This window comes from Streptomyces sp. LUP30, assembly GCF_001746365.1.
Taxonomy (GTDB): Bacteria; Actinomycetota; Actinomycetes; order Streptomycetales; family Streptomycetaceae; genus Streptomyces.
In genome coordinates this window covers 1-57,671 of the sequence record NZ_MJAJ01000067.1, presented here as the reverse complement: position 1 = coordinate 57,671, position 57,671 = coordinate 1, and the positions used below count along the sequence as shown (strand labels likewise).

Annotated in this window: 9 protein-coding genes and 2 pseudogenes (1 of these 11 running past the window's edge); all 11 read right to left on the bottom strand. The window is 73.7% G+C overall.

The genetic code is table 11. From position 1 onward, the window contains the following. Positions 1–2,670, bottom strand: partial view of a type I polyketide synthase gene (locus BG482_RS35880; protein WP_069773408.1) — the 5' end (the start) only. The gene continues 8,232 nt to the left of window position 1, outside the view; the window shows 2,670 of its 10,902 coding nt (coding positions 1–2,670); its start codon is at positions 2,668–2,670; its stop codon lies off the left edge, out of view. A 37-nt stretch (positions 2,671–2,707) separates the two neighbouring features. Next, positions 2,708–12,910 (bottom strand): type I polyketide synthase, encoded by a 10,203-nt coding sequence (locus BG482_RS35875; RefSeq protein ID WP_069773407.1) that lies wholly within the window; start codon positions 12,908–12,910, stop codon positions 2,708–2,710. Positions 12,911–12,976: 66 nt separating this feature from the next. After that, a complete protein-coding gene (locus BG482_RS45595; protein WP_370745944.1) occupies positions 12,977–31,753 on the bottom strand; it encodes a type I polyketide synthase in 18,777 nt (6,258 codons plus the stop codon). Next, positions 31,735–37,200 (bottom strand): annotated as a pseudogene (locus BG482_RS45845) (SDR family NAD(P)-dependent oxidoreductase); the annotation flags it as partial. The pseudogene BG482_RS45845 and the gene BG482_RS45595, both read right to left, overlap by 19 nt. A 292-nt stretch (positions 37,201–37,492) precedes the next feature. After that, positions 37,493–38,287 carry a futalosine hydrolase gene (locus tag BG482_RS35860; RefSeq protein ID WP_069773404.1) on the bottom strand — a complete coding sequence of 265 codons (795 nt, stop codon included), beginning with the start codon at positions 38,285–38,287 and terminating at the stop codon, positions 37,493–37,495. Beyond that, positions 38,284–39,351: a glucose-1-phosphate thymidylyltransferase gene (locus BG482_RS35855; RefSeq protein ID WP_069773403.1), complete on the bottom strand. Its 1,068-nt coding sequence runs from the start codon at positions 39,349–39,351 to the stop codon at positions 38,284–38,286. Before BG482_RS35855 ends, BG482_RS35860 begins: the two co-directional genes overlap by 4 nt. A gap of 140 nt (positions 39,352–39,491) precedes the next feature. Continuing rightward, complete coding sequence (locus BG482_RS35850; RefSeq protein ID WP_370745942.1) at positions 39,492–47,390, bottom strand: SDR family NAD(P)-dependent oxidoreductase; 7,899 nt, start codon at positions 47,388–47,390, stop codon at positions 39,492–39,494. Positions 47,391–47,443: 53 nt separating this feature from the next. Continuing rightward, a partial coding sequence (locus tag BG482_RS45580) for an SDR family NAD(P)-dependent oxidoreductase (RefSeq protein WP_370745943.1) occupies positions 47,444–51,879 on the bottom strand: 4,436 nt, incomplete at its 3' end. Between the two features lie 153 nt (positions 51,880–52,032). After that, positions 52,033–52,326: pseudogene (locus BG482_RS46290) on the bottom strand (acyltransferase domain-containing protein); the annotation flags it as partial. A 59-nt stretch (positions 52,327–52,385) separates the two neighbouring features. Next, positions 52,386–54,937: type I polyketide synthase (locus BG482_RS35840; RefSeq protein ID WP_306287010.1), on the bottom strand; the 2,552-nt coding region annotated here is incomplete at its 3' end. Positions 54,938–54,982: 45 nt separating this feature from the next. After that, complete coding sequence (locus BG482_RS35835) at positions 54,983–57,661, bottom strand: SDR family NAD(P)-dependent oxidoreductase (RefSeq protein WP_256096587.1); 2,679 nt, start codon at positions 57,659–57,661, stop codon at positions 54,983–54,985. Positions 57,662–57,671 lie beyond the last annotated feature (10 nt).

The window sequence follows — 57,671 nt, the reverse complement described above, 5'->3', positions numbered from 1 at the left end:
GAAGTCGACGGATCCGCCGCGGACGGCGAGTCCGGCCACGGAGGCGAGGAAGCGTTCCCTCCCGCCCTCGTCGCGGCGCAGGGTGCCGAGGACGGCGCCGCCGGTGATGCCGAGTTCGTCGAGGATGTCGCCGACCGCCGTGGTGACCACGGGGTGCGGGCTCATCTCGACGAAGACGCGCTGTCCGGCTTCGGCGAGAGCGCGCACGGTGCTCTCGAAGCGGACGGTGCGGCGGATGTTGTCGTACCAGTAGGCGGCGTCGAGCGTGGTGGTGTCCTCGACCCGGTTCCCGGTGACCGTGGAATGGAATGGGATCTCGGCGGGGCGCGGGCGCACCGGTGCGAATCCGGCGAGCAGGGCGTCGCGGACCTCCTCCACCTGGGCGCAGTGCGAGGCGTAGTCCACCGGCACGCGGCGGGCGCGGATTCCGTCTTCGGTGAGGCGGGCCAGCAGTTCGGCCAGCGGTTCGGCGTCCCCGGACACGGTGACGGACCGCGGGCCGGTGACGGAGCCGACGGAGACGCGGCCGTCGTAGGGGGCGATGAGACGTTCGACCTCGGCGAGCGCCAGCGGTACGGCGACCATGCCGCCGCGGCCGGTGATGGCGGTGAGTTCCCGGGAGCGGGTGACGACGACCAGGGCCGCGTCCCGGAGGGTGAGGACGCCCGCGATGTGTGCGGCGGCGATCTCGCCCTGGCTCTGTCCGGCGACCGCGGCGGGGCGGACCCCGCACGCCATCCACAGCCGGGCGAGGGCGACGCAGACGACGAACAGGGTGGGCTGGACGACGTCGAGGCGCTCCAGGGGCGGGGCGTCGGCGGCGCCCCGCAGCACGTCCAGGACGCGGAAGTCGACGAACTCCTCCACGGCGGCGGCGGCTTCGTCGAAGAAGGCACGGAACCGGGCGTCGGCGTCGTGGAGTTCGGCGGCCATGCCCTCCCACTGCGGCCCCTGGCCGGGGAAGAGGAAGACCGGGTCGCCCTCGGCGTCGGCGACGCCGCGCACCACGGCGGGGTCGGGGGCGCCGTCGGCCAGGGCGCTCAGGCCGCGCAGGAGGACGTCGGTGCCGGGGGCGACGACGACGGCACGGTGTTCGAGTGCGGACCGGGTGGTCGCGAGGGACCAGGCGAGGTCGGCGAGGCGCGGGGCGCCGTCCGGGTCGGCGCGCAGGCTTGCGGCGAGCCGGCGGGCCTGGTCGCGCAGGGCGGACGCGGTGCGGCCGGACACGGTGAAGGCGCGCGGGCGGGGCGTGTCGCCCGAGGGTCCGGTGGTCTCGTCCGGCTCGGTCGGCGGGGCCTGTTCCAGGATGACGTGGGCGTTGGTGCCGCTGACGCCGAACGAGGACACGCCCGCGCGGCGCGGGCGGTCGCCGACGGCGGGCCAGCCGCGGGCTTCGGTGAGCAGTTCGACGTTTCCGGCGGTCCAGTCCACGTGCCGGCTCGGCCGGTCGACGTGGAGGGTCGCGGGCAGCCGGCCCGCGCGCAGCGCGAGGACCGTCTTGATGACGCCGGCGACACCTGCCGCGGCCTGCGTGTGGCCGATGTTCGACTTCACCGAGCCGAGCAGCAGCGGCCGGTCCGCGGGCCGGTCCTGTCCGTAGGTGGCGAGCAGGGCCTGCGCCTCGATGGGGTCGCCGAGGGTGGTGCCGGTGCCGTGCGCCTCGACGGCGTCCACGTCGGCGGGTGCGAGCCTGGCGTTGGTGAGCGCCTGCCAGATGACGCGTTCCTGGGAGGGGCCGTTGGGAGCGGTCAGACCGTTCGACGCGCCGTCCTGGTTGACGGCGGAGCCGCGCAGGACGGCGAGGACGGGATGTCCGAGGCGACGGGCGTCCGAGAGCCGTTCGACGACGAGGACTCCCGCGCCCTCGCCCCAGGCGGTGCCGTCGGCGGTGTCGGCGAAGGCGCGGCAGCGGCCGTCCGGCGACAGGCCGCGCTGGCGGCTGAACTCGAGGAAGATCGTGGGCGTCGACATGACGGTGACGCCGCCGGCCAGCGCCAGGTCGCACTCCCCCGCGCGCAACGCCTGCGCCGCCAGGTGAAGGGTGACGAGGGAGGAGGAGCAGGCGGTGTCGACGGAGACCGCGGGGCCTTCGAGGCCGAGGGTGTAGGAGATCCGGCCTGACAGCACGCTGGGCGCGTTGCCCACTCCGTCGTCGCCGGCGTTGTCGGACAGACTGAGCAGGGTGGTGTAGTCCTGCAGGTTGGTGCCGGAGAACACGCCGGTGCGGCTGCCGCGCAGGGCGAGCGGGTCGATCCCGGCGCGTTCCAGCGCCTCCCAGCAGATCTCCAGCAGGATCCGCTGCTGCGGGTCGGTGCCGACGGCCTCACGCGGCGAGATGCCGAAGAACCCGGCGTCGAAGTCGCCGACACGGTCGATGAATCCGCCGGTGCGGGTGTAGCTGCGGCCGGGCGTGCCGGGTGTCGGGTCGTACAGGGCGTCGACGTCCCAGCCCCGGTCGTGGGGCCACTCGGACATGGCGTCGCCGCCCTTGTCGAGCAGCCGCCACAGATCGTCGGGGTCGCCGACCCCGCCCGGGAAACGGCAGCCCATCGCGACGATCGCGACGGGGTCGTTGCGGTGTGCCTCGGCCGCGGCCAGGCGCTGTCGCGTCTGGTGGAGGTCGGCCGTGACCTTCTTCAGGTAGCCGAGGAGTTTTTCCTCATCGCTCATGTGTTGTCACCCGTTCTCAGGTCCCTTGGCCGCGCCGTCAGGAGATGCCGAGGTCGTTCTCGATGAAGTCGAAGATCTCGTCCGCTCCGGCGGACTGGATCCGGTCGCTGACGTCGTCACCGCCGGTGGCGGGGACGGCGGCGGCAGGGCCGCCGGTGAGGCCGGTGAAACCTGTGAGGAGCGACTGCAGCCGGGCGCCGATGCGGTCGCGCCGGGCGTCGTCCTTGGCCAGTGCGGCCAGGGCGGCCTCCAGGGAGTCGAGGCCGGCGAGGACGGTTTCGGAGCCTTCGGCGTCGTCCGAGAGCCGGCCGCGCAGGTACCCGGCGAGCGCGGTGGCGCTCGGCTGGTCGAACAGCAGGGTGGCGGGCAGGGCGAGGCCGGTGGCGGCGCCGATCCGGTTGCGCAGCTCGACCGCCATCAACGAGTCGAAGCCGAGGGCGTTGAACGCCGTGGCGGCGCCGACCCGGTCGGTGTCGGTGTGGCCGAGGACTGCGGCGGCCTCGGTCCGCACCAAACCGGTCAGGGTGCGTTCGCGTTCGGCCGGGGACTGTCCGGTGAGCCGTTCACGCAGGGCCTGCGGGGCGCCCGTGGAACTCTGCGGGCGGCGGGCGTGCAGGTCACCGACCTCGGGGAGTCCGGAGAGCAAGGGGCTCGGCCGGGAGGTGGTGAAGCCGGGCGCGAAGCGTGCCCAGTCGATGTCGGCGACGGCGAGGACGGCGTCGGTGCGTGCGACGGCGCGGCCGAGGGCGTCGACCGCCCGCTCGGGGTCGAGCGGTTCGATGCCGCCGCGCCGCATGCGGTTCTCGCCGTCGGCGTCTGCGGTGGCCATGCCGCCGCCCGCCCACGGCCCCCAGGCCACAGAGGTGGCGGGCAGCCCGGCGGCTCTGCGCTGTTCGGCCAGGGCGTCCAGGAAGGCGTTGGCCGCCGCGTAGTTGGCCTGGCCGATGGTGCCGAGGGTGCCGGAGATCGACGAGTACAGGACGAACGCGGTGAGTTCGCGCCCGCGCGTCAGTTCGTCGAGATGGCGCGCGGCAGCCAGCTTGGGCCGCAGGACGCGGTCAAGGGCTGCGGCGTCCAGGCCGTCGAGAAGCCGGTCGTCGAGCACGCCCGCGGTGTGCACGACGGCGTCGACGGGGTGCTCGGCGAGCAGTGCGGCGAGCGCGGCGCGGTCGGCGGTGTCGCAGGCGGCAAGGACCAGTTCGGTGCCGGAGTCGGCGAGCGCGTCCTTGAGACGGGAGGCGCCGTCGGAACCCGGACCGGACCGGCTGACGGCCACGATGCGGTCGGCGCCCTGCGCGGCGAGCCAGACGGCCGTGCGCAGACCGAGCGCTCCGGTGGCCCCGGTGAGCAGTACGGTGCCGGACCAGTCGGGCGCCGCCGCCACAGGTGCTCCGGCCGGGACGCGCTCGAGGCGGCGCACGAACGTGCCGGCGGGCCGTACGGCGATCTGGTCCTCGTCCGCCCGGTCGGCGAGCGCTGCGGCCAGGCGTCGGGCCACGTCGCTCGCGACGGCGGTGTCGGTGCCTGCGGGCAGGTCCACCAGACCACCCCAGAGCTGCGGGTGTTCGAGGGCGGCGGTGCGGCCCAGGCCCCACACGGCGGCCTGTTCGGGGACGACGGGCGCCTCCGAACCGAGGACGCCGGCGGCGCCCGCGGTGAGCGCCCACAGGCGCACCGCGTCGGTGCCCGCGGCCCCGTCGGCGAGGGCCTGGACGAGGGCGGCGGTCGCGGCGAGGCCGGCCGGGACGGCGTCGAGTCCGGGCAGCGCGGCGGTGTCGGCGGCGAGCAGCGACAGCACGCCAGTCCAGGGCCCGTCGCCGTCCTGGCGCAGGGCGCCCAGGGCGGTGGCCACGGCCGTGCGGTCGGCGGTGGCGCAGTCGACGGGCAGGACGCGGACGTGGGCGCCGTGCGCGGTGAGCGCGTCCGCGACGGAGGCCGCCCAGGCTCCGCCGTCGAGCCGGTCGGGTACGGCGAGGACCCAGGTGCCACCTGGTGTGGCCGCGTTCTCCGTGGTGGGCCGCCACACGACACGGTGCTCCCAGCCCTGGATCTCCGCCTGCCTGCGGTCCTCGCCGCGCCAGGCGGCGAGGGCGGGCAGGACGGCGCTGAGCGGGGCGTCGGTGTCGACCGCGAGGCGCTCGGCGAGGGCCGGGACGTCCGTCGCCTCGACGAGTTTCCAGAACGCGGCCTCCTGGTCGGCCGCGGCGGGGGCCGGCGCGGACGCCTCCAGCCAGAAGCGCTCGCGCTGGAAGGCGTACGTCGGCAGGGGCACGGGCCGGGCCGCGGCGTCGGCCGACGGCGCCGGCACGTCGCCGAGCCCGTGTACGTGCAGCGTGGCGGCGGCGAGCAGCGCGGAGCGGCCCTCGGGCGTGTCGCGGCGCACCAGGGTTACGGCGGTCATCTCCGCGGAGGCGCTGAGACCGTCCTGGACCAGGGTGGTGAGGGTGGCGTCGGGGCCGAGTTCGAGTGTGAGGGTGACGCCGTTCGCCTCCAGGGTGCGGACGGTGTCGCCGAAGCGGACGGCGCGGCGGACGTGGCGCACCCAGTAGTCGGGGGTGGTCAGGTCGTCGCCGGCCGCGAGGTCGCCGGTCACGTTGGACACGACGGGGACGGTGGGGTGGTGGAAGCGGACGCGGGCGGCGACGGCGCGGAACTCGTCGAGCATGGCGTCCATCAGCGGCGAGTGGAAGGCGTGGCTGACCCGCAGGCGCCGGGTCTTGCGGCCGCGGGCCGTGAACTCGGCGGTGATCGCCTCCACGTCCTCGGCGTGGCCGGAGACGACCACGGAGACCGGTCCGTTGACGGCCGCGACGGCGACGCGGTCGGCCCGGTCCTCCAGCAACGGCCGGACCTCGTCCTCGGTCGCCTCCAGGGCGGCCATGGCGCCGCCCTCGGGCAGGCTCTGCATGAGCCGGCCCCGGGCCGCGACCAGGGCGCAGGCGTCGGCCAGGTCGAGGACTCCGCTGACGTGGGCCGCGGTCAGTTCGCCGATGGAGTGCCCGGCGAGCACGTCGGGCAGCACGCCCCAGGAGCGGACGAGGGCGTGGGCCGCGGTGCCGTACGCGAAGAGGGCGGCCTGCGTGTAGGCGGTGCGGTCCAGCAGGGCGGCCTCGGCGCTGCCCGGGGCGGCGAAGACGACGTCGCGCAGCGGCGGTCCGTCGAGGTGAAGGTCGAGTCCGGCGCACACCTCGTCGAAAGCGCGCGCGTAGACGGGGTGTGCGTCGTACAGGTCGCGGCCCATGCCGGGACGCTGGGCGCCCTGTCCGCTGAACAGGAGGGCGAGCCGTGCGCCGCCGGCGGTGCCGGTGGCGGTACCGGCGTCCGGCTCGCCGGCGGCGACGGCGGCGAGCCCGGCCAGGAGTTCCGCGCGGTCCGCGGCGACGACAGCGGCGCGATGGGCGTGCGGATGGCGGGCGACGGCGAGGGTGCGGGCGAGGTCGCGGGGGTCGTCCTCGTGGCGCAGCAGGTGGGTGTGCAGCCGGGCGGCCTGGGCACGCAGCGCGTCCGGGGTGTGCCCGGAGAGGGGGTGCACCCGGGGCACGGTGGCGGGCGCCTCCCGTTCGGCGGCGGGCTGGGCTGCGGGCGGCTCCTCCAGGACGACGTGGGCGTTGCTGCCGCTGATGCCGAAGGAGGACACGCCCGCGCGGCGCGGGCGGTCGGGGCGGGCCGGCCAGGGACGGGCCTCGGTGAGCAGTTCGATGGCGCCGCTGGACCAGTCGATGTGCGGGGAGGGCTCGTCGACGTGCAGGGTGCGCGGCAGCTCCCCGTGGCGCATGGCCATGACCATCTTGATGACGCCCGCGGCGCCCGCGGCGGCCTGGGTGTGACCGAAGTTGGACTTCGCCGATCCCAGCAGCAGCGGTTCCGCGTCCCGTTCGCGGCCGTAGGTGGCGAACAGCGCCTGGGCCTCGATGGGGTCGCCGAGGGTGGTTCCGGTGCCGTGCGCCTCGACGGCGTCGACGTCGGAGGGGGCGAGCCCGGCCGAGGCCAGCGCCTGCCGGATGACGCGCTCCTGGGAGGGGCCGTTGGGGGCGGTCAGGCCGTTGGAGGCGCCGTCCTGGTTGGTGGCGGAACCGCGGATCACGGCGAGGACGGGGTGGCCTTCGCGGCGGGCGTCGGAGAGGCGTTCCAGCAGGAGCATGCCGACGCCCTCGGAGAAGCTGGTGCCGTCGGCGCCGGCGGCGAAGGCCTTGCAACGGCCGTCGGCCGCCAGCCCGTTCTGGGCCGTGAACTCGGTGTAGGTGCCGGGGGTGGCCATGACCGTGACTCCGCCCGCCAGGGCCATCGAGCACTCGCCCTGGCGCAGGGCGTGGGCGGCGAGGTGCAGGGCGACCAGTGCGGACGAGCAGGCGGTGTCGACCGTCATGGTCGGCCCCTCCAGGCCGAAGGTGTAGGCGACCCGGCCGGAGATGACGCTGCCGGACACGCCGAGTCCGATGTAGCCCTCCATGCCTTCGGGGATGTCGGCCAGGCCGGAGGCGTAGCCGGAGCCCATCGCGCCGACGTAGACGCCGGTGCCGCTGCCGCGCAGCGAGAGCGGATCGATCCCGGCGCGTTCGAAGACCTCCCAGGAGGTCTCCAGCAGCAGCCGCTGCTGGGGGTCCATGGCGAGCGCCTCGCGAGGTGAGATGCCGAAGAGGGAGGCGTCGAAGTGCGTGGCGCCGTAGAGGAATCCGGCCTCCAGGCCGGGCAGGCGGTCCAGGTCCCAGCCACGGTCGGTGGGGAACGCGCCGATGGCGTCGCCGCCCTCGGAGACGAAACGCCACAGGTCCTCGGGGGAGGTGACGCCACCGGGGTACTGGCAGGCCATGGCGACGACGACGACCGGGTCGTCCTCCTCGGCCGCCGCCCTGGTGGTGGCGAACTCCTCTGTGACGCCCGCGAGTTCGCGTACGAGGTGACGGGCGAGCGTGGTGGGGCGGGGGTGGTCGAAGACGAGTGTGGCCGGCAGCCGTAGTCCGGTCTCGGCGTTGAGGCGGTTGCGCAGGTCGACGGAGCTGAGGGAGTCGAAGCCGAGGTCCTTGAAGGACTGTTCGCCGTCGACGGCGCCGGCCGAGCCGTGGCCGAGGGCCACGGCGGCGTGGCGGCGGACCAGCTCGAGCAGGTGGCGCTCCTGTTCGGGTGCGGACAGGCCCGACAGGAGGCGGCTCAGAGCGGAGGTGTCCGCGTCCGCGGCGCGGGCGGTCCGCCGGGCCGGGGCCGCCGGGACGAGGCCGTGCAGGAGGGCGGGCAGCCGTCCGGACGAGGCGGCGGAGCGCAGCGCGGCGGGGTCGGTGCGCAGCGGCGCGAGCAGCGGCTCACCGGCGGCGAGAGCCTCGTCGAGCAGGCTGAGGGCCCGGTCCGGGTCCAGGGCGGGCAGCCCGGAGGCCGCGATGCGGCGCCGGCCGTCCTCGCCGAGCCCGCCGGTCATGCCGCTGTCGTGGTCCCACAGTGTCCAGGCCAGCGAGGTGGCGGGCAGACCGGTGGCGCGGCGGTGGTGGGCCAGGGCGTCCAGGACGGTGTTGGCGGCGGCGTAGTTGGCCTGTCCGGCGCCGCCCAGCAGGCCGGAGGCCGAGGAGAACAGGACGAAAGCGGTGAGGTCGGCGTCCCGGGTCGCGTCGTGCAGGGTGAGCGCGGCGTCCGCCTTCGCCCGCAGCACGGCGGCGAGCCGGTCGGGGGTGAGCGAGCCGAACACGCCGTCGTCGAGGACGCCGGCGGTGTGCACCACGGCGCGCAGCGGTCGCTGTGCGGGCAGCGTGCCGAGGAGGTCGGCCACGGCTCCCGGGTCGGCGGCGTCGCACGCCTCGACGCGTACGTCGGCGCCGTGGGCGGTGAGTTCGTCGGTCAGCTCGCGGGCGCCGGGGGCTTCGGGGCCCTTTCGGGAGGTCAGCACGAGGGAGCGCACGCCGTGAGCTGCGACCAGGTGGCGGGCGACCAGCGCGCCGAGCGCGCCGGTGCCGCCGGTGATGAGGACCGTGCCCTCGGCGTCCCAGACGGGCGCCCGGTCGGCTGCGGGGATGCGGGTCAGCGCGGGGGTGCGCAGCGTGCCGTCGCGCAGGGCGAACTGGGTCGTCCCTGCGCTGACGGCGGCCGCGAGGGCCGCTCGGGAGGCTGCGGTGTCGTCGACGTCGGCGAGGACGACGCGTCCCGGGTTCTCTGTCTGGGCCGAGCGGACCAGCCCCCAGACGGCGGCTGCGGACAGGTCGGTGACGTCCTCGCCGTCGACCGCGCCGACGGCGCCGCGCGTGACGATGACGAGGGGGGCGCTGTCGGTGCGCGGATCGGCCAGCAGCGTCTGCAGGCCGGTCAGGACGCGGCCGGCGATGTCGGCCGGGGTCTCGTCGGGAGCGGAGACGCACGGCAGGATCACGGCCGAGGGGGCGTCGTCGGCGCCGAGCACCGGCCATGTGGGGACCAGGCCCGCCGGGTCGTCGCCGGCGAGCCGCAGGCCGTCGGCGAACGCGTCGTCGGGCAGAGCGGCGTGGGGCGGAGCGGTGTCGCTCCAGCGCACCGCGTACAGGGCGCCGTCGGCGGGCCGGGAGGCGTGCGGGGCGGCCTGGGAGACCGGGCGGCTGACGAGGGAGCCGACGGTGGCGACGGGGCGTCCCGTGCCGTCGGCGAGGTGCAGGCTCACGGCGCCGGAAGGACCGCGCTCCAGGCGGACCCGCAGCCCGGTGGCGCCGACGGCGTGCAGCGTGACGCCGCTGAACGCGAACGGCAGGCCCACGCCTTGCCGTCCGCCACCACCGTCGCCCCCGCCGCCGCCGTCGTCGCCGTCGTCGCCGTCGTCGCCGGCACCGGCGTCGGCGCCGGCGAGCTGGGCGTGCAGGGCTGCGTCCAGAAGCGCCGGGTGCAGGCCGAAGCGTGCGGCGTCGCGGTGCTGGTCCTCCGGGAGGGCCACCTCGGCGTACCAGACGTCGCCGGACCGCCACGCGGCCCGCAGGCCCTGGAAGGCGGGGCCGTACTGGTAGCCCTGGACGGCGAGAGCGTCGTAGAAGCCGTCCAGGGGGACGCTGCGGGCGTCGGCGGGAGGCCAGGCGACGGGCTCGGCCCCGGACGCGGCGGGCGCCGGTGCGAGAACGGCGGTGGCATGCCGGGTCCAGGGGCCGTCGTCGTCGGCGTCGGCCCGGGAGTGCACGGCGACCGGTCTGCGGCCGTCCGCGCCGGGGGCGCCGACGGCGATCTGCAGCTGGACGCCGGAGGCGTCCGGGAGCGCCAGCGGGGCTTCGAGCGTGAGGTCGTCCAGGAGACCGCAGCCGACCTCGTCGCCGGCGCGCAGCACGAGTTCGACGAACGCGGCGCCCGGAAGCAGGACCGTGCCGGACACGGTGTGGTCGGCGAGCCAGGGCTGGGCGCGGGTGGACAGCCGCCCGGTGAGCAGGACCCGGTCGTCGTCGGCGACGCGGACGACGGCTCCGAGCAGCGGGTGGCCGGCGCCGACGAGCCCGGCGCCGGTGACGTCGCCGGCGTCGAGGGAGGGGCGCAGCCAGTAGCGGTCCCCCGTGAACGCGTAGGTGGGCAGGTCGACCCGCGGGTCGGCCGGGTCGCTGCCGAGCAGGACCTCGAGTTCGACGGATGCGCCGTGGACGTGGAGGGCGGCGACGGCCGCGAGCAGCGTGCGGGACTCGGGTCGGTCCTTGCGCAGCACGGGCACGCAGAGGCGGTCGGCGCCGTCGTCGGGCAGCGCGGTCCGGGCGAGCGCGCTGAGGGTGGCGTCGGGGCCGATCTCCAGGTAGCGGGTGACACCGTGGGTGGCGAGCCAGTCGACGCCGTCGGTGAAGCGGACGGTGTGGCGCAGGTGGCGCACCCAGTAGTCGGCCGACGCCAGTTCCTCGGCCGTGGCCGGACGTCCGGTGAGGTCGGAGACGACGGTCAGGCGCGGGGCGTGCGCGGTGACGCTTTCGGCGACGGCCCGGAAGTCGTCCAGGACGGCGTCCATGCGTGCCGAGTGGAAGGCGTGCGAGACCCGCAGCCTGCGGGTGGTGCGGCCGCGGGCCGCGAGTGCGGACGCGACGGCTTCGACGGCGGTCTCGTCGCCGGAGATCACGATGGCGCGCGGGCCGTTGACGGCGGCGACCGACACGGCGTCGCCGTGTGCGGCGAGCAGCGCGGTGACCTCGTCCTCGGCGGCCTCGACGGAGACCATGGCGCCCCCTCGCGGCAGCGCCTGCATCAGCCGCCCGCGGGCGGCGACGAGGCGGCAGGCGTCGGGCAGCGACCACACACCGGCGACGTGGGCGGCGGACAGTTCGCCCAGCGAGTGCCCGAGCACGTACTTGGGCGTGACGCCCCACGATTCCAGCAGGCGGTAGAGGGAGACCTCGACGGCGAACAGGGCGGGCTGGGCGAGGCCGGTCTCCTGCAGCGCCTCGTCGTCCGGGGCGCTGTCGAGGACGGCTTCGCGCAGGCTCAGGCCCAGTTCGGGGTCGAGATGGGCGCAGACCTCGTCGAAGGCGCGGGCGAAGGCCGGGAACGCGCCGTACAGTTCGCGGCCCATGCCGGGCCGCTGGGCGCCCTGTCCGGAGAAGAGGAACGCGGTCGCGCCGCGCAGGGTGCGGCCCGTCACGACGTCCGGATGCGCCTCCCCCGCGGCGAGGGCGCGCAGGGCGTCGCGGGCGCCGGCCGTGTCCTCGGCGAGGACGACGGCCCGGTGTTCGAAGGCCTGCCGGGTACCGGCGAGTGCGCGGGCGGTGACGTGCGGGTCGTCGGCGGAGTGGGCGTCGGCGTGCTCGAGGAGGCGGGCGGCCTGGGCGCGCAGCGCTTCGGCGCCGCGCGCGGACAGCAGCCAGGGCGCCAGCGGCAGCCGCACGGCGGTCGCGGGGGCCGGACCCGCGTCCTCGCTCCCCTCGCTCCCCTCGGCCTGCTCGGTCCCGCCGGGTGCGGCCTCCAGGACGACGTGGGCGTTGGTGCCGCTGATGCCGAAGGACGAGACGGCGGCGCGGCGGGGACGTCCCTCGGTGAGCGGCCAGTCGGCGGCCTCGGTGAGCAGCCGGACGTGACCGGCGTCCCAGTCGACGTGCGTGGAGGGCCGGTCCACGTGCAGCGTGCGCGGCAGCCGTCCGTGCCGGAGGGCCATCACCGTCTTGATGACGCCTGCGACGCCGGCCGCCGCCTGGGTGTGGCCGAGGTTCGACTTCAACGAACCCAGGTGCAGCGGATGTGCGGCGTCCTTGGCACGGCCGTAGGTGGTGAGCAGGGCCTGGGCCTCGATGGGGTCGCCGAGGGTGGTGCCCGTGCCGTGCGCCTCGACGGCGTCGACGTCCGCGGCGGCGATCCCGGCGTTGGCGAGGGCCTGCTCGATGACGCGTTGCTGGGCGGGCCCGTTGGGCGCGGTCAGTCCGTTGGAGGCGCCGTCGGAGTTCACGGCGGAGCCGCGGACCACGGCCAGCACCGGGTGTCCGTTGCGGCGGGCGTCGGAGAGGCGTTCCACCAGCAGCAGTCCCACGCCCTCGGACCAGCCGGTGCCGTCCGCGGCGTCGGCGAAGGCCTTGCAGCGTCCGTCGGGGGCGAGGCCGCGCTGCCTGCTGAACTCGAACAGCAGGCCCGGGGTGGCCATCACGGCGACGCCGCCGGCCATGGCGAGGTCGCACTCGCCCGCCCGCAGGGCCTGCACCGCCCAGTGCAGGGCGACCAGGGAGGAGGAGCAGGCGGTGTCGACGGTGACGGCCGGCCCTTCCAGGCCGAGGACGTAGGAGATACGGCCGGAGGCGACCGAGGTGGCGTTCCCGGCGAGCATCAGTCCGTGCACGTCCTCGGGCACCTCGACCGGGCCCTGACCGTAACCGGAGGTCGCGGCGCCCACGAACACGCCGGTGGAGCTGCCGCGCAGGGTCCGCGGCCGGATCCCGGCGCGCTCCAGCAGCTCCCAGGACGCCTCCAGCAGGATCCGCTGCTGCGGGTCGGTGGCGAGGGCCTCGCGGGGGCTCATCCCGAAGAAGGCGGCGTCGAAGCAGGCGGCGTCGCGCAGGAAGCCGCCCTCGCGGGTGGAGAACGTGCCGGGCCGGTCGGGGTCCGGGTCGTAACGGTCCGCGATGTCCCAGCCCCGGTCCTCCGGCAGTGGGCCGATGGCGTCCCGGCCCTCGTCGACGAGCCGCCACAGGTCCTCGGGCGAACGGATGTCGCCGGGGAAGCGGCAGCTCATCGCGACGACGGCGATGGGCTCCCGGCTGCGGTCCTCGACCTCGCGCAGCCTGCGGCGGGTCTGCCGGAGTTCACCCGTGACCCGCTTGAGGTATTCAACGTACTTGTCGTCGTCAGCCACGAAAGTCACTTCCTTGAACCGGGCGGGGCCGGGGCGTCGGGTGCGTGCGGGGGACCTGCGGGGTGCTCATGCGTCCCCCAGCTCGCGGTCGATCAGGTCGAAGAGGTCGCCCGCCGTCTCGACGTCGGCGAGCTCGTCGTCCCGGGCGGCGGGGACGGCGACCGGCATGAGGGGCTCGCCCTGCCAGCGGGAGAGCAGCTCGCGCAGCCGGGCGGTGACCTTCTCGTGGTCCTCACCGGCCATGTCGGCGTCCGCCAGGGAGCCCTCAAGGCGGTCCATCTCCGCGAGGAGGGCCTGCGCGGTGCCGGGCGGCTCGGGCAGGGACAGTTCGTTCAGCAGGTACCGGACCTGGGCCAGGGCTGTCGGGTAGTCGAAGACGAGGGTGGCGGGCAGCCGCAGGCCGGTGACGGCGCCGAGCCGGTTGCGCAGCTCGACCGCCGTCAGCGAGTCGAAGCCCAGCTCCTGGAAGGTCTGTTCGGGATCGATGTCGTCCGCCGAGCCGTGTCCGAGGACGGCGGCGGCCTGCTCGGCGACCACGTCGAGGAGGAGCTGGTCGCGGTCCGCGCGGGGCAGCGGAGCCAGCCGTTCGGCCAGCGACTGCGGAGCCCCGGTGACGGGTGTCGTCCCGGCGGCCGTGGCGCGGCGCCGGGCGGGGGTTCGGACGAGGCCGCGCAGGAGCACCGGCAGGACGTCGTGGTGCTCGCGCAGCGCGGCCGGGTCCAGATCCATCGGCAGCAGTGCGGCCCGGTCGGTGCCGACGGCGGCGTCCAGGAGCCGCATGCCGGTAGAGGCGTCGAGCGGCGCCATGCCGGTCCGGGCGTGCCGTTCGCGGTCGGCGTCGCCGAGTTCTCCGGTCATGCCCGCCTCGGGCAGCCAGGTGCCCCAGGCGAGCGACGTGGCGGGCAGGCCCTGGGCGCGCCGGTGGTGCGCGAAGGCGTCCAGGAAGGCGTTGGCGGCCGAGTAGTTGGCCTGTCCGGCTCCGCCGAAGGTGCCGGCGACGGAGGAGAAGACCACGAACCGGGCGAGGTCGAGGTCGCGGGTCAGTTCGTGCAGTGCGACCACGGCGTCGGCCTTGGGACGCAGCGCTTCGTCGAGTCGGTCCGGTGTCATCGAGGACAGCACGCCGTCCGCGAGGACACCCGCGGTGTGGATCACGGCCGTCAGCGCCCGGTCGGCGGGGACGCCCGCGAGGAGCGCGGCGAGCGCGGTGCGGTCGGCCACGTCGCAGGCGGCCACCGTGACCTCGGCTCCCAACTCGCAGAGTTCGTCGCACAGTTCGGCGGCGCCGGGCGCGTCCGGGCCGCGCCGGCCGGCGATCAGCAGGTGCCGTACACCGTGCTGGGCGACAAGATGACGGGCGACGATGCGGCCGAGTCCGCCGAGCCCCCCGGTGAGCAGGACCGTGCCGGCCGGGTCGGGCTCGGTCGGCAGGGTCAGCACGACCTTGCCGATGTGCCGTGCCTGGCTGACGAACCGGAATGCGTCAGGCGCCCTGCGTACGTCCCATACGGCCATCGGCAGCGGCCTGAGCACGCCGCGCCCGAACAGGTCGGCCAGGTCGGCCAGCATCTCGCCGATCCGGTCGGGACCGGCCTCGATCAGGTCGAACGCCCGGTAGACGACGCCGGGATGGTCGGCGGCGATCCGCCCGGTGTCGCGTACGTCGGTCTTGCCCATCTCCAGGAAGCGGCCGCCGCGCGGCAGCAGCCGCAGGGAGGCGTCGACGAACTCCCGGGCCAGCGAGTCGAGGACGACGTCGAAACCACGGCCGTCGGTGGCGGTGCGCAGCCGCTCCTCGAAGCCGAGGTCGCGGGAGGAGGCGGTATGGGCGTCGTCGAGGCCTGCGGCGCGCAGCGCGCCCCACTTGGCGGGTGACGCGGTGCCGTAGACCTCGGCCCCGAGGTGCCGGGCGAGCTGGACGGCGGCCGAGCCGACGCCGCCGGCCGCAGCATGCACGAGAACGCTCTCGCCGGGCTCGAGTCCGCCGAGGTCGACCAGCGCGTAGTAGGCGGTGAGGTAGGCGATGGGGACGGTCGCGGCCTCGGCGAAGCTCCAGCCCTTCGGGATCCGCGTGACCATCCGGGCGTCGGCGACCGCGACGGGCCCGAAGGCGCCGGCGAACATGCCCATCACCCGGTCCCCGGGGGCGAGGACGGTCACCTCGGCGCCGACCCCGGTGACCACGCCGGCGCCCTCCAGGCCGATCGCGGTGGCGTCGCCGGGGTACATGCCGAGCGCGGTGAGGACGTCGCGGAAGTTGACGCCGGCGGCGCGCATCGAGATGCGCACCTCGTTGGGGGCGAGCGCCGTGTCGACCTCCGGGCAGGCCTCGAGACGCAGGCCGTCCAGACTTCCCTTGTGTTCCACGCCGAGCCGCCAGGCGGCGGTCCCGGCGGGCGGGAGGAGGGCGCGGTCTGCGGCCAGCGGGACGATGTGCGGTGCGGCCACCGCACCGTCCCGGACGACGAGTTCGAACGCGTCGTCGCCGAGCACGGCGGGCAGTGCGCCCGCCGAGGCGTCGCCGCCGTCGGTGTCGGCGAGGACGAAGCGGCCCGGGTTCTCGGTGCGGGCGGCCCGCACGAGGCCCCAGACCGCCGCCTGCGCCGGATCGGCCGGGCGGGGGCCCGCGGGGACGGCGTCACGGGTGACGACCGCGAGCCGGGCGTGCGCGAACACCGGGTCGTCCGCCCACTGCCGGACGACGGCGAGCGCCTCGGCGAGGGTCGCGCGGGTCGCGTCGGCGAGGTCGGCGGCGTCGCCCTGGACGCCCGCCGTGACGGGCACGGCGTACAGGACGGTGTCGGGCGCGTCCCCGGCCTCCGCCAGGGCGTCGAGGCCGGGGACGCGGCGCACGGTGCGACCGGCGGCGCGCAGGGCGCCGGCCAGTGCCTCCGCCTCGTCCGCGCCGACGATCGTCCATGCGGCCGGTGCGACGGCGTTCGCCGCGGCCACCGGCTGCCAGTCCAGTTCGTACAGGCCACGGCGGTCCGGGGCGCCGACGGTGGAGCCCGCCAGATCGCCGGTCAGCTCACGCAGGGTGAGCGAGCCGACGGACCCGACCGGGCGGCCCGTCGGGTCGGCGAGGGCGAGGCCGACGGCCTCCGGGCCTTCCTGGACCATCCGCAGCCGCAGCGCCGAGGCGCCGACGGCGTCCAGGCGCACGTCGCTCCACGAGAACGGCAGCCGTCCGGCGTCCTTCATGGGCACGAACATCACGGCGTGCAGCGCGGCGTCGAGCAGGGCCGGGTGCAGGTCGAAGGCGTCGGCCGCCGGGGCGGCGTCCGCGGGCAGCTCGACCTCGGCGAACACCTCCTCGCCGCGCGTCCAGACCCGGGTCAGCCCCTGGAACAGCGGGCCGTAGAGGTGGCCGCGGTCGGCGAAGGCCTCGTAGAAGCCGTCGAGCGGGACCTCCGTGCCGTGCTCGGGCGGCCAGACGGTGAAGTCGTACGGTGCGGCCGCCGGTTCGGCGGCCGCGGTGAGCAGACCGCCGGCATGCAGGGTCCACGGTGTGCCGGCCTCGGCGGCGTCGGGCCGGCCGTGCACGGTCAGGGGACGGGCGCCGGTGGCGTCAGGGGCCTCGACCCGTACCTGGACCTGGACACCGCCCTGGGCGGGCAGGGTGAGCGGGGCCAGGATCGTCAGCTCCGCGACCTGTTCGCAACCGGTCCGGGCGCCGGCGTGCAGGGCCAGGTCGAGGAACCCGGTCGCCGGGAAAAGGGCGGTGCTGGTGAGCGCGTGGTCCTTGAGCCACGGGCTGCTGCCGAGTGCGAGCCTGCCGGTGAGGACATGGGTGTCGCCGTCGGCCAGTTCCACGGCCGCACCCAGCAGGGGATGGCTGCTCGCGCCCAGCCCCGCGGAGGTGACGTCGCCGAGGAGCCGGGGCGGCCTCGGCCAGAAACGGCGGCGCTGGAAGGGGTACGTGGGCAGCTGTACGGTGCGGGCGGCGGTGCCGTCGAACAGTCGCGGCCAGTCCACCGGCAGGCCGTGCGCGAAGGCCTGGGCGACGGCGTCGAGCAGCGTCTCGCGCTCGGCACGGTCCTTGCGCAACGACGGCACGAGGAGGGCGCCTTCGGCGTCCGGCAGGCAGCTCTGCGCCATCGCGGTGAGAGTGCCGTCGGGACCGACCTCCAGGAACCGGTCGACACCGTGCTCGGCGAGCCGGCGGACGCCGTCGGCGAAGCGGACGGCCTCCCGCACGTGGCGCACCCAGTACTCGGGGTCCTGGAGTTCGCCGCCGGCGGCGCCGCCGGTGACGTTGGAGACCACCGCCATCCGGGGCGCCTCGTAGGCGATGCTCGCGGCGACCTCGCGGAACGCGTCGAGCATCGGCTCCATGAGCGGGGAGTGGAAGGCGTGGCTGACCCGCAGCCGGGTGGTGCGTCGCCCGTCGGCGGCGAGGCGCGCGGCGATGCCGGTGACCGAGTCCTCGGCGCCGGAGACGACCACCGAGCGCGGGCCGTTCACCGCGGCGATGCCCGCGTCGCCGTGCCCCTTCAGCAGAGGCAGTACCTCTTCCTCGGTGGCTTCGAGCGCGAACATCGCGCCCCCTGAGGGGAGTTCCTGCATGAGCCGGCCGCGGGCGGCGACCAGGGCGCAGGCGTCCTGGAGGGAGAAGACTCCGGCGACATGGGCCGCGGCGATCTCGCCGACGGAGTGGCCGGCGACGTGGTCGGGGCGGACGCCCCACGACTCCAGCAGGCGGTACAGGGCCACTTCGACGGCGAACAGGGCGGGCTGGGCCCACTCGGTGCGGTTCAGCTGCTCGGCTTCGCCGCCGAGGACGAGGTCGCGCAGTTCTTCGCCGAGATGGGCGCAGACGGCGTCGAAGGCGGCCGCGTAGACCGGGAACGCTTCGTAGAGTCCGCGTCCCATGCCCGGGCGCTGGGCGCCCTGCCCGGAGAAGAGGAAGGCGGTCTTGCCCTCACCGCGGCGGACGCCGGTGACCGCGTGCGGTCCGCTCTCGCCGGAGGCGATCAGCCGCAGTCCGTCGGTCAGCGCCGCCCGGTCGGCGCCGAGGACGACGGCGCGGTGTTCGAAGGCGGTGCGGGTCGCGGCCAGTGACAGGCCGATGTCGGCGACGGTCGTGTCGGGCGACTCCTGCAGGTGCTCGAGGAGTCGGGCGGCCTGGGCGCGCAGGGCGTCACGGCTGCGTGCGGTGAGGACCCAGGGGGTGGGCGGGGTGTGCGTGCCGTCGGCGTCGGACGTGTCGCGCGGTCCGTCGGCTGCGCCTTCGTCGTGCGGCTCGTCGGCGACGCCTTCCAGGATGACGTGCGCATTGGTGCCGCTGATACCGAACGACGACACACCCGCACGCCGCGGACGCCCGGCCTGCACCTCCCAGACCCGCGCCCGCGTCACCAACTCCACCGCACCCGCCGCCCAGTCCACATGCGACGACGGCTCATCCACATGCAACGTCGCCGGCACCACACCCGACCGCATCGCCAACACCATCTTCATCACACCCGCCACACCGGCACCCGCCTGCGTATGACCCACATTCGACTTCACCGACCCCAACCACAACGGCCGATCCACCGAACGCCCCTGACCATAGGTCGCCAACAACGCCTGCGCCTCGATCGGATCACCCAACCGCGTCCCCGTACCATGCGCCTCCACCACATCCACATCCACCGCCGACACACCCGCATCCGCCAACGCAGCCCGGATCACCCGCTGCTGCGACGGACCATTCGGCGCACTCAACCCGTTCGACGCACCGTCCTGGTTCACCGCCGAACCCCGCACCACCGCCAACACCGGATGCCCCAGCCGACGCGCATCCGACAACCGCTCCACCAACAACAGACCACCACCCTCAGAAAACCCCGTCCCGTCCGCCGCCTCCGCGAACGCCTTGCACCGACCGTCCACCGCCAACCCCTGCTGACGACTGAAGTCCACGAACAGACCGGGCGAGGCCATGACCGTGACGCCGCCGGCGAGGGCGAGGTCGCATTCGCCGTTGCGCAGGGACTGCGCGGCGAGGTGCAGGGCGACGAGGGAGGCGGAGCAGGCGGTGTCGACGGTGACCGCCGGGCCTTCCAGCCCGAAGGTGTAGGACAGCCGGCCGGAGACGACGCTGGCAGCGTTGCCGGTGAGCATGTAGCCCTCGAAGTCCTCGCCGGAGGCGGCGAGCATTCCGGTGTAGTCCTGGCCGTTGGTGCCGGCGAACACACCGGTCCGGCTGCCGCGCAGCGACCGCGGATCGATCCCCGCCCGCTCGAACGTCTCCCACGCCATTTCCAGCAGGAGCCGCTGTTGCGGGTCCATCGCCACGGCCTCGCGCGGCGAGATGTTGAAGAACGCCGGGTCGAATCCGCCCGCGTCGCTGAGGAATCCGCCGGTCCGGGTGTAGACGGCGCCGGCCTTCCCGGGCTCGGGGTCGTAGAGGGCGTCGAGGTCCCAGCCGCGGTCCTCGGGGAAGGGAACGAGGCCCTCCTCACCGTCCAGGAGCATCCGCCACAGCTGGTCGGGGGTGCTGATGCCGCCGGGGAACCGGCAGCCCATGGCGACGACGGCGATCGGGTCGTCGTCGGCCACGGTGCGGCGCCGGGCTTCGTCCGGCGCGGCGGGTGCGGTGTCGCCGGCGACCTGGGTGAGCAGGAAGTCGGCCAGCGCCCGGCAGTCGGGATGGTCGAAGACGAGGGTGCTCGGCAGGCGCAGGCCGGTGACGCGGTTCATGCCGTTGCGCAGTTCTATGGCGCTGAGCGAGTCGATGCCGAGGTCGGTGAAGGGACGTTCGGGTTCGACGGCGTCGGCCGAGGGGTATCCGAGGACGCTCGCGACGTGTCCGCGCACGATCTCCAGGGCGGCGCCGGGCCGTTCGTAGTCGGGCAGGGCCGTCAGGTGGGCGTGGAGCGACGACACCTCGGCATCAGCCGTCGCGTCCTGCGGGGCGGCCTGCAACGCCCGGCGTGCGGCGGGCAGTTCGTCGAGGAGGCGGGTCGGCCGCGGGGCGGTGAAGGACAGCGCGTAGGTGTCCCAGCGCAGGTCGGTGACGACGACGTGGGTGTCGCCGAGGTCGAGGGCACGGCCGAGGGCCTCGCAGGCCTCGGCGGTGTCCATGGGGTGCACTCCGTAACGGCGCATGCGGTCGCCGGCGGCGTCTCCCACCATGCCGCCCTCGGCCCACAGGCCCCAGGAGACGGCCGTGGCGGGAAGCCCGGCGGCTCGGCGTTCGGCGGCGAGGGCGTCGAGATACGCGTTGCCGGGAGCGTAGTTGCCGAGTCCCGCGCCGCCCAGGACGCCCGCGGTGGAGGAGAACATGACGAAGGCGGAGAGGTCGAGATCGCTGGTGAGTTCGTGCAGGGCCCGTGCGGCGACGGCCTTGCCGCGCAGGACCGGCTCCATGCGGTCGGCGTCGAGCGATTCGATCACACCGTCGTCGAGGGCGCCGGCGACGTGGAACACCGCGTCCAGCGGCAGGTCCGCGGGGATCGCGGCGAGCAGGCCGGCGAGGGCGGTCCGGTCGGACACGTCGCAGGCCGCGAGGGTGACGTCGACTCCACGGGCGGTGAGTTCGTCCCGCAGGTCGGCGGCGCCCGGCGCGTCGGCGCCGCGGCGGCCGGCCAGTACGAGACGGGTCGCGCCGCGGTCGGCGAGCCACCGGGCGACGTGGCCGCCCAGGGCTCCCGTGCCCCCGGTGACCAGGACGGTTCCGCGGGGCTGCCAGGGTTCGGCGAGGACGTCCGCGGCCGGGGCGTGGACCAGCCGCCGGCCGTGGGCGCCCGTGGCGCGCAGCGCGATCTGGTCCTCCTGGCCGGGGGCGGCGAGGACGGCGGTCAGGCGGGTGGCGGAGCGGGCGTCGAGGTCGGCGGGCAGATCGATCAGGCCGCCCCAGCGCTCGGCGTGCTCCATGGCGGCGACCCGGCCGAAGCCCCAGACGAGGGCCTGGGCGGCGTCCGGCGCGGAATCGGCCGCGCCCACCGCGACGGCGCCGCGGGTCGCGCACCACAGGGGTGCGTCGACGCCGAGGTCGCCCAGTGCCTGCACCAGGGCGAGCGTCGAGGCGAGGCCGACCGGGACGGCCGGGTGGGCGGGGTGGTCGCGGGTGTCGAGTGCGAGCAGGGAGAGCAGGCCGTCGACGCGTCCCGTGTCCTCGTCGGCGGTGAGGAGGCCCGCGAGCGTGGCCCGGTCGGCGCCTCCGTCCGGCAGGACGATACGCCGGACCGTGCGGGCGCCGCCCGCGGCCAGCGCGTCGGCGACCGCGTCGGCGACCGCGGTGTGGCCGGCGGCGTCGGCGGGGGCGAGCAGCAGCCAGGTTCCGGTGAGGGTGGCCGGGCCCGGGTCGAGCGGCGTGAAGGCGACGCGGTAGCGCAGGGCGTCGGTGGCGGCCAGTGCCCGGCGGGCGCGCCGCCAGTTGCCCAGCGCGGGCAGCACGGTGCTGAGCGGGGCGTCGGCGGGCAGGTCGAGAGCGTCGGTCAGGCTCTCCAGGTCCTCCTGCTCCACGGTCTGCCAGAAGCGGGCCTCGACGGAGTCGGCCGTGAGCCCGCCGTCGGCGGCGAGGTCGGCGGCGACCGCCTCCCGCAGGGTCGGCCAGTAACGCCGGTGCTCGAACGGGTAGGTGGGCAGGTCGGTGCGGGTGGCGCCGGTGCCGGCGAAGAGGGCTTCGAAGTCGATGCCGACGCCGTGCACGTGGGCCTCGGCGAGCGCGCCGAGGAACTGCCTGAGGTCGCCGCGGTCGCGTCGCAGGGAACCGAGGACGGCGCCGTCCGCTCCGGCCGCGTCGAGGGTGTCACGCAGTCCGACCGCGAGCACGGGATGCGGTCCGACCTCGACGAAGGTGCGGTGTCCGGCGGCGATCAGGCCGCGTACGGCCTCCTCGAAGCGGACGGTCTCGCGCAGGTTGGCGTACCAGTAGTCGGCGGTCAGCCCGGTGGTGTCGAACCAGTCGCCGGTGAGGGAGGAGCGGAAGGGGATGTCCGCCTCCCGCGGCGTGATGCCGTCCAGGTCGGCGAGGACGGTGTCCCGGATCGCCTCGACCTGTGCGGAGTGCGACCCGTAGTCCACGTTGACCTTGCGGGCCCGGATGCCGTCGCCGGTGAGGGCGGCGTGCAGTTCGTCCAGGGCGCCGGCCTCGCCGGAGACGACGACGGACGCGGGGCCGTTGACGGCCGCGACGGCGAGCCGGTCGGCCCACGGCGCCATGCGGGCGCGGGTGTCGTCGGCCGACAGCGGCACGGACATCATGCCGCCTGTGCCGGCGATGCCGGTGATGGCCCGGCTGCGCAGGGCGACGACGCGGGCGCCGTCCTCCAGACTCAGGGCGCCGGCGACGCACGCGGCCGCGATCTCGCCCTGGGAGTGTCCGACGACGGCGGCCGGACGGACGCCGTGGGCTCGCCACAGGGCGGCGGTCGCCACCATGACGGCCCACAGGGCGGGCTGGACGACGTCGACGCGACCGAGGTCGGCGCTGTCCTCGTCGCCGCGCAGTACCGCCGTCAGGGACCAGTCGACGTGCGGGGCGAGCGCCTGCTCGAGGCGGTCGATCCATTCGGCGAACACCGTTGACTCGTGGAGGAGTTCGCGGGCCATGCCGACCCACTGGGCGCCCTGTCCCGGAAAGACCAGAACGGGTTCGTCGCCTCCGGGGACGGCCGCGCCGACCACTGCGGGCGCGGTGAGCGGTCCGTCGGCGGCGAGTGCGGCGAGCGTCTCGTCGAGCCCGTCCGCGTCGTCGGCCAGGACGGCGGCGCGGTGGGCGAAGGAGGCGCGTCCGACGGCGAGGGTGTAGCCGAGGTCGGTGAGCGACGTGCCGGGCCGGGCGCGCAGGTGGGCGCGCAGCCGGACGGCCTGGGCGCGCAGCGCGGCGGGCGTGCGGGCGGAGAGCAGCACGGGGACGGCGGGCAGCGCGGCGCGTTCGGCGGGCAGCTCCGGCGCGTCGGGTGCCTGCTCGACGATGACGTGCGCGTTGGTGCCGCTCATGCCGAAGGAGGACACCCCGGCGCGGCGGGCGCGGCCGGTGACGGGCCAGGGCTGTTCCTCGCTCAGCAGCCGGACCCGGCCCGCGCTCCAGTCGACGTGCGGGGTCGGGTCGTCCGCGTACAGGGTCCGCGGCAGGATCCCTTCGCGCAGCGCCATGACCATCTTGATGACGCCGCCGACGCCCGCGGCGGCCTGGCTGTGCCCGATGTTGGACTTCAACGAGCCGAGCCACAGCGGCCGGTCCTCGTCGCGGTCCTGTCCGTAGGCCGCGATGAGCGCCTGGGCCTCGATGGGGTCGCCGAGGGTGGTTCCGGTGCCGTGCGCCTCCACGGCGTCCACGTCCTGCGGGGACAGCCCCGCCGAGGCCAGCGCCTGCCGGATGACCCGCTGCTGCGACGGCCCGTTGGGGGCGGTCAGACCGTTGGACGCGCCGTCCTGGTTGAGGGCGGAGCCGCTGACGACGGCGAGCACCTGGTGACCGTTGCGGCGCGCGTCGGAGAGGCGTTCCAGGACGATCATGCCGACGCCCTCGGCCCAGCTCGCGCCGTCGGCGTCCGCGGAGAACGGCTTGCAGCGGCCGTCCTCCGCGAGGGCGCGCTGGCGGCTGAACTCGATGAGCGAGCCCGGCGTCGACATCACGGTGACACCGCCGGCCAGGGCGAGTTCGCACTCTCCCTGGCGCAGCGACTGCGCGGCCAGGTGCAGGGCGACCAGGGAGGAGGAGCAGGCGGTGTCGACGGAGACGGCCGGGCCTTCCAGACCGAGGGCGTAGGAGATGCGGCCGGACAGCACGCTGGGCGAGTTGCCGGTGCCCACGTAGCCCTCGAAGTTGTCGTCGGAGGCGGCGAGGATCGTCACGTAGTCCTGGTAGGTGACGCCGGCGAAGACACCGGTGTCGGAGCCGCGGGCGGCGACGGGGTCGACGCCGGCCCGCTCCAGTGCCTCCCAGGACACTTCGAGGAGCAGACGCTGCTGGGGGTCCATGGCGAGGGCCTCGCGCGGACTGATCGCGAAGAACGCCGGGTCGAAGCTGCTCGCGTCGTGGAGGAACCCGCCTTCCCGGGTGTAGACCGTGCCCGGGTGGTCGGGGTCGGGGTGGTAGAGCCGCTCGGGACTCCAGTTGCGGTCGGTGGGCAGGGGCGAGATGCCGTCCACTCCGGCGCGCACCAGGTCCCACAGGTCCTCGGGCCCGGCGATGCCGCCGGGGTAGCGGCAGGCCATGCCGACGACCGCGATGGGATCGTCGTCGACGGCACGGCGGACGCGGGCGGGCACGCCGGTGACGACGGCGCCGAACAGGTCGTCGGCGAGGTGCCGGGCGAGGACGGCCGGCGTCGGGTGGTCGAAGACGAGGGTGGCGGGCAGGGTGACGCCGAGGGCCGCGCTGAGTCCGTTGCGCAGTTCGACCGCGGTGAGAGAGGTGAGGCCGAGGTCGGTGAAGGGCCTGGCGGGCTCGACCTCGTCGGGACCGCTGTGGCCGAGCACGGCGGCGACCCGGTCCCGTACGGTGGCGAGGAGTGCGCGCTCGCGTTCCGCGGCGGGCCGGCCGGCCAGCCGTTCGAGGAGGCTGCCGGGGGGCTGGGTACGGGCGGCGGTCCGGCGGCGGCCCGGTTCCGGGAGGGGCACGGTGTCCGGGCGGGCGGTGGCCGCGGAGGTCGTGGGCGCCCCGGGCACCGGCCGCAGCAGCAGCGACCCGACGGTGAGGACGGGGTCGCCGACCGCGTCGGCGGCGGTGAGGGACAGCGTGTCCGCTCCAGTGCGCTCCAGGCGGACGCGCAGCGTCGTCGCGCCGGTGGCGAACAGTTGGACCGCGCCCGCGGAGAACAGCATGCGTCCCTCGCCCAGGCCGTCGAACGTCCCGAGGCCCAACGGGTGCAGGGCGGCGTCGAGCAGGGCCGGGTGCAGGTCGTGGCGGCCGGCGTCGGCCGTGGCGGACTCGGGGAGCGCGACCTCGGCGTACACGGCGGTCCGGTCCCGCCAGGCCGCCGACAGGCCCTGGAAGACGGGCCCGTAGTCGAGACCTGCCTCCCGCAGCCGCGTGTACAGCCCGTCGGTGTCCAGTTCCTCGGCGCCGGGCGGCGGCCATGCCGTCAGGTCAAGGTCCGGGGCCGGTTCGGTCTGCGCCGTGAGGACACCGGCGGCGTGCCGGCTCCACGCGGCGCCGGTGTCGGCGGCCGGGCGTGCGTGGACGGCGAAGGCACGATCACCACGGGCGTCGGGCGACTCCACGCGGATCTGCAGGGCGACGGCGTCGTGCTCGGGCAGTGACAGCGGGCGTTCCAGGACCAGTTCCCGAACCTGCGGGCAGCCCGCGTGGGCGCCGACGGCGAGGGCGAGCTCGAGGAAGGCGGTGCTCGGGACGACGGCTGTGCCGCCGATGCGGTGTGCGGCGAGCCAGCTCGCGGCTCGGGTGCCGAGGCGGCCGGTGAACAGCAGGGAGTCGTCGACGGCGGACGGGACGACCGCGCCGAGCAGGGGGTGGTCGGCGGGAATGAGTCCGGCGGCGGCCGGGTCTCCCCCGGCAGCCCCCGCCTCGATCCAGTACGGCCGGTGCTGGAAGGCGTAGGTGGGCAGTTCCACCGGGCGGGCGCCGGGCGCGGTGGCGTCGAGCACGGCGCGCCGGTCGACGGGTGCGCCGTGGGTGTGCAGGGCGCCGACCGCGGTCAGGAACGTCTCCGCTTCGTCGCGGTCGTCGCGCAGCGTGGGCACGGCGAGCGGCGCGCTGCCCTGCCAGGCCCCCTGGGCCAGGGCGGTCAGGGTGGTGTCGGGGCCGAGTTCGACGAGGCGGACGACGCCTTGCTCCTCCAGGGCGGCGACCGCGTCGGCGAACCGTACGGCGTGCCGCACGTGCCGCACCCAGTACGCGGCGTCCGTCAGCAGGCCGGGTCCGGCGACGCGGCCGGTGAGGTCGGAGACGACGGGGACGTGGGGCTCGGTGTACGCGACGGTGTCCGCCACGGCCCGGAAGTCGTCGAGCATCGGCTGCATGCGCGGCGAGTGGAAGGCGTGAGCGACCCGCAGCCGGGTGGTCTTGCGGCCCTGCTCCGCGAAGTGGGCGGCGACGGCGAGAACGGCGTCCTCGTCGCCGGAGACGACCACGGACCGGGGTCCGTTGACGGCCGCGACCCCGATGGCCTCCTCACACCCGGCGAGCAGCGGCAGCACCTCGTCCTCGGACGCCTGGAGGGCGATCATCGCGCCGCCCTCGGGCAGCGCCTGCATCAGCCGGCCCCGGGCGGCGACCAGGCGGCAGGCGTCGGGCAGGCTGAACACCCCGGCGACGTGGGCGGCGGCGATCTCGCCCACGGAGTGGCCGATCAGGTGGGTGGGCCGCGCCCCGAACGACTCCAGGAGGCGGAAGAGGGCGACCTCCACGGCGAACAGGGCGGGCTGGGCGTACTCGGTGCGGTTCAGAGTGTCCGCGTCGCCCTCGTGCACCACCTCGGCCAGAGGCCGTGCGAGGAGCCCGTCGAAGTGCCCGCAGACGGTGTCGAAGGCGTCGGCGTACACGGGGAACGCGTCGTGCAGTCCGCGGCCCATCCCCGGGCGCTGGGTGCCCTGTCCGGCGAACAGGAACGCGGTGCCGCCCCCGCTCAGGGTGTCCCCGGTGACCACGGCGGGGTTCGTCTCTCCCGAGGCGAGCGCACGGAGTCCGGCCAGCAGTGCGGCACGGTCGGAGCCGGTGACGACGGCTCGGTGTTCGAGCGGCGCACGTGTGAGGGCAAGCGAGTGCGCGACGTCGGCGGCGTCCAGAAGCGGGCGCTGTTCCAGGTGGGCGAGGAGCCGGCTCGCCTGGTCGCGCAGGGCGGGTGCGCTGCGCGCCGCCAGCAGCCACGGCAGCGCGGTCCCCTCGCGGTCCGTGCCGTCGGCGCGGGGAGCGCCCGGCTCGTGCCCGACGGCGGCCGGTTCGGCGAGGATGACGTGTGCGTTGGTGCCGGAGACGCCGAACGCGGAGACGCCGGCGCGGCGGGTACGGTCACCGGGGTGCCAGGCCACGGCCTCGTCCAGGAGGCGGACCCGACCGGTGTTCCAGTCGACGCGGGAGGAGGGGCGGCCGGCGTGCAGGGTGGTCGGCAGCATCCCGTTGCGCAGGGCGAGGACCATCTTGATGACGCCGACGGCTCCGGCCGCGGCCTGGGTGTGGCCCAGGTTGGACTTGACGGAGCCGAGCCACAGCGGCCGGTCCTCGTCGCGGTCCTGTCCGTAGGCCGCGATGAGCGCCTGGGCCTCGATGGGGTCGCCGAGGGTGGTTCCGGTGCCGTGCGCCTCCACGGCGTCCACGTCCTGCGGGGACAGCCCCGCCGAGGCCAGCGCCTGCCGGATGACCCGCTGCTGCGACGGCCCGTTGGGGGCGGTCAGACCGTTGGACGCGCCGTCCTGGTTGACGGCGGTCCCTTCCACGACGGCCAGCACACGGTGGCCGTTGCGCCGGGCGTCGGACAGCCGCTCCACGACGAGGATGCCGACGCCCTCGGCCCAGCCGGTGCCGTCGGCCTCCTCGGAGAACGCCTTGCACCGGCCGTCCGGGGCCAGTCCGCCCTGAAGGCTGAACTCGACGAAGGCCCCGGGGTCGGCCATGACCGTCACGCCCCCGGCGAGGGCCAGATCGCTCTCGCCGGACCGCAGCGACTGTGCGGCCAGATGCAGTGCGACCAGCGAGGAGGAGCAGGCGGTGTCGACCGTGACGGCCGGGCCCTCGAGTCCGAGGGAGTAGGCGATGCGGCCTGAGACGACGCTGCCCGCCTGGCCGGTCAGCAGATGTCCGCCGAGGCCCTCGGGGATTTCCGTCAGACCGGTGGCGTAGCCGGAACTGCCGGCGCCGACGAAGACGCCGGTGCGCGAGCCCTTCAGAGCGGTGGCGTCGATGCCGGCGAACTCCAGCGCCTCCCAGGAGGTTTCCAGCACCAGCCGCTGCTGCGGGTCGAGCGCCTGAGCCTCGCGGGGGCTGATGCCGAAGAACGCGGCGTCGAAGGCGGAGGCCCGGTTCAGGAAGCCGCCGGAACGTGTGTCGCTGACCTCGAGCAGGGACGTCAGGTCCCAGCCGCGGTCCTCAGGGAACCCGCCGACGGTGTCGCCGCCTGCGGCCAGCAGCTCCCACAGCTGGTCGGGGCCGTCGATGCCACCGGGCAGACGGCAGCCCATGCCGACGATGACCACGGGGTCGGTGTCGGCGGCCCGTGCCGTCGTCTCGTGCCGGACCTCCACGGTCCCGAACAGCACGTCGCGGAGGTGCTCGGCGACGGCGAGCGGGGTGGGATGGTCGAAGACCAGCGTGGTCGGCAGCGGGACGCCGGTCTCGGCGGTGAGGTCGTTGCGCAGTTCGACCGCGGTCAGCGAGTCGAAGCCCATGTCGCGGAAGGCCCGTCCCACGGTGACCGCGCCGGGGTCGGCGTGGCCGAGCGCGGCGGCGGCACGACGGCACACCAGGTCGAGCAGGCCGGCCTCGCGCTCTTCCGCGGTGAGCGGCGCGAGACGCTCGCGCAGCGTGCTGCCCGCCGCCGTGACGGCCCCGGCCGCGGCCGGTCCCGCGGACGTGTCGGCAGGCACGGCGAGCAGGGGGCTGGGGCGGCCGGTGGTGAAGGCGGCCAGGAACCGCTCCCAGTCCACGTCGGCCACGACCACGGTCGTGTCCCCGCCGGCCAGTGCGCGCTCGAGGGCGGTCAGCGCGGCAGCGGGAGCGAGCGGCCGCAGTCCCCTGCGGATCAGCAGCCTCGCCGTCTCCTCGTCGGCGGCCATGCCGGTGTCGCCCCACGGCCCCCAGGCCACGGAGGTTCCGGCCAGGCCGCGGGCGCGACGGCGTTCGACCAGCGCGTCCAGGTGGGCGTTGGCTGCGGCGTACGCGGCCTGCCCACCGCTCCCCCAGACGCCGGCGATCGAGGAGAACGTCACGAAGGCCGACAGGGAGCCGTCACGGGTCAGCTCGTCGAGGTGGTCGGCGGCCACGGCCTTGGCCCGCAGCACGGCCGCGAGCCGGTCGGGCGAGTAGGCGGCGATGACCTCGTCGTCGAGGACGCCCGCGCAGTGCAGCACCGCGTCCACGGGGTGCTCCGCGAGGAGCCGCTCGACCGCGTCCCGGTCGCCCATGTCGCAGGCCACCACGGCCACCCGCGCGCCGAGCTCGGCGAGTTGCGCGCGCAGCTCGTCCGCGCCCGGCGCCTGGGGTCCACGACGGCTGGTCAGCACCAGCTCGCGCGCCCCGCGCGCGACGGCCCAGTGCGCGACGCGCGCACCGAGGGCGCCGGTGCCGCCGGTGATCAGGACGCGCTCCGGGGACGTCCACTCCCCCGTGCCGGCGGGGACGGGAGCGGGCACGAGCCTGCGGGCGTGGGCCTGGGCGCCGCGCACCGCGACCTGGTCCTCGTCGGCGGCCTCCAGAACGGCGGCGGCCCGAGCGAGTGCGCGCCGGTCCGGCCGTGCGGGCAGATCGAGCAAACCACCCCAGAAATCCGGGTGTTCGAGCGCTGCGACCCGGCCCAGGCCCCACACGGAGGCCGCCCCGGGATCGACCGCGGCCTCGGTCCCGGCTCCCACGGCCACGGCCCCGCTCGTGACGATCCACAGCGGCGTACTGAGCCCGGCGTCGCCGTGGCCCTGCACCAGGGCGAGGGCGCTGTCCACACCCGGCAGGCACGAGAGCACACCGGCGACGGGAACGCCGTCGGCCACGGCCGCGCCGAACAGATCGCGGAGAACCGTGCGTTCCCCACCGGCGGCGCAGACCACGCGCTCGACTCCCGGCACGAACTCCTCGATGCCGGGCAGCATCTCGTCGTCACCGGCCTGCAGCAGCAGCCACCGACCGCTGACCGCCCGCTCGCCGCCCGTCGCCAGACGATCCCAACGGACGCGGTAGCGCAGCGAATCCACGGCGGTCCGCTCGAGCTGAGCACGCCGCCACTCCGCCAGCGCCGGCACGACACCGTTCAGCTCCCCGCCGTCGAGGCCGAGGACACCGGCGAGTTCATCGGCGTCACCCTGGTCGACGGCGGCCCAGAACGCGGCCTCCCCGGCCGTCACCACGGTCGTCGTCTCAACGGCCCGCTTCTTCACCTCGGGCCAGTACCGGGTGCGCTGGAAGGCGTACGTGGGCAGCGGCGCGGGACGCACGCCGGCGAAGAGCCCGTCCCAGCGGACGGGAAGTCCGCTGGCGTGCTGAGCGGCCATCGCCGCGAACAGCCCGTCGACTTCGGGGCGGCCCTTGCGCTGCACGGGAACGCAGACGACACCGTCCCCGAGAGCGGTCCGGGCGAGTGCGGTGAGGGTGGCGTCGGGGCCGATCTCCAGGAACCTCGTCACACCCTCGCCGGCCAGCACACCGATCCCGTCGGCGAACCGCACCGCCTCACGCACATGCCGCACCCAGTACTCCGCCGACGCCAACTCGCCCTCCGCAGCGAGCCGCCCCGACACGTTCGACACCAACGGAACCGACGCAGAGCCATAGGAGATGCCCTCCGCGACCTTGCGGAAAGCCTCCAGCATCGGCTCCATCAAGGGTGAGTGGAACGCGTGCGACACCCGCAGACGCGACGTCCGCCGGCCCAGCGCCTTGACCTGACCGGCGATCTCCGTGACGGCAGCCTCGACGCCCGCGATCACCACCGCACGCGGACCGTTCACCGCAGCGACCGACACCTCCGCCCCACGGCCCTCCAACAGCGGCAGCACCTCGTCCTCGGCCGCCTGGAGGGCGATCATCACCCCACCCGACGGCAACGCCTGCATCAACCGACCCCGCGCCACCACCAACGCACACGCATCCTCGAGCGAGAACACACCCGCCACATGCGCAGCCGCGATCTCACCGACCGAATGACCCATCAGGAAATCCGGACGCACCCCGAACGACTCCACCAGACGGAACAACGCCACCTCGACCGCGAACAACGCAGGCTGCGCCCACTCCGTACGCTCCAGCAGAGCTGCGTCCTCACCGAAGATCACATCCCGCAACCCACCCCCCACCTGCGCGCACACCGCATCGAACGCCTCCGCGAACACCGGGAACGCCTCATACAACCCACGACCCATCCCCACCCGCTGCGCACCCTGACCAGCGAACAAGAACGCCGTCCGGCCTTCGCCCACCGTTCCGGTGACGGCGTGAGAGCTGGCCTCGCCTGCTGCCAACGCTGCGAGAGCGGAGAGGAGTTCGGTGCGGTCCCGCCCCCATACGACGGCCCGGTCCTCGAACGCGGTACGCGTCGCGACGAGGGCGGCGCCGACCTCCACGCAGTCGATGTCGGGGGTGGACCGTACGGCGTCCAGCAGCCGGGCGGCCTGTGAGCGCAGGGCATCGGCGCCGCGTCCGGACAGCACCCACGGCACCACCGGCAGACCCGCACCCGCACCCGCACCCGCGCCCATGCCCTGACCCTCGTGCTCCATCTCCTCCGCAGACTCGGCCGGAGCCTGTTCGAGAATCACGTGCGCGTTGGTGCCCGACAGACCGAACGAGGACACCCCCGCACGCCGCACCCGCCCATCCTCCTCGGGCCACGGCTGCTGTTCCGTCAGCAGTCGGACCTCGCCAGCAGACCAGTCCACATGCGACGACGGTTCACCCACATGCAACGTCGCCGGCAACACCCCATGCCGCAACGCCTGCACCATCTTGATCACACCAGCCACACCCGCAGCCGCCTGCGTATGACCCACATTCGACTTCACCGACCCCAACCACAACGGCCGCCCCCCGTCGCGGCCCTGACCGTACGTCGCCAACAACGCCTGCGCCTCGATCGGATCACCCAACCGCGTCCCCGTACCGTGCGCCTCCACCACATCCACATCCACCGCAGACAAACCCGCCGACCCCAACGCCGCCCGAATCACCCGCTGCTGCGACGGACCGTTCGGAGCCGTCAACCCGTTCGACGCACCATCCTGATTCACCGCCGAACCCCGCACCACCGCCAACACCCGATGCCCCAACCGCACCGCATCCGACAACCGCTCCACCACGCCCGAATCACCCGCTGCTGCGACGGACCGTTCGGAGCCGTCAACCCGTTCGACGCACCATCCTGATTCACCGCCGAACCCCGCACCACCGCCAACACCCGATGCCCCAACCGCACCGCATCCGACAACCGCTCCACCAACAACACACCCACACCCTCACCCCACCCCGTACCATCCGCACCCTCACCGAACGCCCTGCACCGACCATCCCCCGCCAAACCACCCTGACGACCGAACTCCACGAACGCGCCCGGCGTCGACATCACCGTCACACCACCCGCCAGCGCCAGATCACACTCCCCCGACCGCAACGCCTGCCCCGCCAAGTGCAGAGCCACCAACGACGACGAACACGCCGTGTCGACCGTCACCGCCGGACCCTCCAGACCCAGCACATACGACACCCGACCCGACGCCACACTCGCCGCGTTACCCGTCCCCACATACCCGCCGAAGTCACCCTCCGACACACTCAACAACGCCGGATAGTCCTGACCGTTCGTCCCCACGAACACACCCGTACGACTCCCCCGCAACGACCGAGGATCCAACCCCGCCCGCTCCACCGCCTCCCACGACGCCTCCAACAACATCCGCTGCTGCGGATCCATCGCCAACGCCTCACGCGGCGACACCCCGAAGAACTCCGCATCGAAACCACCCACACCCGACAGAAACCCACCGCGACGTGGGTATTCGCCGGCCTTGCCGTCGCCGTTGGCGTACCGGTCGTACACGGGTTCCAGCGCAGCCCAGCCGCGGTCGGTGGGGAAGTCCCCGATGCCCTCGCGGCCGTCCGCGAGCAGCTCCCAGAACTGCTCCGGGGTCTCGACGCCACCGGGGAAACGGCAGGCCATGCCCACGATCGCCATCGGCTCGTCCACCGCGATCGCAGCGGCCCCGTACGGCGTGACGGCCCCTGCGGTCCCGTCCCCGTCCCCGTCCCCGAACAGCTCGGCGTGGATGAACGCGGCCAGCGCCTGCGGGGTCGGATGGTCGAAGACCACCGTCGCCGGGAGAGCCACCCCCGACACGGAGGCCAGGACGTTGCGCAGCTCCACCGCGATCAACGAGTCCACGCCCAGATCGCGGAAGGCCCGCTCCGCACCGACCTGTTCGGCGCCCTCGTATCCGAGTGCCGCCGCGGCCCGGGCACGGACCTCTGTGACGAGTTCCCGCAGGCGTGCCTCAGGGGCGAGGCCGCGCAGACGCGCCTGGAGTCCGGTCGTGACGGTCTCGGCGGTGACCTGGGATCCGGCCGGGGCGCGGTACACCTCCGCGAGGAACGGGCTGTGCCGGACCGCGGTGAAGGCGGCGCCGAAACGGCTCCAGTCGACGTCGGCCACGAAGGCCGCGGCCGTCGCGTCCCCAGCGGCGGCGGCGAGGGCGTCCAGGGCCCGGTCAGGGTCGAGGAGGCCCACACCGCCTCTCAGTTGCCGGACCTCCGCGTCGGCGTCGGCGGCCATGCCGCCGCCTGCCCACGGCCCCCAGGCGATCGAGGTGGCGGGCAGCCCCTCGCTCCTGCGCCGCTCCGCGAGGGCGTCCAACAGGGCGTTGGCGGCGGCGTAGTTGGCCTGCCCGGCGGAGCCGACGGTGCCGGCGAAGGACGAGAAGAGGATGAAGGCGGACAGCTCGCGGTTCCGGGTCAGCTCGTCCAGGTTGCGTGCGCCGGCGACCTTGGCGGCGAAGACCTTCCTGAAGGCGGCCGGTGTCAGGCCGTCGAGGACGCCGTCCTCCAGCACCCCTGCCGTGTGGACGACCGCATCGACAGGGTGGGCTTCGAGGAGCGCGTGCAGAGCCTTACGGTTCGTCAGATCAAGTGCTGCGAACGTCACTTCGGCACCGGCGTCCCGAAGTTCGTCCCGCAGGTCCTCGGCGCCCGGCGCCCGGTCCCCGTTGCGGCTGACCAGGATCAGGCGCGCGGCGCCCGCCCGGGCGGCCCACCGGGCCACTCTGGCGCCCAGTGCGCCTGTGCCTCCGGTCACCAGGACCGTGCCGGACGGCTGCCAAGCCGATTCCGGTGTGGGAGAGACCGGAACCAGGCGGCGGCCCATGAGTCCGCCGGATCGGACCGCGACCTGGTCCTCGCGTGGCCCCATGGCCGTCGCGCCGTCGGCGAGCAGGGTGACCAGCCGGGCGGCCGAACGCCGGTCCAGGGTCGCGGGAAGGTCCACGAGACCGCCCCAGCGGTCGGGGTGTTCCAGGGCGACGACGCGCCCCAGACCCCAGACGCCGGCCTGGTCGGGTTCCGGGGCGGGATCGCCGGCCGTGGCGGTGACGGCTTCCCGGGTCAGGGTCCAGAGCGGCGCCGAGACGGCGGCGTCTCCGAGGGCCTGGACGAGCACCGTGGTCGCGAGAACGCCGTCGGGCACGTCTCCGTTCCCCCCGCGCTCCAGGGCGAGGGTGGAGACGACGCCGGCGACCGGGGCGTCGCCGACGGCCACGGCGATGCGGCGCGCCAACTCGGCCCGGCCGTCGCTGTGGTGGTGCTCGACGGGGACCAGTTCCGCACCGGCGTCGTGCAGTGCGCCCGTCAGGGCGCCGTCCCAGCCATCCGCGCCGGCCGAGGACACGGGCCTCAGGAACAGCCAGCGCCCGGAGAGCCGCGCGCCCTCGGGCAGGCCGGCGACCGTGCGCCAGACGACACGGTGGTGCAGCCCGTCGACGGCGACGGCCGAGCCGTCCTCGGCGTAGGAACGCTCCAGCCAGAACCGGTCACGGCGGAAGGCGTAGGTGGGCAGCTCGACCGTGCGCGCCGCCGGGAGGAGTGTGGACCACGTCACCGCCGCGCCGCTCAGGTGCAGTCGCGCTAGGGCCGCCACGAAGTGCCGGGACTCCTGACCGCCCTTGCGGAGAACCGGCGTGTACAGCACGTCGTCCGCCGGGCTGGTCTGTGCGAGTGCGGTGAGGGTGCCGTCGGGGCCGATCTCCAGGAACCGCGTCACACCCTCGCCGGCCAGCACACCGATCCCGTCGGCGAACCGCACCGCCTCACGCACATGCCGCACCCAATACTCCGCCGACCCCAACTCGCCCTCCACAGCGAGCCGCCCCGACACGTTCGACACCAACGCAACCGACGCAGAACCGTAAGCGACGCCCTCCGCGACCTCACGGAAAGCCTCCAGCATCGGCTCCATCAAGGGTGAGTGGAAGGCGTGCGAGACCCGCAGACGCGACGTCCGACGGCCTCGCGCCTTCAACTCCTCAACGACCTCGGTGACGGCCGCCTCGACGCCCGCGATCACCACCGCACGCGGACCGTTCACCGCAGCGACCGACACCTCCGCCCCACGACCCTCCAACAGCGGCAGCACCTCGCCCTCGGCCGCCTCCACCGCGACCATCACCCCACCCGACGGCAACACCTGCATCAACCGACCCCGCGCCACCACCAACGCACACGCATCCTCCAAAGAGAACACACCCGCCACATGCGCAGCCGCGATCTCACCGACCGAATGACCCATCAGGAAATCCGGACGCACCCCGAAAGACTCCACCAGACGGAACAACGCCACCTCGACCGCGAACAACGCAGGCTGCGCCCACTCCGTACGCTCCAGCAGAGCCGCGTCCTCACCGAAGATCACATCCCGCAACCCACCCCCCACCTGCGCACACACCGCATCGAACGCCTCCGCGAACACCGGAAACACCTCATACAACCCACGACCCATCCCCACCCGCTGCGCACCCTGACCAGCGAACAAGAACGCCGTCCGACCACCGCGCATCGTCCCGATCGCGGCGCGTGCGTCGGGCTCGCCCGTGGCCAACGCGGAGAGGCCGGCGAGGAGTTCGGCGCGGTCGTGGCCCTGGATCACGGCGCGGGTCTCGAAGGCGGTGCGGGTGGTGGCCAGGGAGGCGGCCAGGTCGTAGAGGTCGGTGTCGGGGCGCTCGGTCAGGTGGGCGGCGAGGCGGCCGGCCTGGCCGCGCAGCGCCGTCTCGTCGCGGGCGGAGAGGAGCCATGGCAGGACCGGGAGGGCGGTACGGGGTCCCTGTTCGGGGGTGGTCTCGTCCGCGGAGGCTTCGGGGGCCTGCTCGATGACGACGTGCGCGTTGGTGCCGGAGACGCCGAACGCCGAGACTCCGACGCGGTGCGGGTGCTCGACGCTCGGCCAGTCGACGGGCCCGGTGAGCAACCGGACGTGACCGGCGCTCCAGTCGACGTGCCGGGAGGGGCTGTCGGCGTGCAGGGTGGGCGGCAGGACGCCGTGCCGTAGCGCGAGGACGGACTTGATGACGCCGACGACGCCGGCGGCGGCCTGGGTGTGGCCGATGTTGGATTTCGCGGAGCCGAGCCACAGCGGCCGGTCGGCGGTACGGCCCTGGCCGTAGGTGGCGAGAAGCGCCTGGGCCTCGATGGGGTCGCCGAGCGAGGTGCCCGTGCCGTGCGCCTCGACGGCGTCGATCTCGGACGCGGGCACGCCGGCGTTGGCGAGGGCGGCGAGGATGACGCGCTGCTGGGCCAGGCCGTTGGGGGCGGTGAGCCCGTTGGAGGCGCCGTCCTGGTTGACCGCGCTGCCGCGCAGCACCGCCAGCACCTGATGGCCGTTGCGGCGGGCGTCCGAGAGCCGTTCGACGACGATCGTTCCGGCGCCCTCGGCCCACCCCGTCCCGTCCGCGTCGTCGGAGAAGGCCTTGCAGCGGCCGTCGCCGGCCAGGCCGCCCTGCTGCTCGAACTCGATGAAGGCGCCGGGGCTGGACATGACGGTGACACCGCCGACGACGGCGAGAGAGCACTCGCCGGAGCGCAGCGACTGGGCGGCCAGGTGCAGGGCGACGAGGGAGGAGGAGCAGGCGGTGTCGACGGTGACGGCCGGGCCCTCGAGCCCCAGGGTGTAGGCGACGCGGCCGGAGAGGACCGACATGGAGTTGCCGGTGAGCAGATGGCCCCGGACGTCGTCGGGGACCTCGCGCAGCCCGGAGGTGTAGCCCTGGTCGCTGCACCCGACGAACACACCCGAGCGGCTGCCCCGCAAGGTGGCGGGATCGATGCCCGCGCGCTCGAAGGCTTCCCAGACCACTTCGAGCAGCAGTCGCTGCTGAGGGTCCATCGCGAGCGCCTCGCGCGGGGAGATGCCGAAGAAGGCGGGGTCGAACCGGTCGGCGTCGTCGAGGAAGCCGCCACGGCGACGCCCGGCGGCGCCGTTGTCCGGCCCGGGCGCGGTGGACCAGCCCCGGTCGGCGGGCCAGTCGGTCACCGCGTCGGTCCCGTCGACCAGCAGGTCCCAGAAGTCGTCGGGTGTGCGGACGCCGCCGGGCAGGCGGCAGCTCATGCCGACGATGGCGACGGGCTCCTGCTCGCGAGCCTCCAGCTGGCGTAGCCGGCGGCGGGTGTTGTGGAGATCGACGGTGACCCGCTTGAGGTAGTCCCGAAGCTGCGCTTCATTCGTCATGGACTGCCCCCATGCTGATCGGTTCTGTGACGGAACGTGTCCCCGCGCGTGGTCGGCGGGCCCTGTGGGCGTCCGACTGCTGGTGTGCTCCTCGAGCGGTGGGGACAGCATGACCCGGTCCGGGAGCCTTTCTCGGCACCCTGCGGGGTTCTCTGGGGAAACCCTTGGAAATCATGAGCCCGTCGCCATTCGCGCAGGCCGGAGCAACGGCCGACCGGACCGGCCGAATGTGGCGGTGCCCCGAACCTCTGTTGTCTGTACGGAAGTTCGGGGCACGGGCTGCTCAGACGTACGGTGGCGGGGCGCCCCGGGCGAGAACGGTGTACAGGTCCGCGAAGGCGTCCTGAAGTGCCGTCAGGGCGTCGGGGATGCGCCAGGCGGCGCGGTCGCGCGGGCCGACGGGGTTGGAGACGGTGCGCAGTTCCAGCAGCGGGACGCCGTGGACGGCGGCGGCCTCGGCGACGCCGAAGCCCTCCATCGCCTCGGCGGCGGCTCCGTGGCGTTGCCGTAGGCGCTGGGCGCGTTCCGCGGTACCGGTGACGGTGGAGACGGTCAGGACGGGGGCGAGGACGGCGCCGAGGACTCTGGCGACGGCCGCGGAGAGATGGGGTGCGCAGGCGTGCTCGGAGGCTCCGAACCCCAGGCTGTCCATGGAGATGAATCCGTCGGCGGTCTCGCAGCCGAGGTCGGCGGCGATGACACGGTCGGCGACGACGACGGAACCGACGTCGGCGACCGGCGCGAAGCCCCCCGCGATGCCTGTCGAGACGACCAGGTGGTACCGGTCGCCCCCGACGGCCGCCGCGGTGAGTGCCGCGTCGGTCGCCGCGGCCGCGGCGGCGGGTCCCACTCCCCCTGCCAACAGGTCGGCGACGAGCTGCCGGTGAGGGGCGGGACCCTGCCCCGCCGCCGTGCGGTCGGCCCGCACGGACGAGGCGTCCCCGGTGCAGTTGATCCGGAGCATCTCCCGGCCGGGCAGGGCGCCGCAGTCGGCCGCCGCGGCAGGGCCCAGACCTCGCGCGACGGCGTCGCGTTCGGCTCGTACCGCGGTGACGACGAGGAGGCGTACGGCGGTCATGACGAGAGCTGGACGTGCCCGTGATCGCCTATGACGAGGCGGTGGGTGGCAGGCAGTCCTGGGGCGACGGCGACTTTGACGTTGCGGCCGACGAGGGAGGCTGCAACCCGCCGGATCCGGTCGAAGGACGACTCCCGCAGCACGATCGAGTACTCGATCTCGCTGTGGGAGATGCGGCAGTTCTCCGCGACCGACGTGGAGGGGCCGACGTACGAGTCGCTGACGACGCTGCCGGCGCCGATGATCACGGGGCCGACGATGCGGGAGCGCCGGACCTCGGCGCCCGCCTCGATCCGGACCCGTCCGATGATCTCGCTCTCGTCGTCGACATAGCCGTTGACGCAGGGCTGGAGGCGTTCGAGGAGGGTGCGGTTGACCTCCAGCATGTCGGTGACGTTGCCGGTGTCCTTCCAGTATCCGGTGATGACCGTGGAGCGGACCTCCATCCCCTGGTCGATCATCCACTGCAGCGCGTCGGTGATCTCCAGCTCGCCGCGAGGGGACGGCTGGACGGCCCGCACCGCTTCGTGGACGGCCGCCGTGAAGAGGTACACGCCGGCGACGGCCAGGTCGCTGCACGGCTTGCGCGGTTTCTCCTCGAGTACGAGGACGTTGCCGTTGTCGTCGGTGACCGCCACGCCGAAGGCCGTGGGGTTGCTCACCCGGGTGAGCAGCACCTGGGCGTCGCGTGGGTCCTTGCGGAACTCCTCGACGACGTCGGTGATGCCGTCGAGCACGAAGTTGTCACCGAGGTACATGACGAAGTCGTCGTCGCCCAGGAAGGATTCGGCGATGAGCACGGCGTGGGCGAGCCCCAGGGGTTCGCTCTGCGGGATGTAGGTGACGGTCAGGCCGAAGGCGGAGCCGTCACCGACGGCCGCCTCGATTTCCGGGGCGGTGCTGCCGACGATGACGCCGACGTCGGTGATGCCCGCGGCGGCGATGGATTCGAGACCGTAGAAGAGGATCGGTTTGTTGGCGACCGGGACCAATTGCTTGCTGGACGTGTGGGTGATCGGTCGCAGTCGTGAACCTGATCCCCCCGCGAGCACAAGAGCCTTCACTGTTCCATCCAGGTGACGGGTGAGACGTGGTGGGTGAGACGTGGTGGTGGGACGTTGTGGGTGGGTGGGAGGTGGTGGGTGAGCAGGGGCGGTCGTTCCGGCCCGGACGCCGTGTCCGGGCCGGAACGAGGCCGGTCGGCTCACACCTCGTCGAGGTCGCCCTCGAGGAAGGCGCGCAGTTCGTCGTCGGAGACCTCGTCGGCGGCCCGCCCCGGCGCCGAAGGCGCGGAGCCGACGGCGGCCCCGGCCGCCGGGTCGTCGTCGAGCCGGGCCAGCAGACCGCTGAGCCTGCTGCGCAGCCGCTCCTGGACGGCCGTGTCCAGGACCGACGCGGTGAACTGGGCTTCCAGGGCGTCGAGACGGTCGAGAACGGGGGAGGCTGCCGACTGCGCCTCCTGGGTGACGCGTTCCAGGAGGTACGCGGCGAGCCGTTGCGGCGTCGGGTAGTCGAACATGAGGGTCGCGGGCAGCCGTGCTCCTGCGAGGGCGCCGATGCGGTTGCGCAGTTCGACGGCGGTCAGCGAGTTGAACCCGCTGTCCAGGAAGCCTCCTTCGGGGTCGATGGAGTCGGGGCTGTCGTGCCCGATGACCAGGGCCGCCTGAGCGAGTACCGCGTCCAGGACGACGGCGTGCCGGGCGTCCGGGGCAAGCCCGGCGAGACGGTTGCACAGCTCGCCCTCCGCGGGCGCCGCCGACGCGGTGGTGGCCGGTTCGGCCCGGTGCCGGGTGCGGGCCGGGACGAGGTCGCGCACCAGGTCCGGCACCGACCCGTCGGAGGCCAGTAGGGCGGCCGGGTCGAGGTCGACGGGCGCGAAGTACGGTTCGCGGGAGCGCAGCGCCGCGTCGAGCAGGCTGAGCGCGTGACCGGTCTCCATGGGCCGCAGTCCACTGCGGGCGATGCGGCGCATGTCCGCTTCGTCGAGCTTGCCGGTCATGCCGCTTCGTTCGGCCCACAGGCCCCAGGCGAGGGACTGGACGCGGCGTCCGCCGGCGGCGCGGCGGGCGGCGAAGGCGTCCAGGAAGGCGTTGGCGGCCGAGTAGTTGCCCTGCCCGACGCCGCCGAGGGTTCCGGCGATCGAGGAGAACAGCACGAGCGCGGCATCGGTGCCGCGGGTGAGTTCCTCCAGCAGGACGGTCGCGTCGGCCTTGGCCCGCAGCACGGTGTCGACGCGCTCGGGAGTGAGCGACTGCACGATGCCGTCGTCGAGGACGCCCGCTGTGTGGACGACCGCGCTGAGCGGCCGGTCCGCAGGGATGTCACCGAGCAGGGCGGTCAGGGCGTCGCGGTCGGCGACGTCGCAGGCGGCGACGGTGACGTGGGCCCCGTGGCCGCTGAGCTCCTCGTGGAGTTCGGTCATGCCCTCGGCCGCCGGGCCGCGCCGTCCGGCCAGCACCAGGGAGCGCACGCCGTGGGCGGTGACCAGGTGGCGGGCGATCTCCCGTCCCAGGATGCCGCCGGCCCCGGTGACCAGGACGGTGCCGTCCGCGAACGCCTCGCCCGTCGTCTCGGCGGGCGGTGCCGCCTGGGTGAACCGGGGTGTGAACGCGGAGCCCCCGCGCAGGGCGATCTCGCTCTCGTCCGAGGCCAGCGCGGCCGGCAGCTGTGCCAGGGAGGCCGCACTGCCGTCGTGGTCGACCAGGGCGAAGCGGCCCGGGTTCTCGGCGCGCGCCGCACGGACCAGTCCCCAGACGGCCGCCTGGGCCGGATCGGTGTGGGGCGCGTCCTCGGATCCGGTGGTGACGGCGTTCCGGGTCAGCACCACCAGCCGGGAGGCCGCCAGGCCGTCCTGGGCCAGCCAGTCGGTGAGCAGGCTCAGCGCGTGGTTGGTGGCACGCCGCGTAGCGGCGGTGACGTCGCCGTCCGCCTCGGACCGGGTGTCGGGCATCGCCGCCAGGACCGTCGCGGGCACGGCGGTGCCCGTGGCCGCGTACAACGCGGCGGGGTCCGTGTGCCGGACGGCGGTGTCGAAGCCCGGTGCGGCGGACGGCAGCACGCCGCCGACGAGATGCGGCGTGGCGACGGGCGCCGTGCCGATGCCGACGGGCGTCCAGCGGATCCGGTGCAGTGCGCCGCGCCCCGGAGCGGACGGCAGGGCGCTGGTGTCCACGGGGCGCAGGGTGAGCCCGTCGATGTCGGCGACCCGGCGTCCCTCGCCGTCGAGGATGCCCACCCGGTAGGTGTGGTCGCCGACGGGGGTGAGACGTACGCGCAGCGCGGTGGCGCCGGCGGAGTGCGGGACGACGTCGGAGAAGGCGAACGGCAGGACGGTGCCGGTGCCTGCGGCGGGGGCCAGGGCCACCGTGTGCAGGGCGGCGTCCAGCAGGGCCGGGTGGATGCGGAACCGGGCGGCGCCCTGCAGGTGTTCGCCTTCCTCGGGGGCGATCTCGGCGTACACGTCGTCGCCGTCGCGCCAGGCGGCGCGCAGTCCGCGGAACGCGGGTCCGTAGGCGAAGCCGCCGGCGGCGATGCGTTCGTACAGGCCGCTGACGTCCACCGCGGTGGCGGTCGGTGGCGGCCAGGCGGCCGGCAGAGGTGCGGGGGCGGAGGCCGACGGCGTGTCGGTGAGGGTGCCGTCGGCGTGCCGCGTCCAGGCAGTGCCGGTGGCGGGTCGGGAGTGCACCGAGAGGGCGCGGTCGCCGTTGCCGTCTGGCGCCGCGACGGACACCTGAAGCTGGACGCCGCCGTTCTCAGGGAGCACGAGCGGCGTCTGGAGGGTGAGGTCACCGATCCGGGCGGCGCCGACGTGTCCGCACGCCTCCATGGCGAGGTCGAGGAACGCGGTGCCGGGGAAGAGGATGCGGCCGTCCAGGGCGTGGTCGGCGAGCCAGGGCCTGTCGTTCACCGAGACGGTTCCCGTCAGCACGACGCCGGAGCTGTCGGCGAGGGCGACAGCGGCGGTGAGCAGCTGGTGGTGTACGGGGTCCAGGTCCGTGCGGGTGCTGTCGGAGCCGGTCGCCTCGAGCCAGTAGCGGCGCCGCTGGAAGGGGTAGGTGGGCAGATCGGTGCGGACGGCTCCCGAGGGGGTGAACCAGTTGTCCCAGTCCACGCGGTGGCCGTGGGTGTGCAGCCGGGCGAGGGCGGAGGTCAGCGAGGCGTCTTCCTCCTCGTCGCGCCGCAGCGTCGGCACGAGTGTGGCGACGCCGTCGACGCAGTCCGCGGCGAGCGCGGTCAGCACGCCGCCCGGGCCGATCTCGACATAGGTGGTGACGCCCTGTTCCTCCAGTGTGCGCATGCCCTCGTGGAAGCGGACGGCGTCACGCACCTGGCTGACCCAATAGGCGCCGTCCATCGGCTCGTCCGCGGTGACGGGGCGTCCGGTGACCGTGGAGACCACGGACAGGGCGGGGGCGGCGTGGTCGACGAGCGCCGTGTGGGCGGCGAACTCGTCGAGCATGTCGTCCATGTGGTGGGAGTGGAAAGCGTGACCGACCTGCAGACGGTGTGTCTTGCGGCCCTGGCCGGCCAGTTCGGCCGCCACGGCGGTGACGGCTACCTCGTCGCCGGACAGGACGGTGGCGAGCGGGCTGTTGACCGCCGCGACGGACACCCGGCCCGCGTGGGCGGCGAGCAGCGGTGTCACCTCCTCCTCCCCGGCCTGTACGGAGATCATGACGCCTCCCGTCGGCAGGTTCCCCATGAGTCTTCCGCGCACGGCGACGAGCCGGCACGCGTCCTCCAGTGTGAGAACCCCCGCGACGTGGGCTGCGGCGATCTCGCCGACCGAGTGGCCGAGCACCGCGTCGGGCCGTACGCCCAGGCTCTCCAGCAGGCGGTAGAGGGCGACCTGGACGGCGAAGAGTCCGGCCTGGGTGTAGGCGGTGCGGTCCAGGAACGCCGCCTCGGGGCTGCCCGGTTCGGCGAACAGGACGTCACGCAGGGGCAGTTCGAGGTCGGCGTCGAGGTGGGCGCAGGCCTCGTCGAGAGCGTCGGCGAAGATCTCGTGCCGCTGGTACAGGACCCGTCCGGTGGCAGCCTGCTGACTGCCCTGTCCGGAGAAGAGGAAGGCCACCCTGCCCCCGCGGGCCCGGCCGGTCGTGAGCAGCGGGTGCTCCCGGCCCTCGGCGAGAGAGGTGAGCGCGTCGGTGAGTGCGGCGGTGTCGCCGGTGGCGACGGCCGCGCGGTCGTCGTGGTGGGCGCGTGTGGTGGCCAGGGAGAGCGCCAGATCGGCCGGAGCGGTGTCCGGACGGGCGGCGATGTGGGCGAGGAGGCGGCTGGCCTGGGCGCGCAGGGCGGCGTCGCCACGGGCCGACAGCAGCCACGGCAGCGTGCGGGCGGCGCCGTCGGCCGGACGGGACTCCACCGGGGCGGGTGTCCCGGGTTCTTGGATGATCACGTGTGCGTTGGTGCCGGAGACGCCGAACGACGAGACGCCCGCGCGACGCGGGGCGTCACCGGGGGCCCAGTCGCGCTCTTCCTGCAGCAGGCGCACGGCGCCGGACGACCAGTCGATGTGCGGGGACGGCTGTTCGGCGTGCAGGGTGCGCGGCAGGACGCGGTGACGCATCGCCATCACCATCTTGATGATGCCCGCGACGCCGGAAGCGGCCTGTGTGTGACCGATGTTGGATTTCAGCGCCCCGAGCCACAGCGGCCGCTCCGCAGGCCGGTCCTGACCGTAGACGGCCAGCAGCGCCTGCGCCTCGATCGGGTCGCCGAGGGTCGTTCCGGTGCCGTGCGCCTCGACGGCGTCGACGTCCAGCGGGGAGAGCCCGGCGGAGGCCAGCGCCTGACGGATGACCCTCTGCTGGGCGGGTCCGCTGGGCGCGGTGAGTCCGTTGGAGGCGCCGTCCTGGTTGACGGCGGTGCCGGCGACGGTGGCGAGCACGGGGTGGCCGTTGCGACGCGCGTCCGACAGACGCTCCAGCAGGAGCAGGCCGACGCCTTCGGCCCAGCCCGCGCCGTCGGCCTCGGCGGCGAACGGCTTGCAGCGGCCGTCCGGCGAGAGGGCGCGCTGCCTGCTGAACTCGACGAAGGTGTCCGGCGTGGACATCACGGTGACGCCGCCGGCCAGGGCGAGTTCGCACTCCCCGGACCGCAGGGCCTGTACCGCCAGGTGCAGGGCGACCAGGGAGGACGAGCAGGCCGTGTCGACGGTGACGGCCGGTCCTTCCAGACCGAAGGTGTAGGCGATGCGTCCCGAGGCGACGCTGCCGGCGCTGCCTGTGGCGAGGTAGCCCTCCAGCTCCTCGGGGGCCTTGCGGGCACGGCTGCCGTAGTCGTTGTAGTTGGATCCGACGAAGACGCCCGCGCGGGCGCCGCGGATGCGGTCCGGATCGATCCCGGCGCGTTCGAACGCCTCCCAGGACGTCTCCAGCAGCAGCCGGTGCTGCGGGTCGATGGCCACGGCCTCGCGGGGCGCGATCCCGAAGAACGCGGGGTCGAAGCGGTCGGCGTCGTGCAGGAACCCGCCGTGCCGGGCGTACGAGTGGCCGATGCGGTCGGGGTCGGGATCGTAGAGGCTCTCGACGTCCCAGCCGCGGTCGGCGGGGAAGGGTGTGATGGCGTCGGCGCCGGCGGCGACCAGTTGCCACAGGTCCTCGGGCGAGGCGACACCGCCGGGGAAGCGGCAGCCCATGGAGACGATGACGACCGGGTCGTCGTCGACCGCCGCAGTCGGCAGTTCGGGCAGCGGCTCGGCGGCCGCCCCCGTACCGAACAGTTCTCCGTCCAGGTAGGCGGCCAGGGCTCCTGCGGAGGGGTGGTCGAAGGCGAGCGTGACCGGCAGACGCAGACCGGTGGCCTCCACGAACCGGTTGCGCAGTTCGACGGCGGTGAGCGAGTCGAAGCCGACGTCCCGGAAGGCACACCCGTCGGGGACCGCGCCGGGATCCGCATGGCCGAGAACGGCGGAGGCCTGGGCGCGGACCTCGGTGACCAGCTCGGCACGGCGTTCCGCCGGGGCCAGGCCCGCGAGGCGCTGGACGAGCGGCGGGCCGTCGACGGAGTCGGCCTTCTTCTCGCCGCTCTCCGTGGAGAGCGGCGCCCGTGCCTCGGGGAGCTCGCGCAGCGCGGCGAACGCACGGGCGGTGATCAGCTTCCAGTCGACGTCGGCGACGATCAGGAACTCCTCGTCCTGCTCCAGCGCCTTCTGGAGGGAGGCGATGGCCAGTTCGGGGTCCATCGGGGGTACGCCGTCCCGGCGCAGCCGCTCGGCGACCTCCTCCCCGACCATGCCGCCACCCGCCCAGGTTCCCCAGCCGATGGAGGTGGCGGGCAGTCCCTCCGCCCTGCGGCCGGCGGCCAGGGCGTCGAGGAAGGCGTTGGCCGCGGCGTAACTGCCCTGTCCGGGACCGCCGAGGGTGCCTGCCATCGACGAGAACAGCACGAACGCGTCGAGGTCGAGATGGCGGGTGGCTGCGTCGAGGGCCAGCGCCGCATCGGCCTTGGGTCGCAGGACGTCATGGGCGCGCTGCGGGGTGAGCGCGTCGATGAGGCCGTCGTCGATGATGCCGGCGGTGTGCACCACTGCCGTGAGGGTGCCGCCGCCGGGCAGGTCGTCGACGAGGCGCCGTACGGCGTCGGCGTCGGCGACGTCGCAGGCGACGACGGTGGCCTGGGTGCCCGACTCGGCGAGTTCGGCGACGAGTTCGCCGGCTCCCGACGCGTCGGGGCCGCGCCGGGAGGCGAGCACGAGGTGTTCGGCGCCGCCGCGTGCGAGCCAGCGGGCGACGTGCCGGCCGAGCCCGCCGGTGCCGCCCGTCACCAGGACGGTGCCGGACGGCTGCCAGCTGCCCTCCGGCCGCGGCCCGTCACCGGCACGCACCAGCCGCCGGGCGAAGAGTCCGGAGGCGCGCACTGCGAGGTGGTCCTCTTCGAGCGTCCCGGACAACGCGCCGATCAGCCGTCGCGCCGCGCGCTCGTCGAGCGTGCCGGGCAGGTCGACGAGCCCGCCCCAGCGCTGCGGGTACTCCAGGGCGGCGATGCGGCCGAGACCCCAGGTCATCGCCTGCAGAGGGCTGGTCAGCCGGTCGCTGCGGCGCACGGAGACCGCGCCACGCGTGGCACACCACACCGGGGCGTCCAGGCGGGCGTCGCCGAGGACCTGGAGCAGAGTCGTGGTCAGGACCAGGCCGGTGGGCAGCACGCCCTCGGCCGACCAGGGGGACTCGTCCAGCGCGAGCAGCGACAGCACGCCACCGACCGCGACGCCGTCGGCCAGGGCGCGCACGAGGTCGGCCATGCGGTCACGTTCGGCGTCCGGGCCGCCCACGACGAGGACGCGGACCCCGGCAGACCTGTCGCCGACCGCGGCGCGCACATCCCTGACGAGGGGGTCGTCCTCATATCCGGCCGGTACGACGAGCAGCCACGTGTTCAGCAGCTCGTGGGTGCGAGCGGGCTGTTCGGTGCGGGGCCGCCATGCGACCCGGTATCGCCAGCCGTCGAGGGTGGAGTGGTTGAGCCGGTCCCGCCGCCAGGACGACAGGGCGGGCACCACCTCGGCGAGTGAGCGCACGTCCTCGAGTCCGAGGCTGTCCGCCAGGGAAGCGAGATCGTGGCTGTCCACGCTGGCCCAGAACCCGTCGTCGAGGAGGTTCACCTCACCGGACGTCCCGCCGTCGGCAGCGGTCTGCGGGGCGGCCGGCTCCAGCCAGTAGCGGCTGCGCTGGAACGCATACGTCGGCAACTCCACCCGACACGGCGACAACCCCGCAAACACCGGAGCCCAGTCCACCCCCACACCCCGCACCCACGCCTCACCCAACGACCGATAAAAACGCCCCAGACCACCCTCACCCCGACGCAGCGAACCCACCACCACCGCATCCGCACCCACAGCCTCCACCGTCTCCGCCACCGGCACCGTCAACACCGGATGCGGACTCATCTCCAAAAACGCRCCGAACCCCTCCCCCACCAACCGCCGCACCACCGGCTCCAACAACACCGACTGCCGCAGATTCCGGAACCAATAACCCCCGTCCAACTCCGCACCCTCCACCCACTCACCCGTCACCGTCGACAAGAACGGCACCGACGGAACCAACGCCCTCACCGAACCCAACAACCCCGCCAACTCCCCCTCCAACACATCCACATGCACCGAATGCGACGCATAATCCACATCAATACGACGCACCCGCACCCCCNCCGAACCCCTCCCCCACCAACCGCCGCACCACCGGCTCCAACAACACCGACTGCCGCAGATTCCGGAACCAATAACCCCCGTCCAACTCCGCACCCTCCACCCACTCACCCGTCACCGTCGACAAGAACGGCACCGACGGAACCAACGCCCTCACCGAACCCAACAACCCCGCCAACTCCCCCTCCAACACATCCACATGCACCGAATGCGACGCATAATCCACATCAATACGACGCACCCGCACCCCCGCCCCCTCACACCACTCCACCAACTCGTCCAACACACCCACATCACCCGACACCACCGTCGACGACGGACCGTTCACCGCCGCCACCGACACCCGACCACCCCAACGACCCACCAACTCCGACACCCCACCCGGACCCTCAGCAGCAAGACCCACCGACACCATCCCCCCACCACCCGCCAACGCCACCAACGCCCGCGACCGCAACGCCACCACCCGCGCACCATCCACCACACTCAACGCACCCGCCACCACCGCAGCAGCGATCTCCCCCTGCGAATGACCCACCACCGCAGCCGGCCGCACACCGAACGACTCCCACAACGCAGCCAACGACACCATCACCGCCCACAACACCGGCTGCACCACATCCACCCGATCCAACCCCGGCGCACCCCCCACCCCCCGCACCACATCCACCAACGACCAACCCACCAACCCCTCCAACGCCACCCCACACTCAACAAACCGCGCAGCAAACACCTCCGACACATCCAACAACTCCACCGCCATACCCACCCACTGCGCACCCTGACCCGGAAACACGAACACCGGATCGACGGTCTCGCCGATACGCCGGGCGGCGCCCCGCGCGAGGCTCGTGCCGGACGTTCCGGCGGCCAGAGCGCGCAGCGACGCGACGAGGTCGTCGCGGTCGACGCCGACGACGGCCGCACGCTCCTCCAGCACGGCACGGCCGGTCAGGAGGGAGTGCGCGATGTCGACGGGATCGTCGTTCGAGCTCTCCAGATGGGTCAGCAGCTGCTCGGCCTGGGCACGCAGCGCCTTGTCCGAGCGGGCGGACAGCAGCCACGGCACCACGGTGCGGGACGGCTCGGCGACGAGCGGTGCGGACTCCTCTGCGGTGAGCGGCGGCTCAGGCTCTTCGAGGATGATGTGGGCGTTGGTGCCGCTGACGCCGAAGGAGGAGACGCCGGCCCTGCGAGGCCGGCCGTTGCGTTCCCAGGGGCGGGTGTGCGCGAGGACCTCGACCTGTCCTGCCGACCAGTCGACGATCGGGGAGACCTCCTCGGCGTGCAGGGACTTCGGCAGGGTGGCGTGCCGTATGGCCTGCACCATCTTGATGATCCCGGCCATGCCCGAAGCGGCCTGCGTGTGGCCGATGTTGGACTTCACCGACCCGAGCCACAACGGACGCTCGCCGTCGCGCTCCTGACCGTAGGTCGCCAGCAGCGCCTGCGCCTCGATCGGGTCACCCAGCTTCGTCCCCGTACCGTGCGCCTCCACCACGTCCACATCCGCAGCCGACAGACCCGCATCCGCCAACGCCGCACGGATCACCCGCTGCTGCGCAAGACCGTTCGGCGCCGTCAACCCGTTCGACGCACCGTCCTGATTGATCGCCGAACCCCGCACCACCGCCAGCACCTGATGCCCCGACGCCACGGCGTCCGACAACCGCTCCAGCAGCAGCACACCCACACCCTCGGCCATACCCATGCCGTCGGCCTCGGCGCCGAACGCCTTGCAACGGCCGTCGACGGCCAGGCCACGCTGACGGCTGAAGCCGACCAGGCCGATGGGCTCGCCCATGACGGCTGCGCCGCCGGTCAGCGCGAGGGAGCACTCCCCCGAACGAAGGGAACGCATGGCCTGGTGCATCGCCACCAGCGCGGAGGAACAGCCGGTGTCCATCGTCACGGCCGGCCCTTCGAGGCCGAGTGTGTAGGAGATGCGGCCGGAGGCGATGCTGGTGACGGTGCCGGTGATGAGGTGGCCCTCGAGTCCCTCCGGCACGCCCCCGCTCGCTCCGTAACCCTGGTGGGACACGCCGACGAAGACTCCGGTGTCACTGCCGCGCAGGCTGTCGGGGGCGATGCCGGCCCGCTCCAGGGTCTCCCAGGCGGTCTCCAGCAGCAGTCGCTGCTGCGGGTCCATCGCGGTCGCCTCACGCGGCGAGATCCCGAAGAAGGCCGCGTCGAACTCGGCCGCGTCGTGCAGGAAACCGCCGTCGCGGGCGTAGGTGGTGCCCGCTCGGTCCGGGTCGGGGTCGTACAGATTCTCCACGTCCCAGCCGCGGTCGACGGGCAGGGACGAGATGGCGTCGGTCTCGTCGAGGACGAGTCGCCAGAAGTCGTCCGGTGAGTGTGCTCCGCCGGGGAAGCGGCAGCCCATGGAGACGATGGCGATCGGTTCGTCCTCACGGGCCGGGCGGGCCGCCGGGACGGCGGGGAGCATGGTGGGCCGCTCCGCGGCAGTGTCGTCGACGAGCTGTCCGCGCAGATGGCGCGCGAGGTCGCGGACGTTGGGGTGGTCGAAGACGATCGCGGCGGGCAGCGTGAGGCCGGTCGCCTCGTTGAGGCGGTTGCGGAGCTCGACCGCGGTGAGGGAGTCGAATCCGAGTTCCCGGAACGCACGTGTGGCGGCGACGTCGTTGCCGTCGGCGTAGCCGAGGACGGCGGCGACCTGGCTGCGGACCACGTCGGTCAGCGTCCGGTCGCGTTCGGCGGAGCTCTGGCCGGCGAGTTCCGCGCGCAGGCCGCCGCCGCGTTCCGAGGCACGGTCGAGAACGGCTTCGTCGGCCCGCATCGCGGCCGCCACCTCGGGGACCTCGTGCAGCAGCGGTCGGGAGTGCGCCGCGGTGAAGACGGGGACGAAACGCTCCCAGTCGATGTCGGCGACGGCGAGGAAGGTCTCGTCGTGGTCGAGTGCCTGCTCGAGGCCCGCGACGGCGAGGGCGGAGTCCATGAACGGGATCCCGCGCCAGCGCAGTTGCTCCCGAACGACGTTGACGGCCATGCCTCCGCCCTCCGGGCTCCAGATGCCCCAGGCGAGGGACATGCCGGTCAGCCCGCGCGCTCGGCGATGGTCGGCGAGAGCGTCGACGTAGGCGTTGGAGGCCGAGTAGGCGCCGTGGTCGCCGCTGCCCCAGGTGCCGGCGACGGAGGAGTACAGGACGAAGGCGTCCAGCCGGTCGTGGTCGAAGAGTTCGTCGAGGTTGACGGCGCCGAGCAGCTTGGCGCGCGCTCCCTCTGCGAAGAAGTCGAGATCGGTGTCGGCGAGGGAGGCGAGCATGCCGACGCCCGCGGTGTGCACGACCGAGCGGATCGCGGGGCCGTCGGACTCCACCTGCTCGACGAGACGGTGGAGCGCTTCCCGATCGGCGACGTCGCACGCGGCGATGGTCACCCGGCAGCCCAGCTCGGTCAGTTCCTGCCGCAGCGTTTCCGCGCCCGGCGCCTGGTCGCCGTGGCGGCTGGTCAGCACCAGATGCTCGGCGCCCTTGCGGGCGAGCAGTCGAGCCGTGTGGGCGCCGAGGCCGCCGGTGCCGCCGGTGATCAGCGCGGCCCCGCTGGTGCTCCAGGACCGCGATGCGCTTCGGCCGGACAGGGGGGCGCGGACCAGCCGCCGGATGTGGGCGCTCGATCCGCGCAGGGCGATCTGGTCCTCGTCGCCCCCTGCGGCCAGGACGGCGACCAGGCCGCGGGCGGCGTCGGGGTCGGGTGCGGAGGGAAGGTCGACGAGGCCGCCCCAGCGCCGCGGCTGCTCCAGGGCGACCACCCGGCCGAATCCCCAGAGCGCGCCCTGGATCGGACGGCTGACCGTGTCCCCGTTCCCGGTACTGACAGCCTCGCTGGTCAGGAACCACGTCCTGGCCTCGATGCCGGCGTCCAGCATGCCCTGGACCAGGACCAGCGAGGACATCATGCCGACGGTCGCACCCGAGTGGTCCGGGGCGAGGCGCTCGTCGAGGGCCAGCAGGGACACGACGCCGCGCACGGAGTCGGTCCCGGCCACGCCGTCGGCTGCGCTGTCGGCACCGGCGACGGCGGCCGTGAGGCGCGCGGCGACGAGTGCGCGGTCCAGCTCGTCGGCGGCCATCGCGAAGGGGACGGCGGTCGCGCCCGCATCGCTCAGGGCGTCGGCGACAGCGGCGACCAGCGGCGATCCGACGTGTCCTTCGGGGACGACGAGCAGCCAGGTCCCGTCGAGGGTGGCTCCTTCGGGGAGCCGGCAGGGCCGCCACGCCACCCGGTAGCGCCAGCTGTCCAGCTTCGCCCGGCCCTGCCGTCCCCGACGCCAGGCCGACAACGCAGGCAGGAGATCACCGAGCCCCCCAGACCCGTCCAGCCCCAACGTGCCCGCGAGCCCCTCCAGATCACCCTCCTCCACGATCCGCCAGAACTCCTCCTGCGCCGGATCCACCCCGGCCTGCACCCTGGGCATGTCCAACCAGTAACGGCTGCGCTGGAACGCATACGTCGGCAACTCCACCCGACACGGCGACAACCCCGCAAACACCGGAGCCCAGTCCACCCCCACACCCCGCACCCACGCCTCACCCAACGACCGATAAAACCGCCCCAGACCACCCTCACCCCGACGCAGCGAACCCACCACCACCGCATCCGAACCCACAGCCTCCACCGTCTCCGCCACCGGCACCGTCAACACCGGATGCGGACTCATCTCCAAAAACGCACCGAACCCCTCCCCCACCAACCGCCGCACCACCGGCTCCAACAACACCGACTGCCGCAGATTCCGGAACCAATAACCCCCGTCCAACACCGCACCCTCCACCCACTCACCCGTCACCGTCGACAAGAACGGCACCGACGGAACCAACCCCCTCACCGAACCCAACAACCCCGCCAACTCCCCCTCCAACACATCCACATGCACCGAATGCGACGCATAATCCACATCAATACGACGCACCCGCACCCCCNCCGAACCCCTCCCCCACCAACCGCCGCACCACCGGCTCCAACAACACCGACTGCCGCAGATTCCGGAACCAATAACCCCCGTCCAACACCGCACCCTCCACCCACTCACCCGTCACCGTCGACAAGAACGGCACCGACGGAACCAACCCCCTCACCGAACCCAACAACCCCGCCAACTCCCCCTCCAACACATCCACATGCACCGAATGCGACGCATAATCCACATCAATACGACGCACCCGCACCCCCGCCCCCTCACACCACTCCACCAACTCCTCCAACACACCCACATCACCCGACACCACCGTCGACGACGGACCATTCACCGCCGCCACCGACACCCGACCACCCCAACGACCCACCAACTCCGACACCCCACCCGGACCCTCAGCAGCAAGACCCACCGACACCATCCCCCCACCACCCGCCAACGCCACCAACGCCCGCGACCGCAACGCCACCACCCGCGCACCATCCACCACACTCAACGCACCCGCCACCACCGCAGCAGCAATCTCCCCCTGCGAATGACCCACCACCGCAGCCGGCCGCACACCGAACGACTCCCACAACGCAGCCAACGACACCATCACCGCCCACAACACCGGCTGCACCACATCCACCCGATCCAACCCCGGCGCACCCCCCACCCCCCGCACCACATCCACCAACGACCAACCCACCAACCCCTCCAACGCCACACCACACTCAACAAACCGCGCAGCAAACACCTCCGACACATCCAACAACTCCACCGCCATACCCACCCACTGCGCACCCTGACCCGGAAACACGAACACCGGATCGCGGGGGGAGGCGGGGCTCTCGGTGAGGCCGCGAGCCCCGCTCGCGGGCCGTTCACCCCTGGCCAGGGCGCGCAGACCGTCGACGAGGCCCGCATGGTCCGTGCCGATGACGACGGCGCGCTCCTCCAGCGCGGCGCGACCGGTGGCGAGCGCGTGGGAGACGTCCACGGTGGAAAGGCCGGCGGACTCGATGCGGTCGAGCAACCGCTGTGCCTGCTCCTTCAGCGCGGCCTCCGACCGGGCCGACAGCATCCAGGGCAGGACGACACCGGTCTCCTCCGCCTTGTCCGCCGCCTCGGCGTCCGTCGTCCCGGCAGCCGTCGTCCCGGCGGCTTCCGCCGGTTCGGCGACCGGCGCCTGCTCGAGGACGACGTGGGCGTTCGTGCCGCTGCCTCCGAAGGAGGAGACACCCGCGCGGCGCGGCCGTCCGGTGTCCGGCCAGTCGACCGCCTCGGTGAGCAGGCGCAGCGTGCCGGAGGACCAGTCGACGTGCGGGGTGAGCTCCTCTCCGTGGAGCGACTTGGGGGCGACGCCGTGCCGGAGCGACTCGACCATCTTGATGATGCCCACGACGCCGGAAGCGGCCTGTGTGTGGCCGACGTTGGACTTCAGGGAACCGATCAGCAGCGGGGAGCCGGCGTCGCGCTCCTGGCCGTAGGTGGCCTGCAGCGCCTGCGCCTCGATCGGGTCACCGAGCTTCGTCCCCGTGCCGTGCGCCTCCACCACGTCCACATCCGCAGCCGACAGACCCGCATCCGCCAACGCGGCACGGATCACCCGCTGCTGGGACGGACCGTTCGGCGCCGTCAACCCGTTCGACGCACCGTCCTGGTTGATCGCCGAACCCCGCACCACCGCCAGCACCTGATGCCCCGACGCCACGGCGTCCGACAACCGCTCCAGCAGCAGCACACCGACGCCTTCGCCCCAGCCCGTGCCGTCGGCGCCGGCCGCGAAGGGCTTGCAGCGGCCGTCGGCGGCCAGGCCGCGCTGACGGCTGAACTCGATGAAGTTGCGCATGCTGGCCATGACGGTGACACCGCCCGCGACCGCCATCGAGCACTCGCCCGAGCGCAGTGCCCGGACCGCGAGATGGAGGGCGACCAGCGAGGAGGAGCACATGGTGTCGAGGCTGACGGCCGGTCCCTCGAAGCCGAAGCTGTAGGAGATGCGCCCCGACAGCACGGCGGCGGATCCGCCGGTCAGCAGATGTCCTTCGATGCCCTCGGGCGCGCGGGCGCCGTCGGGCGCGTAGGCCTGGTTGCTGGCGCCGACGAACACACCGGTGGAACTGCCCCGCAGCGTCGTGGGGTCGATGCCGGCCCGTTCGAACGCCTCCCAGGTGGTTTCCAGGAGAAGCCGCTGCTGCGGGTCCATCGCGGTCGCCTCACGCGGCGAGATCTCGAAGAACCCGGCGTCGAACTCGGCCGCGTCGTGCAGGAAGGCGCCCTGTCGGACGTAACTGGTGCCGATGCGCTCCGGGTCGGGGTCGTACAGCGCCTCGATGTCCCACCCACGGTCGGTCGGCAGGTCCGAAACGGTGTCGACGCCGTCGGCGACGATCCGCCACAGGTCCTCCGGGCTGCGCACTCCGCCGGGCATGTGACAGGCGGTGGCCACGATGGCGATGGGCTCGTGCGCCCGCGTCTCCAGGTCGGTGAGCCTGTGACGGGTCTGTCGCAGGTCCGTGGTGACGCGCTTGAGGTAGTCCCGCAGCTTGTCCTCGGTGTTGTGCGTGTTGGCCATGCCAGTCAGCCCTTCAAGAATCGGGAAGTCGTGTCGGGGGTGCGCTCAGGAGATCCCGAGTTCCTTGTCGATCAGATCGAACATGTCCTGGTCGGAGGCGCCGACCAGTTCCTCGTCCACGGCCGCGGGGGCGGGTGCGCCGGTGGGCGCCGCCCAGGAGTCGAGCAGGCCGCGCAGCGCGTCGGCGAGTTCCGCCCTGCCGGCCGGGTCCGACGTGGCGCGGTAGGCCGCCTCGATCTCCTTCAGCCGGGGGTCGAGCGCGCTGTCCCCGTCGTCCTCGGGGAAGAGTTCCGCGCCCACGTGGTCGGCGAGGGCGTTCGGCGTCGGATGGTCGAAGACGAGCGTCGCGGAAAGTCTGACGCCGAGTGCCGAACCGAGCCGGTTGCGCAGTTCGACAGCGGTCAGGGAGTCGAATCCCATGTCCCGGAAGGCCCGGCCGGGCTTGACCACTTCGGCGGCTCCGGAGCCGAGGACCGCTACTGCGTGCGTCCGGACCAATTCGGCCAGTCGGCGCTTGCGCTTGGCAGCGGGCAACGCGGCCAGTTCGCCACGGAGCCCGCCGGCCCCTGTGCTCGCGCCCGCCGTGTCCCCGGCCGCCCCTTCAACGTCCTGCGCGGTCGCCAGCGCCTGTACCTCCGGGATCTCGTCGATCAGCGGGCGATGGCCGTGGGCGCAGTACGCGGGCACGAACCGGTCCCATCGGATGTCCGCAACGACGACGGTGGTCTCGTTCGCCGCCACCGATTCGCGCAGGGCGCGCACGGCGAGCGCCGGCTCCATCGCGGGCACCCCGCGCCGCGCCAGCTGCTCGCCGACCTCGGCGTCGACCATGCCGCCACCGGCCCAGGCGCCCCAGGCGATCGAGGTGGCGGGCAGGCCGGCGGCGCGGCGCCGTTCGGCGAGCGCGTCGAGGTGGGCGTTGGCCGCCGCGTACGGCCCCTGGCCGCCGTTGCCCCAGACGCCGGCTCCGGAGGAGAAGAGCACGAAGGCGTCGAGCGGGCGTGCGCCGAGCAGCTCGTGCAGGTTCTCGGCGCCCACGACCTTGGCGTGCATCAGCTCGACGGCCTCGTCGGCGTCGATCTTCGTGAGCGGCCGCGCCCGGTCGACGGCGCCCGCGGTGTGGACGACCGCGGTCAGGGGGGTCTCTTCCGGGATGCCCCGCATGACGTCGGCGAGCGCGCCGCGGTCGGCGACGTCGCAGGCGGCGATGGTCACCCGGCATCCGAGGTCGGTCAGTTCGCGCTCCAGCTCCGCCGCACCCGGTGCGTCGGGACCGCGCCGGCTGGTCAGCACCAGATGCTCCGCGCCCGCATGGGCGAGATCCCTTGCCACGTGGGCCCCGAGGGCCCCGGTGCCTCCGGTGATGAGGACGGCGCCTCGCGGTTTCCACACGGGCGCCTCGGCGGATCCGCCGAGCGGTGAGCGCACCATCCGCCGGACGCTGACTCCCCGCTGCCCGGGCCGGAGCGCGAACTCGCTCTCTGCGCCGACCGCGTCGCCTGCCGCAAGCAGCGCGGGCAGCATCGCCAGCAGCTCGATGCCGCCGTCCGCGGGGAGGTCCACCAGCCCGCCGGACCGCTCGGGATCGTCCAGAGCGGCGACCCGGAGCAGGCCCCACGCAGCAGCCTGGCCGGCGACGGGCTCGTCCTCGCCGTCGACGGCGACGGCTCCGCGCGTCAGTGACCACAGTCCCGCGTGGATCGCGCTGTCCGTGAGGGCCTGGCTCAAGGCCATGGAGCCGAGCACTCCTCTGGTGACGCCCTGGCTGCGCTTGTCCGGTGCGTCGTCCAGGGCCAGCAGCGACAGCACGCCGACGGGCGCGTCCCCGGTTTTCGCGGCGGCGTCCAGCAGTTCGGCGACGACCGTCCGGTCCGCCCGGTCCGGCACGACGACCGGGACGACTCGCGTCGCCTCCTCCAGAACGCGTCGCGCCCGGACCGTCACGTCGTCGTCCGTCCGCCCTTCGGGGACGACGAGCAGCCAGGTCCCGTCGAGGGTGGCTCCTTCGGGGAGCCGGCAGGGCCGCCACGCCACCCGGTAACGCCAGCTGTCCAGCTTCGCCCGGCCCTGCCGTCCCCGACGCCAGGCCGACAACGCAGGCAGGAGATCACCGAGCCCCCCAGACCCGTCCAGCCCCAACGTGCCCGCGAGCCCCTCCAGATCACCCTCCTCCACGATCCGCCAGAACTCCTCCTGCGCCGGATCCACCCCGGCCTGCACCCTGGGCATGTCCAGCCAGTAGCGGCTGCGCTGGAACGCATACGTCGGCAACTCCACCCGACACGGCGACAACCCCGCAAACACCGGAGCCCAGTCCACCCCCACACCCCGCACCCACGCCTCACCCAACGACCGATAAAACCGCCCCAGACCACCCTCACCCCGACGCAGCGAACCCACCACCACCGCATCCGAACCCACAGCCTCCACCGTCTCCGCCACCGGCACCGTCAACACCGGATGCGGACTCATCTCCAAAAACGCACCGAACCCCTCCCCCACCAACCGCCGCACCACCGGCTCCAACAACACCGACTGCCGCAGATTCCGGAACCAATAACCCCCGTCCAACACCGCACCCTCCACCCACTCACCCGTCACCGTCGACAAGAACGGCACCGACGGAACCAACCCCCTCACCGAACCCAACAACCCCGCCAACTCCCCCTCCAACACATCCACATGCACCGAATGCGACGCATAATCCACATCAATACGACGCACCCGCACCCCC

Bases quoted from the DNA above. Each gene is read 5' to 3' on its own strand.
- BG482_RS35860 (WP_069773404.1), bottom strand. From the start codon at position 38,287: ATGACCGCCGTACGCCTCCTCGTCGTCACCGCGGTACGAGCCGAACGC.